A 57,671-nucleotide genomic window follows, 5' to 3' on the forward strand; every position below is an offset into this window, starting at 1 on the left:
AGGGGGCGATGACGCCGGCCGAATTCGACGTCACGGAGTCGCTCGAACCCGGCAAGAACGCGGTCACCGTCCAGGTGATCCGGTGGTCCGACGGCACCTACCTCGAGAACCAGGACATGTGGCACTTCGCCGGCATCTACAGGGACGCGTACCTCTACTCAACGCCGGACGTCCACCTTCGCGACTACTTCGTTCGCACCGAACTCGACGAGCACTACGCGGACGCGACGCTCACGGTCGACGCCGAAATTGCGGATCTGTCGCCGGAGCCGGAGGCAGAGACGGGGACTAAGTTGGAGGCGGAATCAGAATCAGAAGCCGGATCGGGCGGGATCCGACCGTCCACGTACACCCTCCGCGCCCACCTGTTCGACCCCGACGGCGTGCACGTAACGACGGTCGAAGAAAACGTCGACGTCCCGAACGGCGAGCGCGTCGACGTCACGCTCCAGACGACGGTGTCGAATCCGCGCAAGTGGTCCGCGGAGCACCCGCATCTGTACCAACTTGGATTCGAACTCGTCCCGGCCAACTCGGACGAGCCGATCGAGGCGCAACTCGAACGGGTCGGCTTTCGCGAGTTCGAGATCATCGACGACCGAGTTCACGTCAACGGCGTCCCCCTCGAGTTCAGGGGCGTCAATCGCCACGAGCACGATCCCGTGCGGGGGCGAACGATGACGGCCGACCGGATACGCGAGGATTTCGAGGTGATGAAGCGGTTTAACGTTAACGCGGTGCGGACCTCCCACTACCCGAACGATCCGCAGTTCGCCGCGCTGGCCGACGAGTACGGGCTCTACGTGCAAGACGAGGTGAACGCCGAGACGCACCAGAACGTGGAACTGGTCAACGAGTACCCCGAGTTCGATCCGTCGTTCATGGATCGGTTCCGTCGGATGATCCAGCGCGATAAAAACCACCCGTCGATATTTACGTGGAGTACCGGCAACGAGGCCGGTCTCGGTCCCGTACACTACCAGATGGCCGACTACGCGACCGAAGTCGACGGAACGCGCTTTCTCTACCACCAGGCGAACAACGGCGGCGTCGCGCCGTTCGCGCCGATCATCGGTCCCCGGTACGTGAGCCCGGACGAACTCGTCGATATCGTCGACGACGGGGACGAGCAACGGCCGGTCATCATGGGCGAGTACAGTCACGCGATGGGCAACAGCCTCGGGCTCATGAAGCCGTTCTGGGAGACGATCCGCGAACACGACCAGCTCCAGGGCGGGTTCGTCTGGGACTGGGTCGACCAGACGCTGTTTGAGGAGCTGCGTATTACGCCGGATGAAACGGGCCACGACAACGACGGGGCGCTTCACGGCAACCCGTCGGTCGTCGAAACCGAAACCGAAACCGACGACGGCAGCGCGCTCGCGCTGTCCGGACTGGACGACTGGGTGGAGCTCTACCGGGATCCGAGTCTCGATATCGGAGAGCCGGGACTCACCGTGGAGGCCGTCATCAAACCCCGTGAGCCGTGGACCGGTGCGGATCCGTACGTCACGAAAGGGAACACCCAGTACGCGCTCCAGATGGCCGACGCGGAGACCCTCGAGTGGTTCGTCTACGATCCCGACGAGGAGTGGGTCACCGTCAGCGCGCCGGTTCCCGACGACTGGACGGACACCTGGCACCACGTCGCGGGTGTCCACACCGGGTCCGAACTGCAGCTGTACGTCGACGGTGAGCTACTCGGGACGACCGCCCACTCGGGGAGGATCAACCGCGCCCGCCAGCCCGTCAACGTCGGCCGCAACGCCGGACTTCACGGCGACGGCTACGAGGGCTGGCTGTCGAACGCCGTCTTCGATTCGGTCCGCATCTACGACCGCGCGCTCTCGCCCGCCGAATTCGAGTCCGATCGCACCGACGACGCGGTCGTCCATCTCACCTTCGAGGAGTTCCGCGACGAGGGAACGTTCCGCTCGTACGGCTCGAGCCCCTTCTGCATCAACGGGACGGTCTTCGCCGACCGAACCCCGCAACCGGAGCTGTGGGAATTGAAGAAGGCTCACCAGCCCGTCGAAATCGACCCCGTCGACGCGGTTTCGGGAGAGGTCGCGATCGCCAATCGATTCCACTTCACGCCGCTGGATGAACTCGAGACGACCTGGGAACTGACCGACGGTGAGACGGTGGTCCAGGAGGGAACGCTGTCGCTCGAGACCGAGCCCGGAGAAACGCAGACGGTGTCCGTCCCGTTCGAGGAGCCCGAACTCGAACCGGGAGCCGAGTACTGGCTGACCGTTCGGGTCGCGCTCGCCGCGGACACCGAGTGGGCCGACGCCGGCCACGAGGTCGCATTCTGTCTCTTATACACATCTCTGATGGCNCTTGCCAGCCCGCTCAGAGATGTGTATAAGAGACAGCCTCGGTACGCCGATGATCGGAACTCGAACCGAGCGTATCGACGACCCGCAACCCGCTGACTCGGAGACCGATCCCGAACGAGTTCGGATCGGCGAGAGCGAGCGACGGACGACGAACGGCGGGTTCGAACACACCAACCGACTACCGAGATCCACATGACGACACCCGAACATCCGACGATCGATGGACCGAATTTCGAATACACGTTCGACGCCAGTCGCGGAACGCTCCGTTCGCTCGAGAGGGGCGGACAGGAGTTCATCGAGCAGGGACCGCGGCTGAACGTCTGGCGGACGCCCATCTCGAACGAGGAGGTCGACTGGGGGGCCGCGGAGGCGGAGGAGTGGTACGAACTCGGCCTCGACCGGCTCGAACACGAGGTCGAGTCGATCGAGGTGACCGAGGTCGACGACGGGGTAACCCGCGTCCGAATCGAGGCGCTGCTTTTCGCGCCCGACACCGACGCCCGGTTCGAGACGACGTACCTCTATCACGTCTTCGGGACGGGCGACGTGTTGCTCGGCGTGCGCGCGGTTCCGAACGCCGCGATCCGGGAGGGGATCACGAACTGGCTGCCGCGAGTCGGCGTGCAACTCGAGTTGCCCGAGGCGTTCGACGAACTCTCGTGGCACGGAAACGGCCCGGTGGAGACGTACCCGGATCGAAACGACGGAACGAAGATCGACACCTACGCGGGGAGCGTCGCGGAGCAGTACGTTCCCTACGTGAGCCCGCAGGAGTACGGAAACAAAACGAACGTCAGGTGGGCGACGCTCGCGACCGGCCGCGGCGTCGGCCTCGACGCGTTCGGGTACCCGCAGGTCAACGTCAGCGCGCACGACGTGGCGAACCTCGACCGGGCGCGGTTCGAGTACCAACTCGAGTCGCGCGACGGGGTGGTGTGTAACGTCGATCACGCGGTGACCGGCGTCGGCGGCACGCCCGTCCAGGCGCGATCGGAACACCGCGTCGTTCCGGACGGCCCCTTCGAGTTCGTCGTCGGGTTCCGCCCGCGGGTGGGCGAGGACCCGTCACCGATGGAGCTCTCTCGCCGACGGCTGCCGTACGCCTTCGCGTCGACGAACGCCATCGGCGAGTTCGAGGCCGACTACATCCCGGAAACGGGGACGATCACCGCGTCGGCGGTCGTCAGAAACGCGGGCGGGGATGCGGCGGAGATCGACGCGCCCCTGACGATCGACGGCGAGGTCGTTTCGAGTCGGACGGTCGAACTCCAACCCGGCGCGAAAACCGACGTGGCCTTCGAGTACGACGCGCCCGAGACCGGCGTCTTCGAGGTCGCGATCGGCGACGCGTCGCCGGTGCTGTTTACCGCGCCGCGGCTTTCGCTCGCGGGGACGTGGCGATTCCGAGCGGGTGACGATCCCGCGTGGGCGACACCGGGGTACGACGACGGCGATTGGGAGTCCGTCGAACTCCCGGCGACCTGGGAGGAGCACTCGGATTACACCGAAAACGATGCGTTCGGCTGGTACCGACGGTCGTTCGACGTTCCCGAGACCTGGGCTGGATACGCCCTGTCGGTCCCGGTCGGGCGAGTAGACGACGTCGACGAGACGTTCCTCAACGGCGACCGGATCGGTCAGACCGGCTCCTTCCCCGCGGACGAGGGCGGCGACGGCTACGAGTCCGCCTGGGAGCGGTCGCGACGCTACACCGTCCCACCGTCGGCCATCGAGTTCGGCGGGGAGAACGTCGTCGCGGTTCGGGTCTACGACGGCGGCGGGGACGGCGGCCTGTACGACGGCCCGCTGGGGCCGATCACGGCGGTTTCGGTCGACGACTGAAGACGGAACAGGTGACGCTTTAGCAGGTGTCGCTTTTTTCGATTGACCACGGTCACCGGGACAATCAGTTCGGCGGTCCCCGCATCCGATTTTGAACGCGAACTCGCACCTGCACTTTAGCCGGAAGCGAAGCTATCGTCGGGGTGTGATCGGCGACCTATCGTCGAGGTGCTCCGCGAGAAACTCCTCGACGCGGATCGCATCGCCGGTTTCGGCACTCTCGATCGCGGCGAAGACGAGCGCCATCGTCCGCAGGTTCGCGCGGGCGTTCGTCTCCATCGGCTCGCCGCCGTCGCACCACTCGGCGAACTGTTCGACGAGCCAGGCGTTGCCCCATTTGTCCCTCGATTCGAGGGCGACCGGCTCGCCCTGGTCGAGGGACGTGTGGCCGAGGCAGTTCTCCGCGGCTCGGTCGTAGGGGAATCGCCGAAGGTCGCCGTCGTCGAGGACGAGCGAGGCGTCCTGACAGTTCGCTCGAACGCGTTCCGACCACCAGCCGTTGAAGCTCGTCGCGGCCGTGTTCAGCCCCTCGTAGGCGATCGTCGCGCCGTTTTCCATCCCGAGCTGGACGACCGCGTTCGGATCGCCGGCGAAGTCGGAGTAGGACGGATTCCAGGAGCGACAGAACACCGTCTCGACGCGCTCGCCGGCGATGTCCGCCAACAGATCGAGGTGGTGGATCGCGCCGTCGATGAGGAGCGGGTGCGGCTCGAAGTCGTACAGTCGTTCCCCGGCCCAGCTCCCGCGAGAGCGAGCGTTGACGGCGTATCGCCCGTACAGGTAATCGACGGGGCCGTACTCGTCCGATCGGATCAGTCGCCGGAGGGTCGTGACATCCCGCCGGAACCGATGGCTCATCGTCACGCCCAGTTTCGTCTCGGTCTCGGTTACCAGTTCGACGATTTCGAGGGCGGCCTCCAGGGAATCCGCGAGCGGTTTCTCCGCGAGCACGTCGAGGTCGTACTCGACCGCGAGGGAGACGAGTTCGGGGCGAGCCTGCGGCGGGACGACGAGCGCGACGGCGTCGGCCTCCCGTTCTCGCATCGCCGTCTCGGCATCGGTGTAACAGCGGTCCGCCGAGAGCGAGAGCGCGTCGACGGCGTTCGTCAGCTCGTCGTCGTTCACGTCGACGGCCGCGACGACGTCAACGGTATCGTCTTCGACGTTCGGGGGGAGGAACTCCCGGCACCAGGCTTCACCCTGGTTGCCCGTTCCGATCTGTATCAGTCGACAAGTCACGTCGCGTACTCCGACGACGGGCATCTTGAATGTACCGCCGAGTTGACGGATCGACGGCACGACGAACCGGCGAGAGTCGGCGAGATGGCCGCTCACGCGAGTTCGATCGTGGACAGACGGCACTCACCGCGACTCACGACGTAGAGTTCCCGATCGGTGCCGGGCGCGTTATGCAGCGACATCGCGTGGTCCTCGTACTCGTAGCGGTCGCCCGTCGAGGGAACCGTCGTCCGACCCAACACCGGCCCCGACGGCGAGCCGCGGCGGAGTTCGACGGTTGTCGTCCCCGGATCCTCCCTGGCGACCTCGACGGTCGCCTCGGTCGGCTCGTCCCGCAGATCCACGTTCGCGAACGAGAGCCACGAGCCGTCGGTCATTCCGACGACCGTGCCCGCCGCCCGCGTTCGGTCCAGCAACTCGATGTCGGCCCACGACCAGTCGTCGGCGTCGACGGCCCGCGTCGCGTCGGAGAGGTCCCGCGGCGGAATCGTCTCGCCGTCGACTCGGATCGATCCCTCCGCCCGAATGTCATCGGATGAGGAACCGACAAAGACCGCGTGCGTCGCGCGTTCGACGACCCGTTTTCGGCGAGTCACGTCCCAGAAGGAAAACGCCTCGAAGTCGATCTCCACCGCGACGGTCGTGCGTTCGCCGGGCGCGAGGTGAACTCGTTCGAACCCGCGCAATACCCGCTCCGGTTGCAGCGTTCTCGATCGGTGCTGTCTCGTGTACACCTGCACGACCTCGTCGGCGTCCACCGAACCCGTGTTCGTGACGCGAACGCTGACGGTTGCCGTCCCGCCGGGCGAGAGCGGGCGTTTCGGCGTAATTCGAAGGTCGTCGTACGCGAAGGTGCTGTAGGAGAGACCGTGACCGAACGCGTACAGCGGATCGTCCTGCCCGTAACGATAGGTCATCCCCGTTTCGGCGATGTTGTACTCGGTGACGTCCGGAAGCCGATCCGCAGACCGAGGCCAGGTCTGCGTCAGCCGCCCGCCGGGGGAAACGTCGCCGACCAGAACGTCGGTCAGGGCGCGACCGGTCTCCTGGCCGGCGTGGCTAGTCCACAGAATCGAGGATACGCGGGCCTCGACCTCGTTCAGGTGCACCGGATAACTGCTCTGGAGGACGACCGCAGTCCGTGACTGGACGTCGCTGACGCGTTCGACGAGTTCACGTTGGGCCGGGGGCAGGGCGAGGTCCTCTCGGTCACGGGTTTCGCGGCCGCCCATCAGCGGGTGCGTCCCGACCATCACGACTGCGGCGTCGGCGGCACGAGCGGCGTCGGCAGCGGCTTCGATGCCGGCGGTTCGAACCTCGAGATCGAACACGGCGGCCGCGGCCGGGTTCTCGGCGCTGGCGCGAAGCGTTCCGTCATCGACCGCGACGAACCGATCGCTCCGCCGATGGCGAAGCGCCGTTCCGCCGTCGACGGAGACGAACTCGAACGCCTCGCCGACGACGTCCCAGCCGGCCGGCTGGTCCGCGGCGTTGATCAGTTGCTCGTCCTCGACGGTCACGTAGCGGCCGTTCGCCGTCGCCCGCAGCGTCCAGGAGTCGGCCGTCCACTGGACGAGTTCGAACGACTGGACGCTCGGCGCGTCGGTCTCTTGCAGTCCAAGGCCGCCGCCGCCCTTTCCGACGCCGGCCGAGACGAGCGCGCCCGAGGAGCGCTCCCGGAGCGCGATTCGATCGACGCCGACGGCGGAGTGGATCTGCTCGGCTCCGAACCGGTCGCGCACGCCCTCGCGAAGGGTGATGCGATACGGCGGCGTCCCGCTGTACCAGTCGTCGAACACGCGGTCCGAGAGCGGTCCGACGACGGCGACGGTGTCGTCGGTCGAGAGGGGGAGGACCGGCGTGGAGCCGTCGTTTTTGAGGAGGACAGTCCCATCGCGCGCCGCTTCGCGGGCAAGGGTCCGGTGTTCTGGCCGGCCGATGTCGTCGGCGGAGAGGGCCGCGTAGGGATCCGCCGCCGGTTCGAGGAACTCGCCGAGTAGCGCCCGAACCGTCAGCACGTGCCCGACCGCCGTATCGAGGTCATTCTCGCCGAGGTAGCCCGCCTCGAACGCGCCGAGGATCACGTCGACCGTCGTCGAACTGTCGGCGCCGAACTCGGTGAAGCTGTCCAGTCCGGCGAGCACCGCCGCGGCTCGCGCCCGCTCGTCCGAGTCGAAGTATTCCTGCTCGCCGGTCAGGTTCGCCGGTGCCCAGGCGTCGCTGACGTTCATGATGGCTGTGCCGTCGGGTGCCCACTCGCGGACGGCTTCGTCTAAGAGCGGCGAGACGGTCATCGGCCGCCCGTTGACGAGATTGTACGAGGCCATCACGCCGACCGCGCTGCCGGCCTCGATCGGCGGCCGGAAGAACGGCAGGTAGTAGTCGTGCAGGAGCCGCGGCGGGATTTCGGCGTTGGTTGTCGTCCGGTCGGTCTCGTTGTTGTACCCGAGGAAGTGCTTGAGGATCGGCGCCGTCTTGTGATACGTCGGATGATCGCCGGTCAAGCCATCCGTATAGGCCGTTGCGAGTTCACCGCTCAACAGCGGATCCTCGGCGTAGCCCTCCTCGTTGCGGCCCCACCGCGGATCGCGAAGGGGATCGACCGTCGGGGCCCAGACGTTACGGCCGACACCGCCGGCGCTCGCCTCGTGTTTGGCGCGCACTTCGTCGCCGACGGCGTCGCCGACGCGCTCGAGGAGGGCGGGATTCCACGTGCTGCCGAGGCCGATCGCCTGCGGAAAGACCGTCGCCTCGCCTAGCCAGGCGACGCCGTGTAGTGCCTCGGTTCCGGTCCGAAAGGCATCGAGGCCGACCCGGTCGATCGGCGGTTGGTACTGGTGAAGCAGCGAGGCCTTCTCTTCGACGGTGAGCCGATCGAGCACGTCGTCGATGCGCTCGTCGAACGGACGTTCGTCGCCGTCGTTGTCCGTGAGGTCGTCATCGTCTTCGTCGATCTCGTCACGCTCGCCGCCGTCGGAGAGCGCCAGGCTCGTTCCTGCGCCGATAGCCGCGAGTAAGTCTCTGCGGATTTGACTGACCATAGCTGAGTACTCCACGTATCCAATCCGCAATTACTATTAAAAATATACTTGTTTATTTCCTCCTGGATACGAGTGTAGTATATTTGTTTCGCACGTTCCAATCGCGGCACCTTGCCGCACGTATCTTTATGTAGCAGAACTATGAAATCGTGGTATGGGTTCTGTTAACCTGGAAAGTGTGAACAAACGTTACGGCGACATCACGGCCGTCGACGACATCAAAATCGACGTTGCGGACGGCGAGTTCCTCTCGTTGGTCGGACCCTCCGGCTGCGGGAAGTCGACGACGCTCGAGATGATAAGCGGGTTGACGACGCAATCGGACGGGCAGATCTACATCGACGACGAGGACGTGACGGCGTTACCCCCGAAGGACCGGAACATCGCGATGGTGTTTCAAAATATCGCGTTGTTCCCCCATATGGACGTCTTCGACAACATGAGCTACGGGCTCCGGATCCGCGGCGCGGACGACGATATCATCGATCGACGGGTCGACGAAGCCGTGGAGATCCTGCGGTTAGACGGCATGCTCGATCGGATGCCGAGCGAACTCTCGGGCGGGCAGCGCCAACGCGTCGCGATCGGGCGCGCTATCGTTCGTGACCCCGAAGTCTTCCTGATGGACGAGCCGCTCGCGAACCTCGATGCGAAGCTTCGAGTACACATGCGAACCGAACTCCAGCGCATTCAGCGTAAACTCGACGTGACGGCGATCTACGTGACCCACGATCAGGAGGAGGCGATGACGATGTCCGACCGCATCGCGATCCTCAACGATGGCGAACTCCAGCAGATCGATCCGCCGCTGACCTGCTATGAGGAGCCGGCGAACGTCTTCGTCGCGGGATTCATCGGCTCGCCGTCGATGAACTTTATCGAGGGGTCGATCGACGATTACCGCTTCGAGTCCCCGATCACGACGATCGATGCAGTCGAACTCGACGAACCGAGTGCCGTCACCCTCGGCATCCGCCCCGAGGACATCTACCCGGCCGACGATCCGCGGGCGGACCGAACGGTCGGGTCCGTACGCGCTTCCGTCGACGTTATCGAACCGGTCGGAGAGCGAATGTTCGTCTACCTGCTCCCTGACGCTCCCGGTGGTCAGTCAACCGATGGAGCCGTTGCTCTCGACGGAGACCATCTCCTGATGAGCGTCGACCCGGATACCGATATCGCCGAAAACGAAGAGCTGGACGTCACCTTCGATCAGTCGAGCATTCACCTCTTCGAAACGGCGACCGGAAACGCACTCATTCACGGGTTGAAACGGGAGCCGACGCCGAGGTCCTGACCCGGCGGAGAAAGCGTCTTCGACGACGAGCCGAGCCAGAGATCGGATGTGAGTATTGACTATGGGTGATGCAAACATATATGAGTGTGTCCACTGAGCTATCATGACGTGCATGCTAGGCAGTAGCAGCGATACCACCGGAACTACCCGTCGGGTGTTTCGGCGGCGCTTCGTAGAAATCACGGGGACGGTGGGGCTCACAGCGAGCCTCGCCGGGTGTTTCGGCGGCGGTACTCGCGGGGACGAACCGCTGCAGTTGACCGCCACGAACGAGTGGCAGAATAACAGCGCTGCGATTCAGCAGGCGCTGTACGATGCTGGGCTGTCCGACGCGATCGAACTGGAGTTCATCAGCGGCGGGTCGGATACCGACGAGATGCAAAACCAGTACTCCCAGTGGCTCACCGCCAACCAGGCGAAACCGGACCTTCTCGTGTTCGATAGCGGGTGGACGTTGCCCTTTATCGCTCGGGAACAGATCATGAACCTCGAAGGCGAACTCGCCGACGACACCCTCGAGACGGTCCGCAACGACTACTTCGAACAGAGCGTCAATTCGACGACCGACCGCGAGTCGAACCTCTACGGCGTCCCGCTGTATCCCGACTTCCCAACGATCCAGTACCGAGCGGATCTGGTCCAAGCCGCGGGCTACGACTGGGACCGGTACCGAACCGATCCCATGTCCTGGGAGCAATTCTCCCACGAACTCGCGGACGTCTACGAGCAGTCGGACGCGGCCTACGGCTACAACTGGCAGGCGGCCTCCGAAATCCAACTCGCCTGTTGCGTATTCAACGAGTTCGTCAGTTCGTGGGGGGGCGCGTACTTCGGAAACCCGGAGGAGAATCTGTACGGGCCGATCGGCGACCGGCCCGTGACGATCGACGAAGAGCCGGTCATCGACGCCGTGCGGATGGCGCGAACGTTCGTCCACGGTACTGACGCGCCGGACACGATGGACGCGTTCGCCGGCGGGATCACCGCCGATGAAGCGTTCCAGTGGGGCCTGGCCCCCTCGATGCAGCCGTTTACAAACGGTGACGCCGTGGCGCTTCGAAACTGGCCGTACTCGATCAACATCAACGGCGACGACGACGCCCTCGGCGAGGATATGGGCGTGATGCCGCTGCCGTACGGCGTTCCCGAGGGCGATAGCGAGTACCCCGGAACCGGGGGCTCGATCGGCGCGCTGGGCGGCTGGAACTACTGTGTGAATCCCGAGACGAATCAACTCGCGGCGTGTCTCGAGTTCTTAGAGACCCTGACGTCGCCTGAGTTTCAACGGGCGAACTTCGAACTCGTCGGCCACATTCCGCCGAATCCGGACGTCTTAGAGAACGCCGATGACGTGCCGGTCATGGGTCGATACCTCGACACGCTGTCGTTCGTCGGCGAGCACACCCTGGCCCGGCCGGCGACGGCGATTTGGGGCCAACAGTCCGATCCCGTCGCCCAGGAAGTCAACGCCGCGTTGATGGGCGATGTCGGCGTCGAGGAAGCGATGACCGAACTCGCCTCGCGACTGACCGAACTCGAGGAGGCGTTCAGCTGATCATGAGCACCGAAGATCGTTCGTCGACGGTAGCACAGACTCAACAGACGCCGCGGTACCGGGTTGATCTCGCGATGCTCGATTGGCTCGAGCGGCGAAGTGACACGCAGTTCGTATACATGATGTTGGTGCCGGTGTTTGCACTGTTGGGAACGATGGCAATCTGGCCGCTGCTGTATACGGCGAACATCTCCCTGCACGCCGATAGTATCGCCACGGCTGACCCACTCGGCGAGTTCATCGTCCTCCAGAATTACGTCGATATTCTCGCCGGGGAGGCGCACCTGCAACGACCGTTCTTCAGCCTCTCGAATCCGTTTACAAGCGCCGCGCCGGTGACGCTGCTTTACACGGGGAGCGTGATCGCGATCGAAACGGTGCTGGGTCTCTCGATGGCGCTCATCTTGAACAAGGAGTTTCGCGGTCGGCGGTGGGTCCGCGTCGCGATGATCCTTCCCTGGGCCGTTCCGATCGTGATTCAGGGGATGATTTTCTACCTGATGTTCCAGCCGTCGATCGGATTCGCCGTCGATCCGCTGTCCGAACTCGGCATCATTTCTTCGACACCGCTAGCGAATAGTCGAGACGGGCTGTTGATCGCCATCATCGCTGACGTATGGAAGCAATCGGCGTTCATGGCGCTACTCATCCTCGCGGGTCTCCAGAGTATCGACCGGAATCTGTACGACGTCGCCGAAGTCGCGGGGGCGTCGAAGCTCCAGCAGTTCCGGACGATTACGTTCCCCCTCGTCCTCCCTGCGCTGCTCGTCGCGTTGCTGTTCCGAACGATCGATGCGCTCAAGGTCTACGGGTTGATCGAGGCGACGGCCGGCTGTAACACGGTTCCGACGCTCAGTTGTCTCGTTATCGACCTCTGGAACGGGCATCGGTACGGCTCCGCGGCGGCGGTCGCGTTCATCATCGCAACCGTCATCGGCGTGTTGCTCATCGGCTATCTGGTACAGCTCAGGAAACAGGAAACCGGAGGACAGTAATATGGGAGCTTCACCGGACGAAACCGCCGTCGAACCGGAAGCGGAAACGGAAACGGAGACGAACAACGTACTCGAACGAACCGCACAGAGAGCGATACAGGATCCAGACACGGTGTACCGGTGGTTGACGTACGTCGGAATCGGATTTTTCGTCACCGCCTCGTTGTTCCCCTTCTACTGGCTGTTCGTTCTCGCGCTGACGCCGAATGAAAGTATCGCCGGGATGGGCGTGGTTCCGAAGGGATTCAATCCCGGTGCGTTCCTCGAGGTGTTCGAGGTCGTCCCCTTCCACAGGTACATGCTGAACAGCATCGCTATCGCCGCGTTCTCGACTGTCATCGTCCTGACCGTCGGGAGTATTGCGGGCTACGTCTTCGGTCGATACGAGTTCCGCGGGCGGCTCCCGCTGTTGTTCCTCATCCTCGTGATTTCGTACTTCCCGCCGGTCGCGTTCCTCATCCCACTCTTTCGGCTCTTTACGGGAGAGGTAGCGCTCTTTGGCATCTCCTCGCCCCAACTGTACAACACGCCCTGGAGCATCGTCATGCCGCTGAGCGCCATCACCATGCCGCTTATCATCTTCCTCTTGACGACGTTCTACCGGCAGATCCCCGACGGACTCGAAGACGCGGCGCGCGTCGAGGGGTCGACGCGAATCGGCGCCTTGCGGCGGATCATCGTCCCGCTCTCTGCACCCGGCGTCGCGACGGCGGGCATCCTCACGTTCATTATCGTCTACAACGAGTTCTTCTTCTCGTATCTCATGGTGAACGGGACGGCGGATAACTGGTCGCCGGTCTTACACGGCATCTTCGCCTTCCAAGGGACCCAACAGGTCGCGTACAATCTGATGGCCGCGGCGAGCATCATCGGCGTCATTCCGATGGCCGTGCTCGTCATGATCGCCCAGGAGCGGATCGTCAGCGGACTAACACAGGGTGCGCTCAAGGAGTAACATCTCCCATCACGTTGCTCCTGCGAGGAGTGTCGTTGGGCCAAGAGCTTTGGTGGTGTCGGCTGATACTCGGATATGGACATCGGAGTCCTCACCACCTCGATTGCGGACGAATCGCTAGCAAACGCATTTGCGTACCTCTCGGACCGCGGCGTCGACGCGGTCGAACTGGCCTGCGGCGGGTTCGTCGGCGACGATCACCTCCCGCAGGATCGCTATCTCGACGACGACGCGGCCCAATCCGAACTCCGGGCGTTGCTCGACGAGCACGACCTCTACGTCTCCGCGCTCGCCACCCACAACAATCCGTTACACCCCGACGGAACGCGGTCGGCCGACGCCGATCGAGCGCTCCGCGGCGCGATCCGTCTCGCCGCCCAGCTCGACATCGACACCGTCACCACGTTCTCCGGCCTCCCCGCCGGCGGCCCGAACGACGAGGTACCGAACTGGATCACGGCGCCGTGGCCGGCCGAACACCTCGACGCGCAGTCCTACCAGTGGGACGTTGCCGAGGAGTACTGGGGCGAACTCGCCGACTTCGCCGACGAGCACGACGTGAACGTCGCTATCGAGATGCACCCGAACATGCTCGTCTACGAACCGGACGGGCTGCTCCGACTGCGCGAGTTGACCAATCGCCGAATCGGGGCGAATTTCGATCCGTCACACCTGTTCTGGCAGGGAATTTCCATCACCGACGCGATCCGTCTCCTCGGCGAGGCGGACGCGATCCACCACGTTCACGCGAAGGATACCCGCATCTACGAGGAGCGGGCGCGCGAGAAGGGCGTGCTCGACACGACGCCGTACACCGACGAAGCGGAGCGCTCGTGGCTGTTCCGCTCGGTCGGGTATGGACACGGGGAGGCCTTCTGGAAGGACGTGGTCTCGACGTTGCGCATCGTCGGATACGACGGCACCCTCTCTATCGAACACGAGGACTCGCTTACGTCGGCCCGGGAGGGCCTCGAAAAGGGTATCGACGTTCTCGATCGCGCTATTTTCGAATCGGCTCCCGACGAGGCCTTTTGGGCGGAGTAACGACACCCAGGCAGCCGGCGGCCACCGTCACCCGCCATCGCACCGCCCAACGAGCCGAGCAATTCTTCCCACCTGCTGTTCAGGATTAGTGAACTCCCGGTGAACTCGTTCCGCCGAGTCCGCACTTGAACGCCCGAACGATGATCGGCGATCTGATCCAGCCACAATGCATTACACAAGTACGACTGTAAATAATTTGGAGATCCGGCGATGCTGACGTAACTACCGGAGCGGCGTTCGGTTGTCCATCACGCGTGCTCGAAACAGTGTTCATCATTAGAGAACCGACGGCGATCGCCGATCGCGTGGTCGATGGACGGGACGAGCGCCCGTAGCGGCTATCCTGGCTCCTTATCCGCTGAGAACCGTTGATCACCTCGTTTGATGACACCGGCCGGTTCGCCAACTCTACCGGGAGATATACACGAATGGCGAACACCTACCGCGTTCAATACTGTATAACACCCCCGTTCTCACGGCCGAGAGACGTTCAGGGGAATTTATAATGCTGGTCATCGGACTCCGTCGTATGGCACCGACGATAACGAAGATCGAGAGCCGGGAGTTCGAGTATCCGCTCGAGGACGTCGGAACCGACCAAAACGGGTTTAATCTCGTCTACGACCCCGGTGAGACGACGTGGCGAAAACTGTTCGGAATCACGATCCACACGGACGTCGGCATCACCGGCGAGTACGTAGGGGGGAACTCGCCCGGCGCGGCCCAGATAAACATGTTCGCCGACTATCTCGTCGGACGAAACCCCCTCAAACGGGAGAAACACTGGAGCGAGATCAAGCGGGCCCTCCGGAAGTACGACCGGATGGGAATCGGTCCGATCGACATCGCCCTGTGGGACTTCGCGGGAAAGTACTACGACGCGCCGATTCACGAACTGCTCGGCACGTACCGCGAGTCGATTCCGGCCTACGCCTCGACGTACCACGGCGACGAAAACGGCGGGCTTGACTCGCCCGAGGCCTTCGCCGACTTCGCCGAAGCGTGTCTCGAACGCGGCTTCCCGGGCTACAAAATCCACGGATGGGGCGGCAGCGACACCAGTCGGGAGATCGACCGCGAGATCGACGCGATCGCGGCCGTCGGCGAACGCGTCGGCGACGAGATGGACCTCATGTTCGATCCGGCCTGCGAATACGAAACGTTCGGCGACGCGCTCAAAGTCGGGCGCGCGCTCGACGAACGCGAGTTCTTCTGGTACGAAGACCCCTACCGCGACGGCGGCATCTCCCAGCAGGGACACCGTCGGCTCCGAGACCGGCTTGATACCCCGATCCTGCAGACCGAGCACATCCGCGGCCTCGAATCCCACGCCGACTTCGTCGTCGGCGACGGAACCGATTTCGTCCGCGCGGATCCCGAGTACGACGGCGGGATCACCGGAGCGATGAAAATCGTCCACATGGCCGAGTCCTTCGGTCTCGACGTCGAGTTCCACGCGCCGGGGCCGGCCCAGCGACACTGTATCGCCGCGACGCGCAACACGAACTACTACGAACTCGCGTTGCTCCATCCCCGCTGTCAAAACACGCAGCCGCCAGTTTACGAGGGCGGCTACTCGGACATGATCGACACGATCGACGACCGGGGCCGCGTCACCGTGCCCGACGGGCCGGGCCTCGGCGTCGATTACGACTGGGACTACATCGAGGAGAACGGGACGGGCTCGATTCACGTATACGAGTGATCCACGATGACCTACACTGCAGGCATTATCGGGACCGGCGGGATCGCCGGGATGGGAATCCTCGGCATGCACGACGAAGACCGGATCGGACGCGAGAAGATCACCGCCAGCCACGCTGGCGGCTTCGACGCGCAGTCGGAGATCGAACTCGTCGCCGGCGCCGACGTCGACCAGGCGAAACTCGACCGGTTCGGCGAGGCGTGGGGTATCGATCCGGACCGGCGCTACGTCGGTCACGAGGCGATGCTCGCGGCCGAATCGCTCGACATCGTCTCGGTGTGCACGCCGTCGTATCTCCACCGGCGACACGTTATCGACGCCGCGCAGTCGGACGCGGACCCCGACCTGATATGGTGCGAGAAACCGATCGCGTCCGAGGTAACCGCAGCCAGCGAGATGGTCTCAGTTTGTGCGCAGACGGACACGGAACTGCTCGTCAACCACTCGTTCCGTTTTACGGACAAACTCCGACGACTCCGGACGCTCGTTCAGGAAGACGAGATACTCGGCGATCCCCGATCGGTGGCGACGCAGTTTCGCATGGAACTACTCCGGAACTCGACGCACCTGCTCGATACCCTCGTCTACCTCCTCGACGCTCGCGCGGAAACCGTCTCGGGCTACGTCACCGGCGAAAACGAGGCCGTCGAGAGTCTCCAGGCCGGTTCTCGGGTCGACGACGCCGGGGGCGGCGGCTTCGTCGTCATGGACGACGGTACGTTCGTCACCGTTGACTGTACGATTCCCCGCGAGAGTTCGTCGATGACGCTGCAGTTTCTCGGCAGCGAGGGGAAACTGTACCTGAACAACGACGACGGGGAGTGGCGCTACTGGCGGCTCGAGGACGGAGAGCACGTCGAGGAGCCGCTTCCCGGTATCGACGGGGCGTGGACCTGGGAGGACGACTACGAGCGGGCGTTTAGCAACGCGGCCGCACACATCGTCGACGTTCTCGAGGGACGCGCCGAGAACGGTTCGACGGGCGAGGAGGCGACGCGGAGCCTCGAAATCATCATCGGACTGTACCTCTCACACCACACGGGCGGGCGGGTCGAGATTCCGCTGGCCCGGCCGCTACGTGACGTTCGCGTAACCTCGTGGTAAGAGACGTGCACATCGTGCGAGACTGGGAAAGAGTCTTGTCGATAGGCTTCGGGCCTGTGATATGGTCACGGAAACCGAACGCGCTGCGTACGTACAGCGAATCGATCCCGACGCTCGCACCGAGTACGTCGAGGCGCACGAGGACGTGCCGGCGGGCGTCACCGATGCGATGGAACGGGCCGGCGTCGAGACGTTTCAAGTGTTCGTTCGCGACGAGATTGCGGTCTGCGTTCTCGAGTGTGAGGATATCGACGCCTACACGGCGGCCGTCGCCGACGATCCGGCGGTCGAGGCGTGGGAACGCCGCGTCGCGCAGTTCAAGCGCGATGGCGTCGATGTGAACGCCGAGGGCGACGAGCAGGTGCCGTACATGGAGGAAATCTGGTCGTTCGAAACGAACCGGGCGTAGCGGTTCAATCCTCACAATTCATGTCGGAGAGACTCACCCGTAAAGGCGCTCGAACGTCCGATGGGTGATGAACGCCCTGTCGCGCCGAGAGAGGGTCTCGACCGTCTCGAGCCACGAGAGACACTCGTCGTAGGCGGCCCACTCGTCCATCCAGGGATAATCCGAGCCGAGCAACAGTCGCTCCGGGCCGAACCATTCGAGAAGGTTCGTCACGTAGCCGTGTAGATCCTCGTAGGGCCACGGGCTAGCCGCAGACCNTAGCAACAGTCGCTCCGGGCCGAACCATTCGAGAAGGTTCGTCACGTAGCCGTGTAGATCCTCGTAGGGCCACGGGCTAGCCGCAGACCGCGGGAGGGAACTTACCTTGACGTAGACGTTGTCGTGCGCCGCGAGCGTCTCGAACGCAGCCCAGGGGGCGACATCGGAGCCCGTGGTTTCATCCGGCCACGCCATGTGATCGACGACGAACGTCGTCTCCGGATGGCGACCGGCGAGCGTCTCGAGCCGGTCGAGTTGTTGCGCCTTCGGAAAGACGAAGATACTCGCGCCGCGATCACCCGCCGCTCGCCAGACGGGGGCGAGACGATCGTCAAGGATCCAGTCGCCGTCGCGGTCGACCGTCGTCGGAACCGTTTCGTACTCGAAGGCTGCGTGCACGCGGATGCCGAGCATCCGCGGATGGCCGGTAACCCGCTCGAGAGCCGGGACGGCGTCGCCCGCGTCCGACGGGAAGAACTCGAGCAATCCGACGCCGTAGAGGCGGTCGGGGTGGGCCTCGATGCTCCGCATCGTGTACTCGTTCGCTCGCGGGCCGCGGCCGTAAAGCGGCGTCGTCACGACGACGGCCTGGGAGACGCCCGCCGCGTCCATGTCCGAGACGAGATCGCGGTGGGTGTACGATCCCGACCAGCCTGGCGGTAACGCCTCCGCCTGCCACGGGAGTTCAGCCGTCGGTTCACCCCACGCATGCGTGTGCGTATCGATGACAGTCATACATCGGATACGATAGGGTAGCTCATAAACGCTGGGTCGCCGATCGCGTTCCGGATTGTCAGCGACGTTACCGGTGGGCAGCAGACGACGGCTCGAGGGAGAACCCTTCCAGCGCGAAGGCGACGGCGACGTCGCTCGGGCGCTCCGAACCGGACAGTGCCGGAACGTCGATTACCGGGTGGTCGTTCGACGAAACGCAGTACGGGACCGAACCGTGCCCGAGCAATCGAATCGAGCCGGCCGCCGCTCCCGTCCGGTTTCCGGGCGGCCCGTCGTCGTGACCCGGTGGATCCTCCTCGCGTCCGGGTGGCGTCCCGCCGTGACCCGGCGGCGTCCCGGGAGCCGCGGACGGATCGTCGACGGTGAGCCCCTCCAAGACGAGTTCACCGCAACCGGGCCAGCCCATGACGATCGCGTACACCGCGGTCCCGTCTTTCGACCGCGTGTACCGCACGTCCGCGGGGCCGTACTCGACGTCCTCGACGAACTCGCCGCCCTCCTCGATACGCGTCGGCCCCTCTCCGAACGCCGCCCACGGCCGGGTCTCGTAGATCGCCTCTCCGTGAGCGTCGAGCCACGCGCCGATCGCGAGCAGTCGCTCGCGCTCGGCCTGTTCGATGGTGCCGTCGACCCTCGGACCGATGCTCAACAGCAACTGGCCGTTCTTGCTGACGATGTCGATCAAGACGTGAATCAGGTGCTCCGCGGAGTGGAACGTTCGATTCTCGACGTATCCCCATCCGCCCTCGTCGGCCACCTTGAACTCGGCGTTCCAGGCCTGATCCTGGACGTGGCGCGGCCGCCCGAGTTCGAAATCGGCGACGCTCGCATCCATCGGTACTACCTCGTCCTTGTTCGTCGTGACGACCTCCGCATCCCGCGCAGCGGCCGCGTTGTGATAGTAGGCCAGAAACCGTTGCTGGTACGCCTCGGGAACGTCGGGTAGTCCCCAGTCGAACCAGACGAAATCCGGGTCGTAGTCCCGAACCACCTCGACGAGTTTCGCCAGCCAAGCGTCGAATCGAAGCGCCTCGGGGAGATTGCCGTACAGCACTTGCTCGGGGTATTCTTCGGGAACCGAGGGGTAGTTCTCGTAGGCGAACGAGAAGTATCCGTCCGCGCCGATCACGTTGTACGAGTGGTGAAACGTTGTCACGAACCGCATCTCTCGGCCTCGAATCGCGGTTTCGAGTTCGCCGACGAGATCCCGCTCGGGGCCGGTGTCGCCGGCGTTCCAGGGGCTAACGGTCGAATCCCAGAGCGACCAGCCGTCGTGGTGTTCGACGACCAGTCCGGCGTACCGGGCGCCCGCTCGGTCGAAGAGGGCCGCCCACTCGTCGGCGTCGAACGACGCGGCGGTGAACTCGGAGATGAACTCCTGGTAGGGGAACTCGTCCGGTTCGCCGTACGTCTCGCGGTGGTGGGCATTGATCTCGTGATCGGTGTTGTATAGCTGGCGCGGATACCACTCGTGCCCGAACGCCGGGACCGAGTAGGCTCCCCAGTGACAGAAAATGCCGAATTTGTCGTCCCTGAACCACTCGGGGACCTGCGTCACGTCGGCGAGGGAGTCCCACGACGGCTCGAACGGACCGGCATCGATAACCGATTGCGCATCGGTGACCGTCTCGTCGACCCTCGTCTCGAACGCGGCTAGCGTTTCCGGTGCCGGTCGGGCGGCCGTCGGATTCACTCCGAGCGTCGCCAACACCGCAATCGTCCCGCTGGACGCGAGAAACTGCCGTCGGAGTGCTGGCATCCCATCGTCCGCAGCGGGTCCCTCCGTCCCGTCGGCTGAGTCCACAGCCCGGTCGTTGTATGACATAGTCTATCCGATACATCCAGGTCAATACACCACCGCATAAATCTTGCTCCGAGATCGAGACTGTCGAACGAACCGCCGCGACGTCATCGCCCAGCGCCTCGAACGCGTCGACCGGGCGCACTTCTAAACTCGTGAGAGGTGGTCGAGTGTGGACATCTCGTCCAGTGACCCGTCTTTGTCACGCTTCCGGTACGAATCGCTCGACCGTTGGCGGCCGGAGGTCTCCCTTCGGACTGAGTTAACTACATGAATATTCATTATAACGATAATCTTTATTTAGGTTGGCATGACTGTTTCGAGTAGCATGCCCATAACTAGCAGGCGACAGTATCTGGTAACCGCAAGCACCATCGGTGCACTCGGCGTTAGCGGGTGTACGAGCAACCAGGGAGATGGTTCGCTCCGAATCGGCGTTTCACAACACCTCGTCGGCGGGGACTGGGTGACCGCGTTCTACGAAGCGGGCGAACTGTACGCCGAACAGGAGGGCGTCGAGTACGATGTCGTCAGCCACGACCAGAATTCGGCAGAACAGGTGACCGATATCCACCAGTTCGTCGCCGAGGGCTACGACGCGATCATCGCCGCGCCGTTCGACGAGGCGGTCGACGATGCGATCGACGAAGCCGATGCGGAGGGGATACCCGTCTTTACGGTCAACGACCCGGGGACGACCGACTCGATCAAGACGTTCACCGCGTTCGGGAACGCCGAGGCCGGCGAACGGTGTGCGGAACTGCTAATCGAAAATCTCGAGGAGCAGTACCCCGAGCGGGACACGTACTCCGTGTTGCACGTTCGCGGCGATTTCAACCAGCAATCGAACGCGCGGACGGACGGCTTTAACGAGTTCATCGACGGTCGGGACGGCGTCGACGTGGTCGATACCATCCAGACCGACTGGAGCGTCGACGACTCTCAATCGACCACGGAGAGCTATCTGAGCGCGAACGATCCGCCGGACGGAATTTACGCGACGAACATGACCTGTGGGATCGGGGTTCAGAACGCGCTCGAGCGGCTGGATCTCGCCCACCCCGCCGGTCACGACGAGCATATCGTCCACACCCAACCCGACGCCGGTCCGGACGTGAATCCGATGATCGCGGACGGGTATATCGACGCGACCGTCGATCAGCCGGTTCACTTTTACATTCCGCTTGCGATCAAGCAACTACTCGAGTACCTCGATGAGGGGGAGGAGGCGCTTCCGCAATCGGGATCGACCCTCGAAGCGGACGACTACCCGTTCGAACCCGTCGAGCACAACGGCGTCGAACTCTGGGCGGATCCGATATGGGAACCCGCCGACGTGATCGAACGGGACGGGCACACGCACGTGCTAACCGCCGGCACGGTCGTCACCGAAGAAAACGTCGATCACCCGGGGCTCTGGGGGAACATCTGGGGATAACGCGTTCTATGAGCACCACAAACATCGTCACGCGGCAACTCGAACGGATTTCCGAACGGGCAGTACTGGTACTTCTCGAGAACATGATTTGGCCGATTCTGGCCGTGATCTCGCTGCTGATACTCGTGACCGTCCCGCGAGTGTTTACGAACGCGGCGACCCTCGAACTGATGCTCTTTGCGGCGGTTCCCCTCGGACTGATCGTATTGGCGGAGAGCATCTGTCTGCTGTCGGGACACTTCGATCTCTCGGTCGGCGCCATCGCCGGCTTCTCCGCCGTATTCACCGCGATGGTACTCGCCGAGTGGAACCTCGTCTCGAACCCCGTCCTCGGCGTCCTGATCGTCCTCGCGGTCGGGTGTACGATCGGCGCGACGAACGGAATCATGATCGCAAAGTTGGGCATGAATCCGTTTTTGCAGACGCTCGCGTTCTTCATCATCTTCGGCGGCGGGAAACTCGCCTTGACGACCCAACCGATCTCGGGCCTGCCGGACGGGTACGTCGCGCCCGGAGACAGCGCACTCGTCGCTATCGGCATTCTGCTCGCCTCGTTCGCGTGTATGGTAGCGCTCTTCCGGTACACGGCGTTCGGGCAGGCGGTGTACGCGGTCGGCAGCGATGAGGACGCCGCCCGCGCCGTCGGGATCCGCACCGATCGAACGATCATCGCGGTCTACACGCTAAGTGGCTTCTTCTGTGCAATCGCGGGCTGGATGTTAACCGGCTACACGGGCCTCGTTTCTCCGGACATCGCCGACGACATGGTGTTTCCCGCGTTCGCCGCCGCCATCGTTGGTGGCATCAGCTTGCTCGGCGGCCGCGGAAAACTGCTCGGGGCGCTCGGCGGCGTGTTATTACTGAGTCTCATCGAAACCGCACTCAACGTAAGCGGCGTCGACCCGACGCTCATCGAAGTCGTCAACGGAATCGTCCTTCTGATCGCCATTTTGCTGTACAACACCAAAGAAAGCGTTCGTGAGCGAGTGCTTTCGGCGGGGGTGCGGCGATGAACAGCGAAACGACGGATATCGCCGACGACGCTCCCGCGTCCGGCAAGACCGAACCGAAGATCGCCGTCGACGACGTCCGAAAGGTGTTCGGACGAATCGTCGCGCTTGAGGACGTCAATCTGACCGTTCGAGAGAACGAGATCTTCGCGGTCGTCGGCGACAACGGGGCCGGGAAATCGACGCTGATGAACGTCCTCTGTGGCATTCACGGACCGACGACGGGGTCGTTGCGTCTCGACGGCCGACCGGTCGCATTCGAGAGCCCAGACGAAGCCAGAGCACGCGGCATCGAAACCGTCTATCAGGACCTGGCGCTGATGGACGATCTCGACGTGGCGACGAATATCTTCATGGGCAACTTCCCGGAACGCCGAATCGGCCCGGTCTCTCTCATCGACTGGGAAGAGACCTACCGCCGAGCGGAACGGATCATCGAGACGCACCTCGAGCGGACCATCGATCCGCGCGCCGAAGTCGCCTTCCACTCCGGCGGCGAACGCCAACTCGTCGCCATCGCTCGAGCGCTCGCGTTCGATCCAGATGTCGTGATCCTCGACGAACCGACGAGCGCGCTCTCGGTCGACGCGACTGAACTCGTCCAGGACACGGTCCGTACCCTGCAACGGAACGGCAAGACGATCGTCATCGTCAGCCACAGCCTCGACGAAATATTCGGTCTCGCCGATCGGGTCGGAGTGCTCTACCAGGGACGGATGGCGGCGATCATGGACGCGGACGACGTCTCGAAAGCGGAGCTCAGTTCGCTGATGGTCTCCGGAGAGCGACCGTAGCCAGTTTCAAGCTCAGACCCCGCACCGTTCCGGTCGGCGGAGCGTAGCGTCGGGGCGATCATTGCAGGTTCCCGCCTCCACTCACTCGAAGGATCGTTCCCGTAACATAAGAGGCGGCATTGCTGCAGAGGAACAAAACCGCATCGGCGATGTCGTCCGGCTGACCGAGACGCCCGAGCGGGCGTTCGCGGCCCCACTCTTCGAGTACGTCACCGGTTGTCCGTTCGGGTTGCTCGGCTGCAACCTGGCTGGCCTCGTGTCGAAGCTGTCTCGAGTCGGTCACATCGGTCGAAACTGCGTTCATCCGGATCCCCTCTCGAGCGAGGTCGTGTGCCATCCGCCACGTGAGCCCGTTGACCGCAGTCTTCGAGACGCCGTACAGGCCACGGTTGCCGGTCCTCCGGTCGCCGGTTTGACTCGAGAGATTGACTATCGATCCCCGCATCCCCCGATCGGTCATGTGCTCGGCGACCAGCTTCGACGCGTAATACTGGGCACGGACGTTGACGTTCATCGTCGTCTCCCACTCTTCGAGCGACGCATCCACCATCGAGTCTTCGGCCGGCCAGACGGCGGCGTTATTGACCAGCGCATCGACCCTCCCGAACTCGTCGACCGCACGGTCGACCAACTGCTCGATCTCGTCACTCCGAGAGAGGTCCGCCGTCACGCCGAGAACCGACCCCTCGCCGACGTTGCTCAGTTCCGCTGCCGTCTCTTCGACGGCCGACTCCGTTCTCGAATTGACAACCACATCGGCTCCCGTATCGGCGAATGCCTTCGCGATTCCGTACCCGATACCGGTCGTCGATCCGGTGACGATGACGGTTTCACCGCCGAACTCGTACACTGTGTGTCCAACCATACACCCGTTGGTACGACAATGAGCCGTATATACTTACGCGCGAAACAGTCGTGGAGAACGATATCGAGTCCTGTCGAACCGATTTCGCGTCTCGAAGCAGGCTGGATCGCTATCAAGTGGTCGTCCACGTTTCCGCATTCGAACCAAGATTTTTATACGAGAACAAGGTTTAGTGAGATAATGTCACCCAAAGCGAAGAACCCCATTAAATCGACGAAGACATCGTTCAGAATACTCGAAGCACTGATGGAACTCGACGGCGCGGGTGTGACAGCGGTCGCCGACCACGTCGGGCTCCCGAAGAGCAACGTACACAACTATCTCAGCACGCTCGAAGAGGAAGAATACGTGGTAAAACAGGGAACGACGTTCCACGTCGGCATTCGGTTCCTCGAACTCGGCGCGTACTCCCGAAACCGGCGCGATTTGTACGAAATCGCGCGCCCCGAGATGGACAAAGTCGCCGAGGAAGACGGTGAACTCGTTAACCTCCTCGTCGAAGAACACGGACGCGGAACCTACATCTACCGGGTCGCCGGTGACGAGGCGGTCCAAGTAGACGCTCAGGTTGGTACTCGCGTGCACCTCCACTGTACGGCCCTCGGAAAGGCGATTCTAGCGCATCTCCCGCGGGAGCGCGTCGACGAAATCATCGCTCGGCATGGCCTCCCGGAAGTAACCACCAATACGATCACAGACCGGGAGAAGCTACACGAAGCATTGACTACCATTCGAGAACGAGGGATCGCGTTCGACCGAGAAGAACGCGTCGAGGGGCTTCGCTGTGCAGCGGCACCGATCTGCAGCAATACGGGTCGCGTTCTCGGTGCACTCTCCATTTCGGGGCCAACGACGCGAATCCAAGACGATCGGCTCGAGGAGGAGATCCCCTCGCTACTCGAACGAGCGACCAACGTGATTGAACTCAATATCACGTATTCGTAATCCGACTGAAACGCCTAGCTATATACCGTCTCAACGATTCTTTTTACCAAACTCACCGTTCGAGTTCAGCGTCGTCGATCGGACAAGCACGATGCACGGTAACCGCGCCGATTGACCGTAATCACGGATACGCAAGCAGTTCCGTTCGAGAGGTGATAGGCCCGTCCGTGAAACGGGCCACTGGAACGTTGCGTTACGGATCTCGTTCATCGCTCATCTACCGGGCACCGTCTGGTTCTGAATCGCCTCGACTGGCGTGTTTCCAGTGAGGGCTTGATACGGTCTGTGATGGACGTAGTAATGTGCGATCTGTTCAAGTTAGTTGCGGACGCTCACCCGACTGCCCGCCTACGAGTTATGAAAGCGGTCAACGCGCATTTTGAGGGTGTGAACCAGCTTCCGATGCGTTTTTCGGTTGGAGTAGTTGACCCGACCGTGCAGCCCGAAGCGAGAAAGGGCAGTCCGATAGGCAGATTGATCAACGAGAAACGAAGCGCCCGAGAGATCGTGTTTCTCGCGGACCTACGTAGAAACGTAGCCACCGTATCAGTTCCGGATCGACCAACCAACGCGACATCGAGAATCATCGCTATCCCGGCCTCTATTGTGTGTAACAAACAACACTACTCGCCGTTGATTTTGGTGGCGGTTACGTCAACTGCGACCCGCGTCGGCTTCGCCGTCCGCAGAGCGCTCCGCGTTCTGCTGCGGGTCGAATCTTCGGTTCGCCGACCGTTGGAGCGCTTTGCGCTCCAAGAGGCCACACGAGAGCGTTGCTCTCGTGGACGACGGCGGGTCTGGGACGCTATCAGCTACCGATGTGTCCAGTTACAGACCGTTCCGTGAGAGCGTTCTACGCCTCGTTCAGCGAAAATCGTTGTTGTCACTCAAACAGCCAGTCGCGTGGAGACGGACGGTAAATGCCCTGAGGGGCGTCCTCAGAACCCTGTGGATTCTGATGTGCTGCAGGAGAACGGAACTCTCCTGAACGTCGCCGTCCGCCCGTCCTCTCACGATTCTCTCCATTCGCGTCGGAGTTCTCGCCGAGTAGGTCTGCGAGCAGTAGTCCAACTCAACTCAACGATCTGTTCGTTCCTCAAACTAGCTCAACTAGACAGCGCCGAAGATTATAACACATACCGTTCCCGGTCTGTTATCCATATTCAGTTAACTTTGAACCCTAGTTAAAGTCCCCAGAGGTATTTGTAACCACTCCAGGTTATCATATACAGTAGTAGTCATATATCTTTATGTGCTGGGCGTTGATCGTTCGCATGGAATGTCGACCGAATCTCAGCCAACCAGCGATCGAAGAGGCAACATCGAACAACGCCACCAGGAGACCGCAGCAAATGTCGTTCCACCGAATTTGAAGCTCTACATCGGTGGCGAATGGACAACGAGTTCGTCGGGAGAAACGTTCGAAACGCGAGATCCAACGACCGGCGACTCGCTCGCGACTATCCAAGCGGGGAATCACGAGGATATCGATCGGGCGGTGGAGGCGGCGTGGACCGCCTACGACGAAACGTGGTCGGACTACTCAGCAGCGGACCGGCAGCGTGTTCTCGAGGAAATCGCGGACCGAGTCGAGCAACAGAACGAGGAGTTTGCCCTGCTCGAAACGCTCGACAACGGGAAGCCGATCAGCGAGTCCAGAGTCGATATGGAGTTAGTCGCCGATCACTTCCGCTATTTCGCCGGCGCGGTCCGTGTCAACGGCGGTGAGACGATCCCAAGTGGCGGTGATAGCCAGCACGTCCAAACGATCGCTGAACCGTACGGCGTCGTCGGCCAAATTATACCGTGGAACTTCCCGCTGTTGATGGCCGCTTGGAAGCTCGGTCCAGCACTCGCCGCAGGAAACTGTTCCGTGCTCAAGCCGGCCGAAGAGACACCGTTGACAATTCTCAAGCTCATGGGTGAAGTCGATGACGTGCTCCCCGACGGGGTCGTAAACGTCGTTACCGGATTCGGTCCCGAGGCTGGCGAACCGCTGGCTACGCATCCGGATATTCGGAAGCTCGCGTTCACCGGATCGACCGAAATCGGCAAGCAAGTGATGGCACAGGCTGCCGAGAACGTCCACGACGTCACACTCGAACTCGGCGGGAAGAGCCCGTTGATCATCTATCCCGATGCGGACCTCGACAAGGCGGTCAGCACGACGATAACGGCCATCTTCTACAATACGGGTGAGTGCTGTTCCGCGGGTTCGCGGCTGTTCATCCACAGCGATATCAAAGACGAGTTCCTCGACGCCTTGGCGTCCACCGCGGAGGATCTCGTCATCGACGATCCGCTCCTCGAAGAGACGACCCTGGGACCGAAAGTGACCGAAGAACAAGCCCAAAACACGCTCGAGTATATCCAAGAAGCGCGTGACGCTGGTGCCGATTTCATCACCGGTGGAGACGTGCCGGACGACGAAGCACTCGAAGAGGGAAGCTTCGTTTCGCCGACGCTGATCGACAACATCGACCACGACAACCGTGCCGTCCAGGAGGAAATCTTCGGTCCAGTCCAAGAAGTCTTCGAGTGGACCGACTACGAGAAGATGATCGAACTGGCGAACGACGTCGACTACGGACTCGCAGCGGGCATCCTCACTAACGACCTGACGAAAGCCTATCAGACGGCAAAAGACATCGAAGCCGGGACGGTATGGGTGAACCAGTACAACTCTTTCCCAGCCGGGCAACCCTTCGGCGGCTACAAGGAGTCCGGTATCGGTCGTGAGATCGGATACGAAGCGCTCGCCGACCACTATACACAGACGAAAACCATCAACGTCGCGTTGGAGTAGGCGATGAGTGAGCCGGTCTCGATCCCGTTTCCCGAATGGGATGGCGAGCGCGTCCGCCATCTTACCGTCGCACCTAACGGCGGTGTTTACGTCGTCCCGTCGGGAGCCCACGAGCGCTTGCATCAAATCGTCGTTGGGAACTCGGCTATCGGAGCGCAGTTCGACGGGCCGACCGGAACGAAGGTCGAACTCGCGCTTGCGGGCTGGGTACAACTCCAGAGCGATCAGCTGACTGATCGAGTCAACGTTGACGCCCCCGACGGATTCGATGGGACTGAACTCGTCCGGACGTTCGCTCAAATGCACGAGGCCGGATCGATCGCCGTCGCACTCCATCCGTCGGGGGAGGTACGTACGTGCACGATCCCCGAATTATCTCTTCCCGGTAACGGAGATCGCGTGCCGGTGTCAGTGGGAGGCGAGAACGCAGCAACAGAGGAGTGACAAGGATCGAACCGAGCCGAAAACAAGTACCACCGGCAGTTCGACCAAGTGAAGGCGAATGCTCGCACGAACAGGGTACTTGCGTCGGATTTTTACACACCCACAGCCGGTGGATCAGTACGAGCGTGCTACCGCTGATAAAAATTTGCCCGAATCCGGGAACGGCTGTCCTACTGGCGATCGTTTCGGGACGAACTGTGCGGTGTTCCCGCCAGCGATGACGGAGCGACAGTCTGCAGTGTCTTGAGCACCATCGGTTCGGCGCAGCAGCCGCGAGCTTCGTCGATAGAGTAATACCAACAGTTATATTATTAGATGGTATTATTACTCTAGTGAGTACAATGACGAATACCACAGATCGAATCCACACGACTCATATCGGTAGTCTCCCGCGACCGCCAGAACTGCTAGAACTGCTTAAAGCCCACCAGAACGGGGAAGACGTCGACGAAGGCGAGTGGACCACAACCGTCGCAGACGCCACGAATGCTGTCCTCGAACGACAGGCCGAGGTCGGCCTCGATGTCGTCAATAACGGCGAACAGTCGCGAGTCTCGTTCAACTGGTACGTCGCGGACCGACTCAGTGGCATTGGCGGCACGCGCGAGCAGGATCTCTGGGCCGACCTTCAAGCGTTTCCGGAGTACGCCGAGGAGACGTTCGAGACGGATATCATCGACCTCGCGATGCAGCCTGTTGTCACCGGTCCCGTCGAGTATACCGGCCACGAGGAGGCCGAAGCTGAACTCGGCGGATTCCGCGACGCGATCGAAGCCGTTGACACCGACTTCGAGGGAACGTTCGTAACCTCGGCATCGCCGAGCGTCGTCGCAACCACGCACGTCGACGAGTATTACGACTCGTACGAGGAGTTCCTCTTTGCCGTCGCGGACGCGATGCAAGAGGAGTACGAACTGATTGCCGAGACCGGAATGACCCTTCAGCTCGACGCACCCGAACTGCTCACCATCGGCCAAACGGCGGCCTATGCGGACGAATCTCGTGGAGAAATCAGGGACGCTACTCGCCTTCACGTCGAAGCGCTCAACGAGGCGTTGAAGAACGTCCCTGCCGAGCAGGTTCGCCTTCACACCTGCTGGGGAAGCTACGAGGGCCCACACCATCTCGATACGGACCTCGCTGACCTCCTTCCAGAAATCTACGATGCCGATATCACGGGATTAAGTATCGAACAGGCAAACCCCCGCCACCAGCACGAGTACCGCGCGTTTTCGGAACACCCGCTTCCGGACGGCTGGACGTTACTACCTGGTGTTGTCGATGTGAAGACGAACATCATCGACCACCCGGAGACGATCGCAGACCGCCTCGAACGCGTCGCCGATGCGGTCGACGACGGGACGCCGCTTGTCGCCGCGCCCGATTGCGGCTTTGGAACGCAGGCCGGCCTCGGCATGGTCCACCCCGAAATCGCGTGGGCGAAACTCGAGGCCCTCGTCGAAGGTGCGGAGATCGCAACCGAACGTATTTACTGATGAGTATCTATATCAGATAACATATGATATTCGTGATAGTTCAAATTGTATATAATACTACATGAAATGAGATGTGTTCGGCTTTACTCGCATTCCTTGAGGGATACCGTTCTTGGCCGTTCACTTCGTCGATAGTCACTGAATCAGTGGAAGGCGTCCATAGTGGGAGTTTCGGCTACAGATTACCCACCCGCGATGCGAGTTCAGTTGGACGTCGGGGACGGTAGAACGAGTTACTCGTACTTATCGTATTTTCCCTCGCAAACGAAAGTAGGATCTGAAATGCCAGATCACAAAGATACTAGACGGAAAGATAATCGTGATCGATACCGTCGGACAGACGAACCGATCGAAAATCGATGACGACATCGAACGACGATCTCGAGATCGACGATATCTGGGGGAAACCAGGGCCGGCCGTGGGCAACTATGGTGCGTTCTTGAAGCGGTCACGGTCGCCGCTTCGGGCGAACTGTCAGAACGCTTTTCCTGTGTTACGCTGTACGTGTCCGTAATACGTATCGATCGACAATGGACGACTCTCTTGACCTGCCACTAAGTGACGAACTGATCGATCAACTTCGAAGTAGTAGCCGAGAGCAGACCTGTGAACGACTCGAGGGGTATCGCGAGGCAAACGCCGACGTACAGAAAGAACTCGTTCGAGCGTTGCAATCGATCGCAGTCGAGCAGCCGGCCGTACTCGCGCCGTTCGTTCCCGAACTGCTCCCGTTTCTCACCGCCGAAGAACGATCGGTTCGACTGACGACCGCGAAGCTGTTCGTTTCCCTATCGAAGACGAGACCCGACGCGATGGTCGATACCGTCGACGCGATAGCTGCCCGACTCGCCGACAAGTCGGAGTTCTACTACGTCCGGGCGCGCTTGGCCGAGACGCTTGGGTACGTCGCAGTCGAGTATCCCGAGAAAGCCACGACACCCGACCTGCTCGCGGATCTCCGGACCGGCCTCTCGTTCGACGAACCGGAAGTGAAAGAAAAACTGGCGAAAGCACTCGCCTACGTCGCATTCGGCAACCCTCGTCGATTGCGCCACTGGATCTCGGATCTCGCGGCCCATCTCGACGCCGAGAACGAACTCGTCCGCTATTACCTTAGCACGGCGATTGTGGCAGTCGGCTGTGAGCAACCGGCCGCACTGTCTGACAGTGTCGGCGAACTCGGTTCCCGTCTCGACGACGAGTGTCCGTACGTCTGCGGACGTGCGGCCGAGGCACTCGGGTTGCTTGCGGGTGCTACTCCGGACACGTCGATAGTTCCCGAAAAACGGCTTGTCGCCGTCGGCTCGGCGAGTGACGAACCGTTTGTAACCGAACGCGTACGGTTTGCGCTTGCTCGTCTCGAGAGCGAGAGTTGGGTCGACTCCGATGACGAGATCGCCTCGCCCGAATCGATCCGCGATCGGGTGGACGAAATTGCCGACGCAATCGCGTCACCTGACGGCGAATGTACTCAGTGTGGCGGGTCGCTTCCAGAGCGTGGACCGCCGATGTGCCCGCGCTGCGGGACGCCGTACTGAGCCGAATATTTAGGTGGGCCAAAAACGAAGCAGTTATTATATTTTAGGTCAGCCTAAATAGTATGTCAAGCATCGGCGCGGCACGTGAGGGACTGACGCGGCGGGCGTACGGGATAGACGATGAAACAGTTGCAACCGGCGGGAACCCCGCCGACTGTATCGGCGGAACGGGAAGCGAGAAGGTCGGGTCGAGCGATTTCGGTGCCGTAACTGACGGGACAGAACTCTTCGACCGACGACGCGCATCGGCGAGCAGTAACGGGGAGTTCTAACGTGACGACCGGTAGTGATCCGGAGACGACGAGACAGTCGACGCGACGAGACGTCGTGAGATACGGCGGTGCAGTCGTTGGGGCCGGCGTCCTCGCCGGGTGCCTCAATAGCGGGCCGTCCGAATCGGAAGAGACGGGCGAGGGCGGCTATACCGTCGAAATATCGCCGGCGGGAGCGGTTACTTTCGACTCGCCGCCGGAAACCGTCTTCACGCGATTGACACACCACGCCGGAATGGCGTTCGCACTCGGGCGCGGTGATACCGTTAACGCGATGCACGCGCCAGAGTACTACGATGCACTGTGGAATCAATTCGTCGAGCGCCTTCCTGGTGTGTCGCTCGATTGGACGGGACTGTACTCCTCGTGGGAGCCCGACAAGGAGATGTTATACGAACTGAACAGTGATATTCATCTCGCTGATGTTGCGGGGATCACACAACTCAATAGCTGGACTCGTGACGACGTCGACGAGATTGCAACGAGCGTCGCGCCGTGGTTCGGAAATTCGCTTAGCGATCGTCATCGGGAACCGACCGGAGAGTGGGCGGACGGGTACCGGTATTACGGATTGTGGGAGCAGTTCGAAATCGTCGCCGAAGCTTTCCAGGAGCGAGAGCGGTATCGGGAACTGGCAACGATACGGAGGGGATTGTTCGACGCGATCGAGGCGGATCTCCCGTCGGATCAAGCCCGTCCGACCGTCGCGCTGATCGGACTGAGCGAAATCGAGAGTCCTTACGTCTACACTACCGATGCGCCGGGGTTTCTAACCGCACATCTGCGGCCGTTCGACCCGCTCGATGCGTTCGATGCGTCCATCGCCTCGGGCGACCGGGTGGATATGGAGGCGATGTTGGACGCTGACCCCGACGTGATCTTCGCGCTCGGCGGGATGGTCCCGGAGACGGATATGGCGACGTTACGAACCGAGCTGCGCGAGCACGCAGTCGGTCAAGAACTCGCTGCAGTCGAGAACGACCGCGTGTATGCACAGGGCGCACGCTACCAGGGGCCGATTCTGAATCTCTTTCAGATAGAGATGACCGCAAAACAGCTGTATCCCGACCGATTCGGATCCTGGCCGACCTATGAAGCGGGAGCGTATCCCGAGATTCCTGCGGACGAACAGCTATTTGATCGACAGCAGGTTGCGGCCATCATCACCGGTGATCCATGACCGGTCCGTGAAAACGGTCGAGTGTAATCGCGATCGTTAGTGGGACTCCCTGTTATAGCCGGTCTAAGTGAGTTCTGCAACGCACTCGATTACACATGTACCACTGTAAATGCCGATACTAGTCGTTCGACGAGTTCAGTGCGTGTAATTGTCGGGTGGTGGAGCGAGTCAGTTCGTGGCCGCTGTCGTTCGAGAGTGATGGCTTTCGTCACGAACTGGTCTCCTGAGGGAAAGTCGATTGGAAAGAGTCCGTCAAAATTTCCTAGAAGAACTCGGCGCGATCCCGTAGTATGCGATGGTTGCCGTGACTACTTCGGAGACTAGCTCCCGTGTAGCCGTACTCGTATACCATTGGAGAATCAAGAATATAATTAACGTACATTATAAATCTGGGCGTAAAACAACCGACACGGGGGCGATAAGATCGCCCGTCGAATTCGGGTCAGCAGAGCGAATGTCGAGAAAGGACCAGTAGTAAGAGCGATAGAGACGGGACGACAGCCGGTAGTTTCGGTGTTGGTTCGTCGGAACTCGTAGGCAACGCCTGCATCAGGGGAAGTCCCGGCGGTCCGACGGTGATAGGACGCTATTACCGGAGTGACGACCCATAAGTTTAGATAGGATGCGCTATCAGTGCGAAGTAACAGTGGCACGCCGTCGACTACAGTTCGTTCGCGGACAGCTCGCGTGGATGCTGGCAATCATCATCGTTCTGACGGCCGTTAGCCTGTTCTCGTACGAATTGTTCTTTGTCGGATCGCTACTCGGGCTTTTGCTCATCGTCGAACTGACTGCGCCGGTCACCGTCCGGCCCCGATGGAGGCGACGACTGACGTTGGTCGTTCTCGGCGGTTTCGTTGCCTTCATCCTCGCCGTAGGTCACCGGTTCGTCGAAGTTCTTCCGCCGGAGGTGATACCGTGGTGAGCGATGCTGAGCGATCGAAGTCCGAGCCATCGGTATTCGATCGGCGGTTCGAGTGGCCGACGCTCCTTGCATGGGCCCTCGGAGTCGCGGTAGTTGGCACGCTGCTGCTAGCCGCTGTGACATCGACGGCGGCGTTCGATCCGTTCAACCCCTCGTGGAACGGGACGACAGACCTCCGAAACCACCTCGAATCCGATCCCGACGTGGAAAGCGAATTGGTTCGTGACACGACCTCCTACGAGACGGCCGATCCGAACGAAACGGTTGCGATCGTCATCGCTCCTGACGAGCCGTACACCGGTGCGGACGCAAAGCGAGTTCGATCGTTCGTCGACGAAGGCGGAACGCTCGTCGTCTTCGAAAACGTCGGGGACGAGGGGAACACCCTGCTCGAAGCCGTCGACGCCGACGCTCGGGTCGACGGGCGACTGCTTCGCGACGAACAACACTATTATCGCGGCCCGAAGATGCCGATCGCGACCGGCGTCACAAACCATTCGATAACCGCCGACGTCGAGCAGTTGACGCTGAACCACGGAACGGCAGTGAATCCCGGATCAAACGAGACGACCGAACTCGTCACGACGAGCAATATCGCGTCTCTCGAGGGTGATGGTGGCGATACCGGAAACGGAACCCACATCGGAACGCATTCGGTTGCAACAACCGAATCCGTCGGAGACGGCCGCGTTATCGTCGTCGGCGATCCGAGCATTACGATCAACGCGATGCGCGAACGACCGGATAATTCCGCGTTCATCCGCGGGTTATACGAGGACGATGAGCGCGTTCTACTCGATATCTCTCACGTTGATGATCCGCCCGTGCTGGCGACGACGATAGAGAGGGTACGTGCGACGCCGCTCGCGCAGACGCTGTCCGGGACCATCGGTATCGTACTCATCGCCGCACTGGCTGGTCACCGCATAACGCCGCTCTGGCGGCGGCTCACGAGGCGGCAGTCCCACCGGTCCCGCCGTCGCGAACTCGAGGAAACGCTGACGGACGCCGGACGATTCTCTAAAGCGCAGCCAGACGATTCCCGACGGGAAAATCGACAGCACCGTTCGGACCGGATTCAGCGCGTGAGAGGTAACGATACCGATATCCATCCCCAGCGTGATACTCCGGCGTGGGACCGACGAGACGAGCGGACCGACGACGACTGAGCCGACACCCGATCGATACGCATCCAGATCAATGAGCGAGAACGAACCGATAGTCGACGACGCCAGTACGAACGCCTCCGCAACGATCTACGACGCATTGCAAACCGAGATCGACGACGTGCTCGTCGGCAATGACGACGCGATAGAACTACTCACGATCGCACTGCTAACGCGTGGTCACTTGCTTCTCGAGGGCGTTCCCGGGGTCGGGAAGACGACGCTCGCGAATAGCTTTGCGAAAGCGAGCGGACTCGAGTACAACCGCATCCAGATGACCCCCGACATCCTTCCTGCTGACATCACCGGGACGCAAATGTACCGCGAGCACGACGGTACGTTCGACCTGCAGCGCGGACCGGTGTTCGCAAACCTCGTCGTTGCGGATGAGATCAATCGTGCAACGCCGAAGACCCAAAGTGCCCTTCTCGAGGCGATGCAAGAACGTCGCGTTACGATCAGCGGAGACACCCTGGAGCTGCCGATACCGTTTATGGTGATCGCGACGCAGAACCCGCTCGAGATGGAGGGCGTCTTCGAACTACCGGAGGCGCAACTCGATCGCTTCCAGTTCAAACACCGAATCGACCTCCCCGACGAGGACGCTGAACGTGAACTCGTCGATCGCTTCGACGACAATCCGGCACTCGGTCCGGAAACGATCGATCGGGTCATGACGGACGAGCAGTTGCATCGTGCACGCGAGTATGCGTCGTCGGTTTACGTCGCCCCGCCGCTCAAGGAGTACCTGATTGATATCGTCACCGCTACACGAGAGCATCCAGATACGGTCCACGGCGCATCGCCACGAGCGACGCTCGTCTATCTCAACGGCATCAAAGCGAGCGCGGCGATCCACGGCCGCAATTACGCCATTCCGGACGACGTGAAAGCGCTCGCCGAACCAACCCTCGTCCACCGGCTCGTGCTCGCCACCGACGCCGAACTGAGCGACGTGTCGCCGGACGATGTTGTCACGGACGTTGTCGAATCAGTGGCTGTGCCGAGCACTGACATCCTCACGCCGGACGAACAATGATGGGACACTGTGGTAGGAATACGTCGGAGGCCGATCGAAACCGGTCAGTGCGTCTCCCACCGATACGTGAGAAGCCATTCCGCGCTCTTTTCACCAGGATCGATCTCGAGTTCAACTGGACGATCGAGGCCCTCGGCGAAGCCGATCGCGAAAAATGAGGCGATCGGGTGGTCGAATCGGTCGACATCGCCGAAAGCGTTCGATTCGATCGTAACAGTAGCACGCCCGTCATCGGGAGTAACAGACGTTTCCACGCGGTCTGCAAGTGCTAGTTGTTCGGCGACGCCGTCGCCGAGTTCGGTCGCAATTTGTGTCGCCGCTGTCGGCAGCGACCCGTTGAGCGCGCGCTCGAACTCCGTAAAGAGGCCCGATCCGGTCGGTTCGAGGATGAGGCCCCGTTCTGCGGCGTGCGTTACGATCGGGCCCGATCGGTCGTCCGGAAGGTCGGAGTCCGTTTGCTGGGGAACGAACAGGCGCGGCGGTCTCGAGTCGCTACTCGGGAGGTAGTGGTACTCCTCTCGGAGCCCGAGTTCATCGGCGAGTGCCAGTAGGTTCGTTGCACCCGTCGCGTAGACGCGCTCGCCGATGTCGGCGGGGATGAATCGACTGGGGGTGAGATAATACGTGAGGACGCCGCCGAACAGGCCAGTCGCGCCGAGGGCGAACAGGACCTGCCGCGCATCGGGGAGCCACAGACCGCCGCCGACGGCGACGACTCCGATAGCGGCGATCCAAAACGCCGTCCGTCGATACGTTGTTCGCCTCGTGCGGGCGTACTCGGCGCGGAGACGACGATTCTCTTCGGCCAACAGTTCGACGGTGTCGTTCGCTTCCGCGCGATTCGAATCGGATTGATCCTCACTGGGGGTTCGCTCTGTTGGTTGCGAGTCGCTGCGATCGATTCGGGGAGTCGTCTCTGTACTCATGGTTCAGACTGGCTTTCCGGGGGAGAGTCGGGACGAGTTGGCGCTTCGCTGGGATCCGTCCCGAACTCGGTCGCATTTTGTCCACCCGCCTCTCGAACGACGACGAGTTCGTATCGGTGAAGAATGTACCCGCAGCAGGCGAGCACGGCGATCACTGCGCCCGTCGCGATCCAGAGAGGTTGTTCCAGCGGGAGCCACACGGTCCACGCCGTGGCGCCGAGTACGGCGATACCGCCGATCACGGCGGCGGCGTGTCGAACTCGATTTCCGGACGCGGTTCGCGGAACGGCCACCAGCAGGAGGAAGACGAACGCTGCTTCGATAACGACGAGCGATCGGGAGTGGGAGTCGATGCCGGCGGGAGCGAGGGCGAGGAGCGCGACGTGTCCGAGTGCGATGGCGTACGGCGTTCCGGCGGCGTACCAGACGGCTGCCGTTGCGAGCGCGCCGATCGTCCCTCGGAACCCGGCGAGAGCGGTAAACGCGACGACGAGTACGCCGAGCGAGAGCACGACGGCAGCGCGCGCATCGGGTTCGATCGTTTCGACTGCCGTCGGCTCGAGTGTAGCGTCTCCGTGGGCGGCCGTCTCGTCGGTCTCGTCCGCACCAGTCGGTTCGAGGCGTCCGGTCATTGGCGATCACCGTGGCGGCCGGCTTCGAGGACGGTCGAGAGCCGGTCACGCGGGCCGACTTCGAGCGCACGCACGCGATCCATGCCGGCGAGTTCGCGACGGAGCGTTTCGAACTCGAGATACCGGTTGCGCATCCGCGCTCGGTCGTCGCCGGCTCGCGGGTCATAGAGTACTGTCGGTGCGAGAAAAATCGTCACAGCGGCACCGTTTTGCCTGGCGAGCGAAACCGTTTCCCGAAGTTCAGCCGGATTCGAATCATCGGTGAAGATGGCCATCCAGACGGCTCCGGAATTCGATGCGAGGGCCGTTCGGACGGAATTGAAGAGCGGTTGCTCGCGGATTCGCCACCGGTAGGGCTGCTGATCGGCGTAGAAGGGGCGGAGCGTTCGGGCGAACGGGTCGGATGGAGTCTCGAACTCGTCGAGATCGCTGGCTGACCGTCGAACCGTCCGTAACGTCGGGGATTCGTGTGGCGACTGCATTACAGCGGCGTCCGGCCGGGACACACGAATGGTCTCGGGGTGTTCGGTATCAATCGAAGAGGGCTCTAGTTCGAGCAGTTCGCGGCGAATCGCCGTGTACGAGTCGAGCGCAGTCGCCGGCTCGAGATACGTTGTCGTGCCGTGATCGCCGATGCCGAGCAGTCCGATCGGATCGGTGAGATCGTGTGCGTTCCGTGCTGTCGCGAGCATAACGTTGCGGAGGTAGTCGAGTTTCGTTTCGTTCGGCGGACCGGTCGCCAGCGACGCTCGGTGGTCGACCACCAACAACGTTCGCTGGTCGGTGTCCGTCTCGTGTTCGCGAACGTGAGGTGTTCCGAGCCGCGCGGTCGCCTTCCAGTCGATCCGTCTGGTCGCATCGCCGGGCGTGTACTCCCGTATTTCGGCGAGTTCGATACCGCTCCCGTGCTGTTCCGAGTTGTGCTCTCCGTACGCGCTCGCAAGGTGGGTGCCGCCCTCGCCGACGTGAACCCGTCGCGGTCCGCCCGGTTCGACGGTGACCGTCGGTCGATCACCTGCGGGAAACGTTGCGACGAAGAGCCCGTCGGTCGCGGTTAGTTGTGGCGCGGAAAACTGCTGGCGGCCTGCAACGGGCCAGGTAACCGAGGCCGTTTGCTCGCTACTCGTCGTCCCGGGCGTGACCGCCACGTGGAGGGAATCGCCCGTTGTCGCCACCGGAAGCCCCGCCTCTATTCCGAGGTGGAGCGGTACCGGTTCCGCGAGCGTTACAGCGAGTGTCACCGCCATCGAAGAATCCGTTCGAACGGACGAGCGTGCCGGCGATTGGGTCACAGACATTGTCCGTGTCGTCCGCTCAAGAGCGGCGAGGAACGAATACTGGGCCGCGAGAATCCACGTCCCGATCAGAACCGAACCCGAAAGCAGTACCGGCCGTTCGAGGATCGCCGCTAGTGCGGCGAGGAACCCCGACAGGGCGAGTGCTGCCCAGAACCGGCGTGTTACGCGCATATCGTACGGTTACGATCCACCGCTGATGATGTTGAAGATTCCGGTCATTTACGGCTGGTGCAGCGGAGCACAATGTTGGACGGGACTAGCGAGGTCACGCCGACCGACGGATCGACGAGGGCCGGACGGCATCGAGCGCCGTGCAGACTTACTCTCGTCCAGTTGGTCGGTCGTCTCGCGCCTGTCGGGGCGTTCATCACTCCTCGTCGCGCACATCATGAAGCCGGTCCCAGATTTCGACGCAGCCGGCACCGTCCGGAATCGTATCGGGTAACCATCCCTCTTGTTCTTCGCGCTGTTCGTCTGTCTCTTGGTCGTCGTCGGAGACGCAACGATCGTCCATTCGAAACCACATGGGGACACCATTGGTGATAAAGTTCACGTTTTAGCGGGGGTGATCACCTCGTTATGCTCTAGAAACGGCGAATAAATTCGAAGTAACTCACGCGTGCAAACCTGTTAATCGGGCCTACCAGGGGTACATTTTTCTTGGTGTCCGAATCAGTGTTGGACCACAGCATGGGAATCCTATTGACTGGAGCGGACGGTTATATCGGATGGCCGACCGCCGTCCGGCTGGCGTCCCGAACGAATGAACGACTCATCCTCGTTGACAACTTCGCTCGCCGAGACTGGGTCAAGAGCGTTGGGGCAACGAGCGCGACGCCGGTCGAACCGATGAGCGACCGACTCGCGGCGCTTCGCGACGAACTCGGCCGCTCGAAACGTCTCGTTCGTCGAAGGGGACCTCACGGAGAGTTCGTTCGTCGATCGACTCATCCGGATCCACGAACCGGAGACGATCGTCCACACTGCGGCCCAGCCGTCAGCGCCGTACTCGCAGGTGAGTCGCGAACAGGCGAATGATACCCAACACAACAATCTGCAAGCGACGCGGAACCTATTATGGTCGCTCGAGGAACACGGGCTCCAGGATACGCACTTCATCGAGACGACGACGACCGGGGTGTACGGAGCGCCCGAGTTCCCCATCCCCGAGGGTGGGGCAACGATGGAACACGGCGGCGAGCGCGACGAGGTTCCCTTCCCCGCGATGGCAGGGTCGTGGTACCATCTGACGAAGGCTCACGACGCGGCGAACATGCGGTTGGCACACGAGCAGTTCGACATTCCCGTCTCGGACGTTCGAACCGCGATCACGTACGGCGTCGAAACGACGGAAACGGCCGCCGATCCGCGCTTGGCGACGCGGTTCGACTTCGACTACTACTTCGGCGTCGTCGCCCATCGCTTCTGTGCGCAGGCCGTCGCGGGCTATCCGCTAACCGTCTACGGACGCGGCGAACAGCGCAAACCGTTCATCGCGCTCGAAGACGCCGTCGAGGGGCTCGCTCGGCTCGCACTCGCCGATCCGGCCGAACGGCCCGCCGATCACACGGTCTACAATCAGGTGACGCGCGCCATTAGCATCGTCGAGATGGCCGAAACGATCGCCGGCGTCGGCGCTGAACTGGGACTAGACATCGCCGTCGAACACGTTGAGAACCCTCGTTCGGAGGACGAAACGCACAAGATGGAGATCGAAAACGACCGATACGGGGCACTGATCGACGGGCAGTCGACGACGTTCGAAACGGGAGTTCGATCGATACTCGAGCGGCTGGTGGAGCACGACGAGGTCATCACGGCGAACGAAGATCGGTTCCTCCCGAGCGTCCTGAGCGAGGGCTGACTCGTGCGGGTACTCGTCACCGGCGGATGCGGTTACATCGGCAGTGTACTCGTCCGCCGCTTGGTTGAAAACGAGCGGGTCTCAGAAGTCGTCGTCCTCGATTCGTTGAGTGGCGGATCTCCGCGCGCACTACTCGGTGTCGCCGACGACGTCGAGTTCAAACGCGGAAGCGTTTGCGATGAAGCCGCTGTTGAAAGCGCGATGGAAAACGTGGACCGCGTCATCCACCTCGCGGCGATTACTGGCGCGGACAGCACGCACGACCGGCGACGGGAGACGCGAGCGGTTAACGTCGGCGGGACCGAGAACGTCGTAAAGGCGGCCGGTGTCGCCGGCGTCGAAACGGTCGTCTTTGCCTCCTCGTGTAACAGTTACGGACGGACGGAGCGGACGAACATCGACGAGACGGTGACGCCGAATCCGCTCAATCCGTACGCCGAATCCAAACTCGAAGCCGAGCGCCTCGTGGATGAAGCGGCAGCCGAACACGGCTTTTCCGCGACCTCGCTTCGGATGAGCACGAACTACGGGTACGCGCCGGGCGTCCGATTCAACCTCGTCGTCAACCGCTTCGTGTTCCAGGGACTTACCGCGCAACCGTTGACGGTATACGGCGACGGCAAGAACTGGCGGCCGTTCATTCACGTCCGCGATGCCGCCCGCTCGTACGAACATGCGGCCATGCATCCCGAACGATGGTCCGAAAGCCGCTACAACGTCGGTAGTACGCAGCAGAACTACCGCATCAAGGATATCGCCCGTATCATCGACCAGGAACTGGAGGTCGACCTCGAAATTACCTTCCTCGGCGACGAGCAGCCGGGTCCGTCCTATCACGTCTCGTTCGACCGACTCGATGAAACCGGGTACGAACCGGAGTGGACGCTCCGTGACGGCATCCAAGAGCTTTCGGAACGGTTTCGGAGCGATCCCAACCCCATCGCATCAACCGTCGTTTCGACGACCGCACCGTCTCAGGTGGTGAGTCACAATGACCCCTGATACTAGTGATCGCACGCCGACAAAGACGGAACCGATGACGGAAACGAAAACGGAGACAGAGACGGCCGCTGGGACGGGATCAGGGGCGGGGACAGAGCTAGAGTCGGGACTGGAATCAGAGAGAAAAACTGGAAGCGAAGCGGCGAGGAATACGAGTTCAGCGCAACCGGTGCGAGTCGCGATCACCGGCGCGGCTGGATACATCGGGAGCCGCATCGTCGCCCAACTGCAGTCCGAACGTCCCGACTGGGAGCTGACGGCGCTCGACAACTTCTATCGCGGCTCGCTTCGGGAGATCGGCTCCGTGACGGTCGAGCACGTCGACGTTCGAAACCGCGACCGATTGTGGGACGCGCTGGAGGGTGCCGACATCGTGATGCACCTCGCCGCGATCAGCGGCATCGAGGACTGCACGGAGCATCCGGAACTCACCTACGACGTAAACGTAACCGGGACCGGGCACGTCGTTCGATTTTGCAGGCGGACGAACACCGGGTTGATCTTCCCGACGAGTATGGCCGTCGTCGGCGACCCCCAGGAGTTCCCGATCACGGCCGATCACCCGCGCGATCCCCTGAACTGGTACGGCCGAACGAAAGTCATCGGCGAGCGGCTGATCGATGAACTCGCGACCGATTCGTTCCCGGCGCACCACCTCCTCAAGTCGAACCTGTACGGTACGCACACCGTCGACGGACGGGTCGTCACGAAGGCGACCGTGCTCAACTTCTTCGCGGAACGGGCACTCGAAAACGAATCGCTGCCCGTCTACGAACCGGGGACTCAATCGCGCAATTTCGTCCACGTGAAAGATGTCGCTCGCGCGTACATTCACAGCGCCGATGTACTTCTCGAGGATCTCGCCGAGGGTTCGACCGGGATAGAGACGTTCACGATCGCCAGTGACGAGGATCCGAGCGTGCTCGATATCGCAGAAACCGTCCGCGAGAATGCGGCGGCGCAAGCGGGGTTCGACGCGTCAATCGAACTCACCGAAAACCCGCGCGGGAACGAAACGCTCGTCGACGACTTTCCGGTCGAGACGACTCGAGCTCACGAGGTCCTCGGCTGGGATCCGATCGAGACGGTCGACGAAACGATCCGCTCGCTGATCGAAACGAACGCCCGCTAATGCTTCCAGTTACGATCGACCCGTTGAGCACGCTGCTCGTCGCTCTTGCGATCGGAATCCTCATCTGGGGATTCGAACGATACCGACGCCGGTTCGAGCGAAGCGACCTTCTGATCGCAGGGATTCTCGCGAGCGGCCTGCTCTCGTTCGTGTTCATGCCGGGCGCGTTCGATTTCGTCGGCGTCGCACTCGACATCGAGCACCGCTACGTCGTGATCTCGCTGCTCGCAAACATCGTCTTCATCGGATTCCTGTGTTACGTGTTGACGCTCGTCCACGGTGTACACGACGAGGTGTCCGAGCTGACGCAGGCCCTCACCGTCGAGCGGGCACCGGCGACGGACGGCGGCACGGACGCGGAATGCATCTTCGTCGTTATCCCCGCCTACAACGAGGGCGAGACGATCACCGACGTCGTCTCGTCGCTTCCCGAAACGATCCGCGGATACGAGGTCCAACCGCTCGTCGTCTCCGACGGCTCGACCGACGACACCGCTCGAAATGCCCGTGCGTGCGGCGCGATGGTCGTCGAACACCCCATCAATCAGGGCCAAGGAGGAGCCCTCAAAACCGGCTTCGATATCGCGCTCGAGAACGACGCTACGATCGTCATCACGATGGACGGTGACGGACAGCACCCGGCCGACGAACTCGACCGGCTCGTCGATCCGATCGTCACGAACGAGGCGGATTACGTGATGGGATCGCGGTACCTCGGCGTCAACCGGTCCGGGAACGGACTCGTTCGACGCTCGGGGATTCGATTTTTCACGACGGTAATCAACGTGCTGACGAACGCGAAGATCACCGACTGTACGAACGGCTACCGCGCGATTCGCGGCTCGATGCTCGAGCACCTCTCGCTCACGGAACGACGATTCAGCGCGCCCGAACTGATCATCGAAGCCCGAAAGAACGGCCTCCGGCTCGAGGAGATTCCGATCAGGATCGAGGACCGAAAGAAAGGCGACACGAAGAAACCAAAGCTGGGCTTCGCGGTCGGCCTGACGCGCATCATCGTGATCGCATGGCTGCGATGACGCCCGCCGCAATGCCGTCGCGTCGACCGGACGCGGCGGCCGTCGATCGGAGGGCCGCGACGGCCCGAGATTCGATACCGACATCCCCGAATAACGCTCACGAACGACTCCCTATCACCGCTTCCCATCCATGAGAGCAAACGAAACACGCAAACGAAACGTATCGAAGACGTTCGAACGCTGCATCGAAGACCACGTCAGGAACGAGTCCGTCCTCGACATCGGCTGCGTCGCACACGATTCCGACAAGCGACACGACGAGGCGTGGTTGCACGAACTCGTCGTCCGGTCGGCCGACGACGCACTCGGTATCGACATCCTCGACAAGGAACTCGCGGCGCTCGCGGAGGACGGTTACGACGTCACCTACGGCGACGCACAGGACCTCGCGCTCGAGGAGACGTTCGACGTGATCGTCATCGGCGAACTGATCGAGCACCTCGTCGACTTCGACGGACTGCTCCGCTCGATCGACGATCACCTCGCCGACGGCGGCAAGCTCGTCGTCACGACGCCGAACGCGATGGCGGTCCATTGGACCGGCCTTCGGCTGCTGGACCAGGAGTTCGTCAACACCGATCACACCTGCTGGTTTGACGTCACGACGCTGACCCAGCTGCTCGAGCGATACGGGTTCGAACCGCTCGAGGTCACGTACGTCGGGGACTGCAGCCCCACGCTCGAGGATCCGCTCCAGATCGGCGGGTGGCTGTGCGAACGCATCCTGCCGGACCGCATCGGTAAGAGCACGCTCGCCGTCGTCGCCGCCCGCAGCGACGATTCGTAAGACGCGCTCGACGATCGGCTATCCTCGTCGGACGAGACGGAGAAAATCGAGGTCGAGCTACGGGCGGGAGCCGACTGCCGCCGTGATTCGGGCGATCCGAGCGCGAAGCCCGGATTCGGCGGCGCGCTCGCGGTCTCGCGCGATGGCCGAGAAGAGGTCGCCGACCCGGTCGCCGAGCTCGTCCCAGCGGTGGTGTCGGTCGACGAACGCGATTCCCCGCTCGCCCATCGCCCGCCGCCGGTCCGGATCGGACGCGAGGTCGCGAAGCGCCGCCGCGACGGCGTCCGGATCGTTCTCGACGGCGAGTCCGGCGTCGGTCGCCTCGGTGACGGACTCGATCTCCGCGACGGCGCTGGCGACGTAGGGCGTACCGAGGGCCATCGTCTCGAGGAACTTCGTCGGCCGCGCGTAATCGAGCGCGTGCTCCGTCTGCAGCGGCACCAGACTGATCGCCGACGACGCGACCAGCGCCGGAATCTCCTCGCGAGGGATCGGCCCGTTGATCCGGACCCGGTCGTCGATACCGAGCCGCGACGCGAGCGCCTCGAGTTCGTCCCGGCGTTCACCGAAGCCGTAGACGACGAGCTCGTGATCGATCTCGGCGCGCCGGAACCCGCGCAGGAACGGCTCGAAGGCCTGTCCCTCTCCGAGCTTGCCCGTGTAGATGATCCGCGGCTCCTCGTCGGTCGCGACGGACGGATCGAAGAGGTCATCATCGACGCCGAACGGGACCGTCTCGATTCTGTCTTCGTCGATATCGTACTCCGCCACGTACTGTGACGCCATCGTCGGCGTGAGGGCGATGAGCCGGTCGCAGCGCTCGATCGCGATCCGCTCCATCCACCGCAGCAGTCGGTAGGCGAGCGACCGCTCGTCGGTGAACCCGAAATCGACCGCGTTCTCGAGCCAGCGGTCGTAGACGTCGACGACGAGCCCGCGCCCGGTCGCCAGCGCCGCGAGACCGGGCACGAGCGTCGTGTGCGGCCCGATCTGGACGACGACGCAGTCGTACTTCCGGCCGTGAACGAGCACGTATACGGTCGCGAGCACCGCGAAGATGACGTGGTTGAGGATCCGCTCGACGTTCGTCCGATCCTCGACGGGCTGGTAGGTGAACAGCCGCGTGACGGGAACATCGCCGACGCGCTCGTTCGACCAGAGGCTGTACCGCCGGTCGAATTCGCCGACGGGAACCGAGGGCTGGGGGCAGATGACGCGAGACTCGACGCTGTCGGGGACGTTCCGGAGAAGCATCTCCCATCGGTGCGCGCCGGCCATCGACTCCGGGGGGAACAGTTGCGAGATGACGAGGGCGGACGTCGATTCCGTCTCGGTCCCCGTTTCAGCCCCCGTCTCCGTTTCCGTTTTCGCGTCGCTCAGTTCGTCGTTCGTTTGAACTCGTCTCGACTGTGCAGTGGCTGTTGACATGCGTTGTCGGATCAGGGTTCGATCGGGTTTTCGACGCCGAACTGGAGGACGTCGACGCCGGTATCGATCAGGCGCGCTCGCTCCGCTTCGAGAGCAGCGACCGTTTTCTCGTGCGGAACCAGTTGGACGACGACGTCGGGCGATTCGCGTTCGAGAACCGACGGGAGATCGTCGTAGGCGAGTTCGTCGACGTAGCGGTCGTAGTGGCGTACGCGGTAGCCGTCGCCGCGCAAGTCGGCGACGATCTGCATCGCGGGGCTGTTCCGACGGTCGTCGACGCTCGGCTTGTACGCCGCACCGAACGCGAGGACCGTCGGGTCTGCGTGGGACGCGAGCGCACGCCGAATCTTTCGGGTCGCAACGGCCGGCATCTTGTCGTTGATTCGTCGCGCGCTCGTGATGAGATTCGTGTGTTCCGGATCGACCTCGTTCAGGAACCATGGATCGATCGGCAGGCAGTGACCACCGACGCCGATACCGGGCTGGAGAATGTCGACCCGCGGGTGTCGGTTCGCGAGTTCGATCACGTCGCTCATGTCGATGTCGAGTTCTTCGCCGATCAGCGCGAACTCGTTTGCGAGCGCCACGTTGACGTCGCGAAACGTGTTCTCCATGAGCTTACAGAGTTCGGCGGAGAGCAGATCCGTGTAGTAGATCTCCCCCTCCAGGAAGGGTTCGTAAATCGACGCCGCCCGTCGGCGACTGGTCTCATCGATGCCGCCGATGACGCGATCGTTTCCGACGAGTTCATCGAACACGTTTCCGGGGAGTATCCGTTCGGGCGAGTGGGTGAGTTGGATGTCCGCACCCGGTTCGAACCCCGCCTCTTTGAGGAAAGGGACGATCGTTTCCTCGCAGGTCAGCGGCGGGATCGTCGATTCGACGTTGATTAGATCGCCCGGTTCGAGGTACGGCCGGATCGACTCGAGAGCGGCTTCGAGTGCGGAGAGGTCGGGACTCTTGTTCGGTTCGGTTAGCGGGGTCGGGACCGAGATGACGAACGCGTCGCCGTCGGTCGGTTCGGTTCGCGCTTCGAGGTTCCGTTCGACGGGACCCGTCGTCAGGAGGTCCTGGAGTTCGTCCTCGTCTAAGTTGAGCGTGCCGTCGTTGATCTCCCGGACGAGATGCTGATCGATATCGACGCCGACGACTCGCTTGCCGTGGTCGGCGAGTAACAACGCGAGCGGTAAGCCGATGAATCCGGTGCCGATGACGACGATGTCTTCGACCGGGTCGGGCGCTGGATCGTCCGGGCCTTCCGGACCGCTCAGGTCGCTCTCGTTCTCACTCGATGTCATAGTACTCACGCATCCAGTCGATCGTTCGGGGGACGCCCTCCTCGAGCGAGACGCGCTGTTCGTGGTCCAGATCGCGCACCGACTTCTCGATGCTCGCCTTCTTGTCCAGGGTGTTGTGGGTTTCCGTGCCGCGGTATTCGACCGCCTCGTCGTCCTTGCCGAGGTAGCCGAGCACCGCGTCCGAGAGTTCTTTGATGTCGTAGTACTCAGTGCCGGCGATGTTGTACACTTCGCCGGGATGGAACGAATCGACGACGTTCGCAAGCGTTCGCACGGTGTCGTCGATGTAGGTAAACGACCGGTGGTGATTCTCGTAGACGTGGTACGGAAGGTCGTGTAACGCACGGTAGCAGAACTTGCAGACGACGCTTCGGTACTCGCTGTAGCGCTCGCCCGGGCCGTACGTGTTGAAAAATCGGACCCGAACCGACTCGGTACCGTGTCGATCCGCGGCGTTCAGTATCTGCTGTTCGTTCACCCACTTCGAAATCGCGTAGTCGTTGAGCTGTCGGGGCCCCTCCTCGAGCGGGACCGACTCCTCCATCACGTCCGGGTAATCGCCGTAGACTTCGCTACTCGAGGAGAACACCAGCCGGAAATCGTGCTCGGCTTGCAGCCGAAGGACGTTCTTCGTTCCGATCGCGTTCGAGGTCCACATCGTCTCGTAGAAGTCCTCTCCGTTCTTGCGACCGAACTCGGCGGCCAGGTGATAGACGTAATCGAACTCGCGGTCCTCGAAGATCCGTTCGAGCTGGCGGTATTCGCTCACGTCACACCGATAGTACCGTTCCCGTTCGCTCCACGGGAGGTCGGCGACCCAAACGTCGTGGCCGCGTCGTTCGAGTTCAGCTGTGAGCGGTGCGCCGACGGCTCCGAGTCCACCAGTAACGAGCACTGATGCCATACACCGGGCCACGACGAACACCGATAATTAGTTTGTGCCGGTATCTGGAGCAAACCATCACGAAACGCTACAATAAACTGTCAACAATCTGTTCCGCGGCGGTGCCGTCGCCGAACGGATTCGACCACGAACCGTCGCGGGAGACCATCTCGTCGGCGCCGGCGAGGATCGTCGACGACTCGGTTCCGACGAGGCGGTTCGCACCAACATCGATCGTTTCGGGCCGTTCGGTGGTGTCGCGGACGGTGAGACACGGCGTCTGCAAGATGCACGTCTCCTCCTGGACGCCGCCCGAATCCGTGATGACGAGCCGCGCGCTGGATTCGAGGACGAGAAAATCGAGAAACCCCAGGGGATCAACGAGTCGAACGGACGGCGGAATCGAAAGGTCGAACGCTGCGAGGTTCTCTCGTGCGCGCGGGTGGATCGGATAGAGAACCGTGCGGTCGGTACGGCGCGCGAACTCGCCGACGCCGCCGAGGATACCGGCGAAGCGATCCGGATCGTCGACGTTCTCCTCGCGGTGGGCGGTAAGCAGATAGAACTCGGCGGGTTCGAGGTCGTACTCCTCGAGAATCGTGCTCTTTCGGGTCGCGAGTTCGAGGTTCTGCGAGACGGCGTCGACGATCGTGTTTCCGGTGACGGTGATGCGGTCCGCGTCGATCCCTTCCGCTTCGAGCAGGCGCGCGGCTTCGCCGGTCGGTGCGAACAGGGAATCGGCGGCGTGATCGGCCAGGATTCGATTGATCTCTTCGGGCATCTCCCGGTCGAAGCTCCGCAGTCCCGCTTCGACGTGTCCGAGCGCAGTGTTTCGTTTGCTCGCCGCGATCGCGCCAGCGAGCGCTGAGTTCGTGTCTCCCTGGACGATCACGTCGGTCGGTTGCTCGTCCGAAAGAACCTCCGCGATGCCGAGAATCATCTCGGCGGTCTGTTCGCTGTGGGTTCCGGAGCCGACGGCGAGGTTGTGGTCCGGAGCGGGCAGTTCGAGTTGGTCGAAGAAGACCGTATCGAGCGACTCCGAGTAGTGTTGGCCGGTGTGGACGACGGTGTGTTGAATCTCCCGTCTGTGACACGCTCGAATGAGCGGCGAGAGCTTGATGATCTCCGGCCGAGTTCCGAGGACGAACGCGACGCGTGGAGCGGGCATTCTTGACAATCCCGTCTACGTACGAGATAAAGAATCCACGCACGTAGGGGCGGCTTTCGCCGCACTTTCGCGTCGCTCGCGGATGTTATCGAGCGCGTACCGGCTCGGCCGAATGCGGTTCGAGTTCCGACCGCGCCGCCTCGTAGAACTCGCGGTGGCGGTCGACGGACCGCTCGACGGAGAACTGCGCCTCGGCGCGGGAGCGGGCGGCGGCCCCGCGTCGGCGGCGTTTCGCCGGCGACGCGAGCGCCTCGAGGATCGCTGTCGCGAGCGCGTCGGGGTCCTTCGGCGGGACGAGCCACCCGTGGGTGCCGTCGTCGAGCTGTTCCGGCACGCCGCCGACCCGGGTCGCGACGATTCCGGTCCGCATCGCCATCGCCTCGAGTACCGAGATCGGACAGGCCTCCCGCACCGACGGCAGGACGAACACGTCGAACGCACCGAGCAGTCGCGGAACGTCCGACCGATGGCCGAGGAACCGAACGGTGTTTTCGAGTCCGAGTTGCGCCCGGAGCGAGCGCAGCCGATCGAAATACGCCTCGCGCGACTCGAGTCGTTTGCCGACGACCGGAACGACGACGGAGCCGACTCGGTTGCGAACGCGAGCGATGGCGCGCAGCAGGTACTCGTAGCCCTTCACCGGATTGATGTTGGCGACGGTGCCGACGATCGGCACGTCATCCGCGACGCCGAGTTCGTTGCGAACTGACCGGCCAGCGTTCGGTTCCGTTTCGGGATCGAACTCGGCCGTATCGACGGGCGGGTAGACCGTCCGCGTCGAAACCGAGCCGTCGAAGAAGTGATCCTGTACCGCGTCCGCGGCGAGCGCGAGTTCGTCCGCCGTCGCCCGGGCGAGGCGGGCGACCCCGCGGTTAAGTGGCCACGGGGTCCCCGTATCGTTGAAGAACCAGGCGAGGGGCGTCCCCGACCGTCGAGCGGCGAGCGCGGCCGGAACGGCGAGCGTCATCCCTGCGTGAACGACGTCGATACTGTACCGGTCGATCGCCGACGCCACGCGGCGAACGGCCGGTCCCAATCCGGCGACGAACCGAGCGTTCGCGGCGACGCGTCGCGGGGGCTGTAATCGAGGCGGGCCGGGTCTGATAACGTCGAATCCCGCGTCAGTCGCCATCGCTTCGAACGCATCATCGCCGTCCGGAAGGTGAAAGACCGTTTCGATCCCGCGGTCGCGAAGCCCTTCGGCCACGGCCAACGACCGCAACTGCGGGCCGCCGACGCGCGGATCGGCGAGGCTGGTGAGAACACGCATTCGGAATCCGTGTTCGTCACCGAGCGCATAAAGTGTGGTGTCGTTGCGCGACTGAACTCGTCGCTTACACGCAGAGCGGGCGCGTAAAGACGATGCTAAGGAGTGGCTATCCACGAGGTGGCCGTCTACGCTATGAGTAACTCGTCTGCGGCCGGACTCATACCGTACCGGGAAGAACGTTCGCGGCCGAGCACGTATCCGTCTCTAGCAATTCCGTGTTCCGAAACCGTTCTACCGGACTGACAGTCACCGACTTGTCATCAAACACTAAGACGTATGCGATGGTACGCGCATTCAGATGCCCTCGCGCTCAATAGCGCTCGTTCTTCTTGCCTCCGAACTGGACCGAACACACGCCGCCCACGAGGCCGTTCACAACTTCGTGGATATCTACGAACGCGAGGCCGATCGCATTGTGATCGTCGGGCCCGAAACCATCGATATCGATCGATCGGCCGTCGAGCCGGTTCCGGTCGAGCGCCCGACCTCAAGTGCGGTCCCATCACGCGTTCTCTCCTACGTTCGCTACCAGCTCCGGATCGCAGCAGCTCTGTGGCGAAGACGACACACAACGGAGACGGTTTTCTTTCACATCGGTGGCAGCATGCTCCTGCTGCCGCTTCTCGCGAATAAACTCGCCCGGCTCCAGACGCTCGTATTCGTTCTTGGCTCCATCGAAGACGGATTCTACGCACAACACGGAGAGACATTCCTCACGAGACAGTTTGGGCGAGCAATCGCGCTCGTCGAGGGCGTTACGTGCACGCTGGCGGACGATGTTCTCTTACTCTCGAAGCGGATGAACACACCCGGTCTGCCCTGGCCGTTCTCGCCGACGACGCAGGCCGCAAATCTCAACTACATCGACTGTACGGCCTTCGCGAAGCGAACTCCAGTCGAGGAGCGATCGACCGACGTCGTGTTCGTCGGCCGGTTCGCGGCCGTCAAAGGCGTCGACCGTATCGTGCGCACGCTTCCGGAACTCGTCGAGTCGAACCCAGACATTCGGGTTACGCTGATCGGAGCGGGATCGCTGTTCCCGGAGGTCGAAGCGGTCGTCGAGCGCCACGACCTCTCGGACAACGTCACGCTCACCGGCTGGGTCGACCACGAGGAGCTACCGGCCTATCTCGACGACGCGAAAGTTCTGCTACTGCCGTCCGAGTCCGAAGGCGTTCCTAAAGCCCTCCTCGAAGCGATGGCCTGCGGGACCGTTCCGGTCGCCACGCCCGTCGGTGGCGTCCCCGATATCGTCACCGATGGCAAAGACGGCGTCCTCCTTCGCGAGACGAACTCGGCCGCCATCGATCGCACGATTTCGCGCGTTCTCGAGCGCGACGATCTGGGTGATCTCAGCGACACCGCACGCGAAACGATCCGTCGAGAGCACGCTTATCCGGTCGTCAGGGACCGTTACCATCGTATCCTGCACGACAGCACACGACAGAGGTAAGGATATATGATCGATAGGACGACTGACCCGAGGAAGTCGCCGAGTGACCGCCGAGGTCGAAATCAAGTTAGAGGTCGAATTCGATGAGTCGGCGAATCGTCCGCAGCTTTAGCGCCGTTTTCGGCTCGCAACTCGGCGTGTTGATGCTCACCGTTACCATCACGCCGCTTCTCACACGACTTCTGGGCAGCGGCGGCTACGGCGATTACTCGTTCATGCTCTCGGCGCTCCAGTGGCTCCTCGTCTTCGTGTACGCCGGCGCGTTCAACGGAATCCGCAAGTACATCGCCGAAGACCGGGACGAGGACGGATGGACGGACCACGTTTTCGCGTTCTATTTCCGAATGGTCGCCGTCCTCGCCGCGGGGATGGTCGTCCTCGTCCTGCTCCTCTCTCGCTCTCCGTTCGTCTCGCCGCTCGGATCGGAGTTCACCATCTATTTTCTGCTGCTCGCCTGTATTATCCCGCTACGGGCCGCGCTCCGGATCGCACGAAGCGGACTCATGGGACTCGAACTCGAGTCCTACTCGGAGCCGTTAAAGATCGTCGACCGGCTATTTTTTGTAATCGTTATCGCGTTCCTCTCGGTCGTCGGGGGAAGCGTTGCAACCGTCCTGCTCGGTCGACTGCTCGGGACTGCCATCGCCGCCGGAGTCGCGCTCGCACTCGTCTCGCGGCGGATCGACCTGTCGAAGATCGGACGCCGAACTCCCGAAACAGTTCCGCGCAAACGCCTCGCAACATACAGCGTCTCCACCATGACGCTAACGTTCCTCTTGCTTTCGCTCTATCACCTCGATATCATCCTGCTTCGCTTTCTGGCGGGGGATTCCGCAACCGGATTCTACCGCGCCGCCCTCGTCGTCGCCGAGTTCCTGTGGTTCGTGCCGATCGCGGTTCAGCTTACGCTTTTGCACTCGACCTCGAATCTGTGGATCGAGGAGCGATACGATCGGCTCAGCGAGATCGGAAGCCGCGCGGTTAGATATACGCTGCTTTGTACCGTGTTGCTCGTACTTGGCGTCGCCGGTCTCGCCGAACCGTTCCTTACGCTGTACTTCGGTCCCGAGTTCGACGCGGCCGTGATGCCGCTGTTGTTGTTGTTGCCGGGAGCGCTCGGATTCGCGGTCGCTCGCCCGGTACTCGCGATCAATCAGGGGCAGGATAACCTCCGGCTGCTGGTCGCCGTCACGGCCGCGGCGGCCGCGATGAACGTCGCGTTGAACGTCGCGCTCATCCCCCGATTCGGAACGAGCGGCGCTGCGGTCGCGACCAGCGTCTCCTACGGCTCGATGTTCGGTCTTCACGTCTGGACAGCTCGACGGCTCGGGTTCGATCCCCTGATCGACATCCGGATCGGCCGCACCGTCGCGACGACGCTGCTCGCGGCCGTCCCGATCATCGGCCTGCCGTACGTGCTCCAATCGGAGCTTCTGTCGCTCGCCGTCGTTCCGCCGATCGGCGCGCTGGCGTTCGTGTCGGCCGCGCTTGCGACCGGTGCCGTTCGCCGCGGCGAAGTGCAGCAACTCGCCTCACTAAGTCCGCTTCCGGCGGAATCGATCATCGCCGTCCTCCCCGAGCGTGTGGCGGAGTCGCTTCGATCGACCGACCGGGACGGCTGAACCGGTCGGGTTGTGATCCCGGGTCCCGATACCGACAGTCGCTACGCCGGGCGACTCGCGATAGCCGTACGTCGAAACTACAGCTCGACTGTGTGTCTATAGTGCCTGTGAAAGCCTCCCGTGTGTCCGTAGCTTCTGTGGACCGCAAATCCACGAACCACGGATACGAGATGTGCTGCGACGAACGCGAACCGTAGGCGAGACCCGCCGTTCCCGACGACCTCCACGACCGGCTGGACGAATTCGACCGGCGACTGGCCGAAGAGCGCGGCGGCGGATCGGCGGCGCTCGAGCGCGATGCTGAACTGTCGGAAACCGTCACGGAGAATCTCGCCGAACTCGGCTATCTGGAGTGAGCCGTTTCATCGCGTGATATTTGCTGCACGGGTCGCAGTAGGCTGTGATTGTGGGGATACGTTTTTACCGGAGACGATAGTCACCGGACATAGTATCGATGGGCGATCGATGGTGGCTCGGTCCCGGTCTCGGCGTTCTCGGCGCGCTCGCGTTCATCGTCGGGGTAGTGGCGACACCGCCTGCGGCGGGGTACGAGGTGTCGGTCTACGACGCCTATCCCCTGTGGGCGTGGGCCGGATTTGCGCTGGCGCTGGTCGCCGGGCTCGGATCGCTGTTCCGGTCGGTCATCACCGGTGAACGCGGCTGGCAGCACGGACTCGCGATCGTCGCGAGCGCGTACGGCGTCTTCTTCGCGCTCCCGCTGTTTCGCGGGTACTACATCTACGGAACGCCGATGTCCGACGCGCTGTATCACTTCGGAATCGTTCGGGACGTTCTCGAGAACGGGTTGCTTCCCGAAACGGGATACCCGGCGACACACCTCCTGTATACGGCCCTCGTAACCGTGACCGGTCTGCCGATGCGCGAACTCCAGCCGATCATTGCATTGGGGTTCTTCGCGTTGTTCGCCGGCGCGTGCTACCTCGCCGGGCGCGCGTTTTTCGGCCCTCGCGGTGGCCTCGCAACACTGGGGGCGGCGCTTCCGCTCGTGTTCGTCTTGAACCACCTCATGACCCTGCCGTGGTTGTTCGCCCTGCCGTTTCTTCCGCTCCTCCTGGCGCTTACGCATCGGTGGGCGCGGCGGCGGCGCTCCGGTCACGAGGGTATTTTCGGCTCGATACTGATCTGTGGAACCGTGCTCGTGTTCTACCATCCGGTGACGGCCCTCGTGACCGCGCTTTCGCTCGCTCTCTACGCGCTGATCGTCGCCCCCTCGCTTCGGCGAGTGCTGCAGCGGCGTCGGAATCGGACCGGGAGACGAGACCGCGATCACGGCACCTACGCCGTCACGTACCGTCTTCCGTTCGTCATCTTGATCCCCGGCGTGTTTTGGTACCTTTCGATCGGTCACATAACCCGCTTCCTCGCTCGAGCGGTCACTCGTGATGTCGACGGGGGGGCTGTAGGATACGCGGGTGACGCACAGCAGACCAGCTATTCGATTCAAGAACTGGTCTGGGAATTTCTCGTTCTCGAGTGGGGGACCGTCGTCCTGTACGCCGGCGTCAGTGCGATTATCGCCGCCGTGATCGCAATCCGCCGTCTCCGTCATCGCGGAAGCCCTCTCGAACTGCTCTTTGCCGCCCAGTTCAGTGCCGGCGTCGGCGTTGCACTGCTCCTGATCGTCTCGCAGGTCCTCTCGCGCAACATCGTCCGGCTCAACAATTACACCCTCGTCGGAGCGATCTTCCTGCTCGGACTCGCGATCGCCGGACTCGCCTCGCAGCGACCGAATACGGAAGGATGGAAACGTATCGGCGTGACTCTAGCACTCGGAGGGCTCTGCCTGACCGTTCTCGGAACCGCTCTGTTAGCCGGCGCAGTCACCTACGAGGACAACAGTCACGTCACGCACGCGACGATGGCGGGCGCGGAGTGGCAACACGATCACCACCAGACGGCACCGGAGACGCGAGCGTTCCGAATGTCCGAAAACATCCAGCGGTACTTCGACGGTGTTTCTCGATCGACGCCCGAAGACCGACAGTTCCACCGATCGGTAGACGCCTACCAACTTCCGAACCGGTTGGGCTACGACGACGCCGACTCGATGGCGGCCGTCTACGAGAACGAAACGTACCTCGTCACCAAAACGGCGGATCTCGAGTGGGCAGCCTCCCAGCCTCCCGACAGACGAGACGAGATTCGGTCCTACTCGGCGTCGGATCTCGAGCAGTTGACGGACGACCCGGCGGTCAGTCGACTATACGACAACGGACGGTTCACCGTCTGGCTCGTCGAGCCGAACTCGTCGGGAACGGGGTCGGTGTCGGACTGACACTGGGTTCTAGATACTGGAGGGGGTACTGGAGACGGATACCGGTACAACTGTCGAAGACGGATACCAGATACAGCTATCGGATACAGCCACCGAATACCGCGCCGATCGCCGACGTGAACCGCTACGCTACCCGTCCTCATCCGCTTCCGTTCCCCCTCCGCCACCTTCCTCGGGTTCCTCCGGAGTCGACACCTCGATCCACCGATGAGTCGAATACTCGGCGTTCTCGAGCGATGGCGACTCTGGCACGTCTCCATCGAGATAGACGAGCCAGGCGAGACGAACGGTCTCCCCGGACACGGTCGGCTGTACGTCGTGAGTGTGGTTCCACGTCCGACCGTGTTCGAGTTCCGTTTCGAACCGATTCAGTTCACGCTGTTCGACGACCGAGTCGTTCTCGACGGCCTGTTCGACGACGACCACGGTGTAGCCGACGGTCCGTCGTTCCCGGTTCTCGACGGTAAATACGAGTTCGCGATTCTCTCCACCATCGAACGACGTCGGGTAGTTACCGGCGACGAGTTCGCCGTCGTTCGTCTCCGTGAGGATGGAGACTTCCGAGAACTGCTCGCCAGTTTGAGGACCCACGACGGCGTATCCGATGCTGCTTACGGCCAAGAGGAGGACGATCGCGACGGAGATGTGGATCGCCGCGGCGGGCCGCGATTCCACGGCGGACGCCGGGTCGCGAACGGCGTTGATCCACCGGTCGACGGGGGGCTGAAAACGCTCGGCAGGGGGGAGTGCATGCCGTCGCTTCGCCCCGATAAGCGTTGCGACGAGCGTAATCGCACTGAGCGCACCGACGAGCGGTCGGGCGGCTACCGTTCCCAAACCGAAGTACAAGACCAGGCCGACCAGCGGCACGACCGACACGCTCAGCGCGAGCGAGAGGACGCAACGTTCACCGCCGGTAAGCGAGGTTTCCAGTGGCCGCGAGAAGAGCGAGTCGTCCGGATGCGGTTCCTCACCGTTATCCCTGGACCCGAATCCGAACCTGGATCCGGATCGCCGAGCGTCGCATCCGCGAGGAAACAACGCCGACACCAGCGCGTACCCGGGTACGAACAGCACGAACGCAAGCCCCAGCGGAACTCTGACCGGCGTCTCCTCGAGTATCGGGAGAAACACCGCAAGGGTGGTCGCAACGACGATCATACAGGTTCCGACCAGATCCGCCGGTAGTTCGCGGATCGGGCGCGGAAGGATTCGCCACAACGTACCGACTCCGCTCATTCGTATCGAGCAACAACCAGCAATGGAGAAAGTTAGCCGGTGCGAACCACTACCGAGCCCCGGTACGAACGATCGTAAGAACCGGATAC

The 57,671-nt window shown here is 62.3% G+C and carries 45 protein-coding genes and 3 pseudogenes (1 of these 48 cut by a window edge); 31 read left to right on the forward strand and 17 right to left on the reverse strand.

Translation table 11 applies throughout. The features are described from left to right. Both C481_RS00515 and C481_RS00520 read left to right on the forward strand, forming a co-directional pair. Positions 1 to 2,438, forward strand: partial view of a glycoside hydrolase family 2 TIM barrel-domain containing protein gene (locus C481_RS00515; protein ID WP_394295595.1) — the 3' portion only. 679 nt of this gene lie to the left of the window's left edge; 2,438 of the gene's 3,117 nt are visible here — the last part of the coding sequence; its start codon lies off the left edge, out of view; it ends in the stop codon at positions 2,436 to 2,438. Between the two features lie 96 nt (positions 2,439 to 2,534). Next, positions 2,535 to 4,187 (forward strand): beta-galactosidase small subunit, encoded by a 1,653-nt coding sequence (locus C481_RS00520; protein WP_006106783.1) that lies wholly within the window; start codon positions 2,535 to 2,537, stop codon positions 4,185 to 4,187. Between the two features lie 132 nt (positions 4,188 to 4,319). Here C481_RS00520 and C481_RS00525 read toward each other — a convergent pair whose 3' ends face one another. Next, entirely contained in the window at positions 4,320 to 5,426 is a 1,107-nt protein-coding gene (locus C481_RS00525; protein WP_049904308.1) for a Gfo/Idh/MocA family protein, read from the reverse strand. A 92-nt stretch (positions 5,427 to 5,518) separates the two neighbouring features. Next, on the reverse strand, positions 5,519 to 8,467 hold the full coding sequence (locus C481_RS00530) for a glycoside hydrolase family 3 protein (protein WP_006106785.1): 2,949 nt from the start codon (positions 8,465 to 8,467) through the stop codon (positions 5,519 to 5,521). Positions 8,468 to 8,621: 154 nt separating this feature from the next. On the opposite strand from C481_RS00530, the gene C481_RS00535 reads away from it, so the two are divergent. The 8 genes from C481_RS00535 (at position 8,622) to C481_RS00570 (ending at position 17,531) form a co-directional block, all read left to right on the forward strand. Further along, positions 8,622 to 9,764, forward strand: coding sequence for an ABC transporter ATP-binding protein (locus C481_RS00535; protein WP_006106786.1), 1,143 nt, complete (start codon positions 8,622 to 8,624; stop codon positions 9,762 to 9,764). Positions 9,765 to 9,876: 112 nt separating this feature from the next. Then, complete coding sequence (locus C481_RS00540) at positions 9,877 to 11,319, forward strand: extracellular solute-binding protein (protein WP_049904273.1); 1,443 nt, start codon at positions 9,877 to 9,879, stop codon at positions 11,317 to 11,319. Between the two features lie 2 nt (positions 11,320 to 11,321). Then, complete coding sequence (locus C481_RS00545) at positions 11,322 to 12,314, forward strand: carbohydrate ABC transporter permease (protein WP_006106788.1); 993 nt, start codon at positions 11,322 to 11,324, stop codon at positions 12,312 to 12,314. A gap of 1 nt (position 12,315) precedes the next feature. Beyond that, on the forward strand, positions 12,316 to 13,269 hold the full coding sequence (locus tag C481_RS00550) for a carbohydrate ABC transporter permease (protein ID WP_006106789.1): 954 nt from the start codon (positions 12,316 to 12,318) through the stop codon (positions 13,267 to 13,269). A 75-nt stretch (positions 13,270 to 13,344) separates the two neighbouring features. Continuing rightward, entirely contained in the window at positions 13,345 to 14,313 is a 969-nt protein-coding gene (locus C481_RS00555) for a sugar phosphate isomerase/epimerase family protein (RefSeq protein WP_006106790.1), read from the forward strand. A 529-nt stretch (positions 14,314 to 14,842) separates the two neighbouring features. Beyond that, positions 14,843 to 16,018, forward strand: coding sequence for a mandelate racemase family protein (locus tag C481_RS00560; RefSeq protein ID WP_006106791.1), 1,176 nt, complete (start codon positions 14,843 to 14,845; stop codon positions 16,016 to 16,018). A gap of 6 nt (positions 16,019 to 16,024) precedes the next feature. Then, positions 16,025 to 17,122, forward strand: coding sequence for a Gfo/Idh/MocA family protein (locus C481_RS00565; RefSeq protein WP_006106792.1), 1,098 nt, complete (start codon positions 16,025 to 16,027; stop codon positions 17,120 to 17,122). 61 nt (positions 17,123 to 17,183) lie between these two features. Beyond that, positions 17,184 to 17,531, forward strand: coding sequence for an L-rhamnose mutarotase (locus C481_RS00570; protein WP_006106793.1), 348 nt, complete (start codon positions 17,184 to 17,186; stop codon positions 17,529 to 17,531). A gap of 33 nt (positions 17,532 to 17,564) precedes the next feature. Here the strand turns inward: C481_RS00570 and C481_RS00575 are convergent, their stop codons facing one another. Next, complete coding sequence (locus C481_RS00575) at positions 17,565 to 18,524, reverse strand: amidohydrolase family protein (RefSeq protein ID WP_006106794.1); 960 nt, start codon at positions 18,522 to 18,524, stop codon at positions 17,565 to 17,567. A gap of 67 nt (positions 18,525 to 18,591) precedes the next feature. Beyond that, on the reverse strand, positions 18,592 to 20,349 hold the full coding sequence (locus tag C481_RS00580; protein ID WP_049904275.1) for an alpha-L-fucosidase: 1,758 nt from the start codon (positions 20,347 to 20,349) through the stop codon (positions 18,592 to 18,594). Positions 20,350 to 20,653: 304 nt separating this feature from the next. On the opposite strand from C481_RS00580, the gene C481_RS00585 reads away from it, so the two are divergent. The 3 genes from C481_RS00585 to C481_RS00595 are packed head-to-tail and all read left to right on the forward strand — an operon-like array spanning position 20,654 to position 23,567. After that, positions 20,654 to 21,763 carry a sugar ABC transporter substrate-binding protein gene (locus C481_RS00585; RefSeq protein WP_006106796.1) on the forward strand — a complete coding sequence of 370 codons (1,110 nt, stop codon included), beginning with the start codon at positions 20,654 to 20,656 and terminating at the stop codon, positions 21,761 to 21,763. 8 nt (positions 21,764 to 21,771) lie between these two features. Continuing rightward, entirely contained in the window at positions 21,772 to 22,776 is a 1,005-nt protein-coding gene (locus tag C481_RS00590) for an ABC transporter permease (protein WP_006106797.1), read from the forward strand. Further along, positions 22,773 to 23,567, forward strand: coding sequence for an ATP-binding cassette domain-containing protein (locus C481_RS00595; RefSeq protein WP_006106798.1), 795 nt, complete (start codon positions 22,773 to 22,775; stop codon positions 23,565 to 23,567). Before C481_RS00590 ends, C481_RS00595 begins: the two co-directional genes overlap by 4 nt. 58 nt (positions 23,568 to 23,625) lie before the next feature. Here C481_RS00595 and C481_RS00600 read toward each other — a convergent pair whose 3' ends face one another. Then, positions 23,626 to 24,432 (reverse strand): SDR family NAD(P)-dependent oxidoreductase, encoded by an 807-nt coding sequence (locus C481_RS00600; protein ID WP_049904276.1) that lies wholly within the window; start codon positions 24,430 to 24,432, stop codon positions 23,626 to 23,628. 180 nt (positions 24,433 to 24,612) lie between these two features. Here C481_RS00600 and C481_RS00605 point away from each other — a divergent pair, with 180 nt between their 5' ends. After that, positions 24,613 to 25,377 (forward strand): IclR family transcriptional regulator, encoded by a 765-nt coding sequence (locus tag C481_RS00605; RefSeq protein WP_049904278.1) that lies wholly within the window; start codon positions 24,613 to 24,615, stop codon positions 25,375 to 25,377. Positions 25,378 to 25,590: 213 nt separating this feature from the next. On the opposite strand, the pseudogene C481_RS23135 reads toward C481_RS00605, so the two are convergent. Together C481_RS23135 and C481_RS21510 are read right to left on the reverse strand one after the other, a co-directional pair. Beyond that, a pseudogene (locus C481_RS23135) lies at positions 25,591 to 26,060 on the reverse strand (IS6 family transposase); the annotation flags it as partial. A gap of 106 nt (positions 26,061 to 26,166) precedes the next feature. Next, a pseudogene (locus C481_RS21510) lies at positions 26,167 to 26,313 on the reverse strand (IS6 family transposase); the annotation flags it as partial. 343 nt (positions 26,314 to 26,656) lie between these two features. Between C481_RS21510 and C481_RS00610 the strand changes: the two are divergent. The 9 genes from C481_RS00610 to C481_RS00650 all read left to right on the forward strand — a co-directional run bounded on the left by C481_RS00610 (position 26,657) and on the right by C481_RS00650 (position 36,244). After that, positions 26,657 to 28,183 (forward strand): aldehyde dehydrogenase family protein, encoded by a 1,527-nt coding sequence (locus C481_RS00610; protein WP_006106801.1) that lies wholly within the window; start codon positions 26,657 to 26,659, stop codon positions 28,181 to 28,183. A gap of 3 nt (positions 28,184 to 28,186) precedes the next feature. Further along, positions 28,187 to 28,627 carry an NHL repeat-containing protein gene (locus C481_RS00615; protein WP_006106802.1) on the forward strand — a complete coding sequence of 147 codons (441 nt, stop codon included), beginning with the start codon at positions 28,187 to 28,189 and terminating at the stop codon, positions 28,625 to 28,627. Between the two features lie 341 nt (positions 28,628 to 28,968). Further along, a complete protein-coding gene (locus tag C481_RS00620; protein ID WP_006106803.1) occupies positions 28,969 to 30,123 on the forward strand; it encodes a cobalamin-independent methionine synthase II family protein in 1,155 nt (384 codons plus the stop codon). 531 nt (positions 30,124 to 30,654) lie between these two features. Continuing rightward, on the forward strand, positions 30,655 to 31,662 hold the full coding sequence (locus C481_RS00625; protein ID WP_006106804.1) for a HEAT repeat domain-containing protein: 1,008 nt from the start codon (positions 30,655 to 30,657) through the stop codon (positions 31,660 to 31,662). A gap of 62 nt (positions 31,663 to 31,724) precedes the next feature. Continuing rightward, the gene (locus C481_RS00630) at positions 31,725 to 31,934 is read left to right on the forward strand and encodes a hypothetical protein (protein WP_006106805.1); all 210 of its coding nucleotides are present in this window, start codon (positions 31,725 to 31,727) and stop codon (positions 31,932 to 31,934) included. Between the two features lies 1 nt (position 31,935). Continuing rightward, positions 31,936 to 33,114 carry an ABC transporter substrate-binding protein gene (locus C481_RS00635; protein ID WP_006106806.1) on the forward strand — a complete coding sequence of 393 codons (1,179 nt, stop codon included), beginning with the start codon at positions 31,936 to 31,938 and terminating at the stop codon, positions 33,112 to 33,114. Between the two features lie 622 nt (positions 33,115 to 33,736). Beyond that, positions 33,737 to 34,039, forward strand: a complete 303-nt coding sequence (locus C481_RS22495; protein ID WP_006106807.1) for a hypothetical protein — start codon at positions 33,737 to 33,739, stop codon at positions 34,037 to 34,039. Further along, positions 34,036 to 35,208, forward strand: coding sequence for a DUF4350 domain-containing protein (locus C481_RS00645; protein ID WP_006106808.1), 1,173 nt, complete (start codon positions 34,036 to 34,038; stop codon positions 35,206 to 35,208). The genes C481_RS22495 and C481_RS00645 overlap by 4 nt, the downstream gene beginning before the upstream one ends. 31 nt (positions 35,209 to 35,239) lie before the next feature. Continuing rightward, on the forward strand, positions 35,240 to 36,244 hold the full coding sequence (locus C481_RS00650) for an AAA family ATPase (RefSeq protein WP_006106809.1): 1,005 nt from the start codon (positions 35,240 to 35,242) through the stop codon (positions 36,242 to 36,244). 44 nt (positions 36,245 to 36,288) lie between these two features. Here C481_RS00650 and C481_RS00655 read toward each other — a convergent pair whose 3' ends face one another. The 4 genes from C481_RS00655 to C481_RS22030 all read right to left on the reverse strand — a co-directional run bounded on the left by C481_RS00655 (position 36,289) and on the right by C481_RS22030 (position 39,614). Then, entirely contained in the window at positions 36,289 to 37,170 is an 882-nt protein-coding gene (locus C481_RS00655; RefSeq protein ID WP_006106810.1) for a hypothetical protein, read from the reverse strand. Beyond that, complete coding sequence (locus tag C481_RS00660; protein WP_006106811.1) at positions 37,167 to 37,802, reverse strand: hypothetical protein; 636 nt, start codon at positions 37,800 to 37,802, stop codon at positions 37,167 to 37,169. Before C481_RS00660 ends, C481_RS00655 begins: the two co-directional genes overlap by 4 nt. Beyond that, entirely contained in the window at positions 37,799 to 39,271 is a 1,473-nt protein-coding gene (locus C481_RS00665) for a DUF58 domain-containing protein (RefSeq protein ID WP_006106812.1), read from the reverse strand. Before C481_RS00665 ends, C481_RS00660 begins: the two co-directional genes overlap by 4 nt. A 196-nt stretch (positions 39,272 to 39,467) precedes the next feature. After that, positions 39,468 to 39,614 (reverse strand): hypothetical protein, encoded by a 147-nt coding sequence (locus tag C481_RS22030; protein WP_169331449.1) that lies wholly within the window; start codon positions 39,612 to 39,614, stop codon positions 39,468 to 39,470. Between the two features lie 176 nt (positions 39,615 to 39,790). Between C481_RS22030 and C481_RS00670 the strand changes: the two are divergent. The 5 genes and pseudogenes from C481_RS00670 to C481_RS00690 all read left to right on the forward strand — a co-directional run bounded on the left by C481_RS00670 (position 39,791) and on the right by C481_RS00690 (position 44,925). Continuing rightward, positions 39,791 to 40,964 (forward strand): annotated as a pseudogene (locus C481_RS00670) (NAD-dependent epimerase/dehydratase family protein). Positions 40,965 to 40,967: 3 nt separating this feature from the next. Continuing rightward, the gene (locus C481_RS00675) at positions 40,968 to 41,966 is read left to right on the forward strand and encodes an NAD-dependent epimerase/dehydratase family protein (protein WP_006106813.1); all 999 of its coding nucleotides are present in this window, start codon (positions 40,968 to 40,970) and stop codon (positions 41,964 to 41,966) included. 169 nt (positions 41,967 to 42,135) lie between these two features. Continuing rightward, complete coding sequence (locus C481_RS00680; RefSeq protein WP_006106814.1) at positions 42,136 to 43,098, forward strand: NAD-dependent epimerase/dehydratase family protein; 963 nt, start codon at positions 42,136 to 42,138, stop codon at positions 43,096 to 43,098. Continuing rightward, positions 43,098 to 44,138: a glycosyltransferase family 2 protein gene (locus C481_RS00685; protein WP_006106815.1), complete on the forward strand. Its 1,041-nt coding sequence runs from the start codon at positions 43,098 to 43,100 to the stop codon at positions 44,136 to 44,138. Before C481_RS00680 ends, C481_RS00685 begins: the two co-directional genes overlap by 1 nt. 130 nt (positions 44,139 to 44,268) lie before the next feature. Continuing rightward, positions 44,269 to 44,925 carry a class I SAM-dependent methyltransferase gene (locus C481_RS00690; RefSeq protein WP_006106816.1) on the forward strand — a complete coding sequence of 219 codons (657 nt, stop codon included), beginning with the start codon at positions 44,269 to 44,271 and terminating at the stop codon, positions 44,923 to 44,925. 57 nt (positions 44,926 to 44,982) lie between these two features. On the opposite strand, the gene C481_RS00695 is transcribed toward C481_RS00690, so the two are convergent. The 5 genes from C481_RS00695 to C481_RS00715 form a co-directional block, all read right to left on the reverse strand. Continuing rightward, the gene (locus C481_RS00695; protein WP_006106817.1) at positions 44,983 to 46,353 is read right to left on the reverse strand and encodes a glycosyltransferase family 4 protein; all 1,371 of its coding nucleotides are present in this window, start codon (positions 46,351 to 46,353) and stop codon (positions 44,983 to 44,985) included. An 11-nt stretch (positions 46,354 to 46,364) separates the two neighbouring features. Further along, on the reverse strand, positions 46,365 to 47,651 hold the full coding sequence (locus C481_RS00700; RefSeq protein WP_006106818.1) for a nucleotide sugar dehydrogenase: 1,287 nt from the start codon (positions 47,649 to 47,651) through the stop codon (positions 46,365 to 46,367). Beyond that, complete coding sequence (locus C481_RS00705) at positions 47,638 to 48,555, reverse strand: NAD-dependent epimerase/dehydratase family protein (protein WP_006106819.1); 918 nt, start codon at positions 48,553 to 48,555, stop codon at positions 47,638 to 47,640. Before C481_RS00705 ends, C481_RS00700 begins: the two co-directional genes overlap by 14 nt. A gap of 67 nt (positions 48,556 to 48,622) precedes the next feature. Then, positions 48,623 to 49,702 carry a non-hydrolyzing UDP-N-acetylglucosamine 2-epimerase gene (gene wecB, locus C481_RS00710; protein ID WP_006106820.1) on the reverse strand — a complete coding sequence of 360 codons (1,080 nt, stop codon included), beginning with the start codon at positions 49,700 to 49,702 and terminating at the stop codon, positions 48,623 to 48,625. An 85-nt stretch (positions 49,703 to 49,787) separates the two neighbouring features. Beyond that, complete coding sequence (locus tag C481_RS00715; RefSeq protein WP_006106821.1) at positions 49,788 to 50,972, reverse strand: glycosyltransferase family 4 protein; 1,185 nt, start codon at positions 50,970 to 50,972, stop codon at positions 49,788 to 49,790. Positions 50,973 to 51,270: 298 nt separating this feature from the next. On the opposite strand from C481_RS00715, the gene C481_RS00720 reads away from it, so the two are divergent. From C481_RS00720 to C481_RS00730, 3 genes are all read left to right on the forward strand, one after another. Beyond that, positions 51,271 to 52,425 carry a glycosyltransferase gene (locus tag C481_RS00720; RefSeq protein WP_006106822.1) on the forward strand — a complete coding sequence of 385 codons (1,155 nt, stop codon included), beginning with the start codon at positions 51,271 to 51,273 and terminating at the stop codon, positions 52,423 to 52,425. A gap of 83 nt (positions 52,426 to 52,508) precedes the next feature. Further along, complete coding sequence (locus C481_RS00725; protein WP_006106823.1) at positions 52,509 to 54,047, forward strand: oligosaccharide flippase family protein; 1,539 nt, start codon at positions 52,509 to 52,511, stop codon at positions 54,045 to 54,047. A 454-nt stretch (positions 54,048 to 54,501) separates the two neighbouring features. Beyond that, positions 54,502 to 56,343, forward strand: coding sequence for a hypothetical protein (locus C481_RS00730; protein WP_006106824.1), 1,842 nt, complete (start codon positions 54,502 to 54,504; stop codon positions 56,341 to 56,343). Positions 56,344 to 56,472: 129 nt separating this feature from the next. Here C481_RS00730 and C481_RS00735 read toward each other — a convergent pair whose 3' ends face one another. Continuing rightward, complete coding sequence (locus C481_RS00735) at positions 56,473 to 57,582, reverse strand: DUF1616 domain-containing protein (protein WP_006106825.1); 1,110 nt, start codon at positions 57,580 to 57,582, stop codon at positions 56,473 to 56,475. Positions 57,583 to 57,671 lie beyond the last annotated feature (89 nt).

The organism is Natrialba asiatica DSM 12278 (assembly GCF_000337555.1).
GTDB classification, from domain to species: domain Archaea; phylum Halobacteriota; class Halobacteria; order Halobacteriales; family Natrialbaceae; genus Natrialba; species Natrialba asiatica.

Excerpts from the sequence above, each read along its gene's own strand:
- C481_RS00665 (WP_006106812.1), bottom strand. The coding sequence starts at position 39,271 with ATGCGCGTAACACGCCGGTTCTGGGCAGCACTCGCCCTGTCGGGGTTC.
- C481_RS00610 (WP_006106801.1), top strand. The coding sequence starts at position 26,657 with ATGTCGACCGAATCTCAGCCAACCAGCGATCGAAGAGGCAACATCGAA.
- C481_RS00630 (WP_006106805.1), top strand. The coding sequence starts at position 31,725 with ATGTCAAGCATCGGCGCGGCACGTGAGGGACTGACGCGGCGGGCGTAC.
- C481_RS00595 (WP_006106798.1), top strand. The coding sequence starts at position 22,773 with ATGAACAGCGAAACGACGGATATCGCCGACGACGCTCCCGCGTCCGGC.
- C481_RS00540 (WP_049904273.1), top strand. The coding sequence starts at position 9,877 with ATGCTAGGCAGTAGCAGCGATACCACCGGAACTACCCGTCGGGTGTTT.
- C481_RS00615 (WP_006106802.1), top strand. The coding sequence starts at position 28,187 with ATGAGTGAGCCGGTCTCGATCCCGTTTCCCGAATGGGATGGCGAGCGC.
- C481_RS00655 (WP_006106810.1), bottom strand. The coding sequence starts at position 37,170 with ATGAGTACAGAGACGACTCCCCGAATCGATCGCAGCGACTCGCAACCA.
- C481_RS00730 (WP_006106824.1), top strand. The coding sequence starts at position 54,502 with ATGGGCGATCGATGGTGGCTCGGTCCCGGTCTCGGCGTTCTCGGCGCG.
- C481_RS00520 (WP_006106783.1), top strand. The coding sequence starts at position 2,535 with ATGACGACACCCGAACATCCGACGATCGATGGACCGAATTTCGAATAC.
- C481_RS00585 (WP_006106796.1), top strand. The coding sequence starts at position 20,654 with ATGCCCATAACTAGCAGGCGACAGTATCTGGTAACCGCAAGCACCATC.
- C481_RS00620 (WP_006106803.1), top strand. The coding sequence starts at position 28,969 with ATGACGAATACCACAGATCGAATCCACACGACTCATATCGGTAGTCTC.
- C481_RS00605 (WP_049904278.1), top strand. The coding sequence starts at position 24,613 with ATGTCACCCAAAGCGAAGAACCCCATTAAATCGACGAAGACATCGTTC.
- C481_RS00600 (WP_049904276.1), bottom strand. The coding sequence starts at position 24,432 with ATGGTTGGACACACAGTGTACGAGTTCGGCGGTGAAACCGTCATCGTC.
- C481_RS00545 (WP_006106788.1), top strand. The coding sequence starts at position 11,322 with ATGAGCACCGAAGATCGTTCGTCGACGGTAGCACAGACTCAACAGACG.
- C481_RS00660 (WP_006106811.1), bottom strand. The coding sequence starts at position 37,802 with ATGACCGGACGCCTCGAACCGACTGGTGCGGACGAGACCGACGAGACG.
- C481_RS00720 (WP_006106822.1), top strand. The coding sequence starts at position 51,271 with ATGCCCTCGCGCTCAATAGCGCTCGTTCTTCTTGCCTCCGAACTGGAC.
- C481_RS00650 (WP_006106809.1), top strand. The coding sequence starts at position 35,240 with ATGAGCGAGAACGAACCGATAGTCGACGACGCCAGTACGAACGCCTCC.
- C481_RS00700 (WP_006106818.1), bottom strand. The coding sequence starts at position 47,651 with ATGACATCGAGTGAGAACGAGAGCGACCTGAGCGGTCCGGAAGGCCCG.
- C481_RS00725 (WP_006106823.1), top strand. The coding sequence starts at position 52,509 with ATGAGTCGGCGAATCGTCCGCAGCTTTAGCGCCGTTTTCGGCTCGCAA.
- C481_RS00695 (WP_006106817.1), bottom strand. The coding sequence starts at position 46,353 with ATGTCAACAGCCACTGCACAGTCGAGACGAGTTCAAACGAACGACGAA.
- C481_RS00550 (WP_006106789.1), top strand. The coding sequence starts at position 12,316 with ATGGGAGCTTCACCGGACGAAACCGCCGTCGAACCGGAAGCGGAAACG.
- C481_RS00735 (WP_006106825.1), bottom strand. The coding sequence starts at position 57,582 with ATGAGCGGAGTCGGTACGTTGTGGCGAATCCTTCCGCGCCCGATCCGC.
- C481_RS00565 (WP_006106792.1), top strand. The coding sequence starts at position 16,025 with ATGACCTACACTGCAGGCATTATCGGGACCGGCGGGATCGCCGGGATG.
- wecB (WP_006106820.1), bottom strand. The coding sequence starts at position 49,702 with ATGCCCGCTCCACGCGTCGCGTTCGTCCTCGGAACTCGGCCGGAGATC.
- C481_RS00715 (WP_006106821.1), bottom strand. The coding sequence starts at position 50,972 with ATGCGTGTTCTCACCAGCCTCGCCGATCCGCGCGTCGGCGGCCCGCAG.
- C481_RS22495 (WP_006106807.1), top strand. The coding sequence starts at position 33,737 with ATGCGCTATCAGTGCGAAGTAACAGTGGCACGCCGTCGACTACAGTTC.
- C481_RS00690 (WP_006106816.1), top strand. The coding sequence starts at position 44,269 with ATGAGAGCAAACGAAACACGCAAACGAAACGTATCGAAGACGTTCGAA.
- C481_RS00590 (WP_006106797.1), top strand. The coding sequence starts at position 21,772 with ATGAGCACCACAAACATCGTCACGCGGCAACTCGAACGGATTTCCGAA.
- C481_RS00625 (WP_006106804.1), top strand. The coding sequence starts at position 30,655 with ATGGACGACTCTCTTGACCTGCCACTAAGTGACGAACTGATCGATCAA.
- C481_RS00535 (WP_006106786.1), top strand. The coding sequence starts at position 8,622 with ATGGGTTCTGTTAACCTGGAAAGTGTGAACAAACGTTACGGCGACATC.
- C481_RS22030 (WP_169331449.1), bottom strand. The coding sequence starts at position 39,614 with ATGGACGATCGTTGCGTCTCCGACGACGACCAAGAGACAGACGAACAG.
- C481_RS00685 (WP_006106815.1), top strand. The coding sequence starts at position 43,098 with ATGCTTCCAGTTACGATCGACCCGTTGAGCACGCTGCTCGTCGCTCTT.
- C481_RS00705 (WP_006106819.1), bottom strand. The coding sequence starts at position 48,555 with ATGGCATCAGTGCTCGTTACTGGTGGACTCGGAGCCGTCGGCGCACCG.
- C481_RS00570 (WP_006106793.1), top strand. The coding sequence starts at position 17,184 with ATGGTCACGGAAACCGAACGCGCTGCGTACGTACAGCGAATCGATCCC.
- C481_RS00560 (WP_006106791.1), top strand. The coding sequence starts at position 14,843 with ATGGCACCGACGATAACGAAGATCGAGAGCCGGGAGTTCGAGTATCCG.
- C481_RS00530 (WP_006106785.1), bottom strand. The coding sequence starts at position 8,467 with ATGGTCAGTCAAATCCGCAGAGACTTACTCGCGGCTATCGGCGCAGGA.
- C481_RS00580 (WP_049904275.1), bottom strand. The coding sequence starts at position 20,349 with ATGTCATACAACGACCGGGCTGTGGACTCAGCCGACGGGACGGAGGGA.
- C481_RS00555 (WP_006106790.1), top strand. The coding sequence starts at position 13,345 with ATGGACATCGGAGTCCTCACCACCTCGATTGCGGACGAATCGCTAGCA.